The sequence below is a fragment of the Mucilaginibacter sp. P4_C11 genome (assembly GCF_056402115.1).
The window spans coordinates 1-55,421 of the sequence record NZ_JBFUIA010000042.1 but is presented as its reverse complement, the minus strand read 5'-3'; the positions used below and the strand labels follow the sequence as shown (position 1 = coordinate 55,421).

47 protein-coding genes are annotated in these 55,421 nt (G+C 43.4%); 32 read left to right on the top strand and 15 right to left on the bottom strand.

Annotated features, from left to right (window positions below):
- Positions 1-326 precede the first annotated feature (326 nt).
- The 4 genes from AC1DU2_RS27280 (at position 327) to AC1DU2_RS27265 (ending at position 9,532) form a co-directional block, all read left to right on the top strand.
- Positions 327-2,804 carry a glutaminase family protein gene (locus AC1DU2_RS27280; protein ID WP_477388396.1) on the top strand — a complete coding sequence of 826 codons (2,478 nt, stop codon included), beginning with the start codon at positions 327-329 and terminating at the stop codon, positions 2,802-2,804.
- A gap of 199 nt (positions 2,805-3,003) precedes the next feature.
- Complete coding sequence (locus tag AC1DU2_RS27275; RefSeq protein WP_477388394.1) at positions 3,004-3,846, top strand: SDR family NAD(P)-dependent oxidoreductase; 843 nt, start codon at positions 3,004-3,006, stop codon at positions 3,844-3,846.
- Between the two features lie 59 nt (positions 3,847-3,905).
- Positions 3,906-4,826, top strand: a complete 921-nt coding sequence (locus AC1DU2_RS27270) for a helix-turn-helix domain-containing protein (RefSeq protein WP_477388392.1) — start codon at positions 3,906-3,908, stop codon at positions 4,824-4,826.
- 578 nt (positions 4,827-5,404) lie between these two features.
- Complete coding sequence (locus tag AC1DU2_RS27265) at positions 5,405-9,532, top strand: hybrid sensor histidine kinase/response regulator transcription factor (RefSeq protein WP_477388390.1); 4,128 nt, start codon at positions 5,405-5,407, stop codon at positions 9,530-9,532.
- 312 nt (positions 9,533-9,844) lie between these two features.
- On the opposite strand, the gene AC1DU2_RS27260 is transcribed toward AC1DU2_RS27265, so the two are convergent.
- Positions 9,845-10,270, bottom strand: coding sequence for a hypothetical protein (locus AC1DU2_RS27260; RefSeq protein ID WP_477388388.1), 426 nt, complete (start codon positions 10,268-10,270; stop codon positions 9,845-9,847).
- Between the two features lie 529 nt (positions 10,271-10,799).
- On the opposite strand from AC1DU2_RS27260, the gene AC1DU2_RS27255 reads away from it, so the two are divergent.
- The 4 genes from AC1DU2_RS27255 (at position 10,800) to AC1DU2_RS27240 (ending at position 17,204) form a co-directional block, all read left to right on the top strand.
- Complete coding sequence (locus tag AC1DU2_RS27255; protein ID WP_477388398.1) at positions 10,800-11,417, top strand: RNA polymerase sigma factor; 618 nt, start codon at positions 10,800-10,802, stop codon at positions 11,415-11,417.
- 489 nt (positions 11,418-11,906) lie between these two features.
- On the top strand, positions 11,907-13,580 hold the full coding sequence (locus tag AC1DU2_RS27250) for an RICIN domain-containing protein (protein ID WP_477388386.1): 1,674 nt from the start codon (positions 11,907-11,909) through the stop codon (positions 13,578-13,580).
- A 192-nt stretch (positions 13,581-13,772) separates the two neighbouring features.
- A complete protein-coding gene (locus AC1DU2_RS27245) occupies positions 13,773-14,792 on the top strand; it encodes a LacI family DNA-binding transcriptional regulator (protein WP_477388384.1) in 1,020 nt (339 codons plus the stop codon).
- A gap of 201 nt (positions 14,793-14,993) precedes the next feature.
- Positions 14,994-17,204 carry a tetratricopeptide repeat-containing sensor histidine kinase gene (locus AC1DU2_RS27240; protein WP_477388382.1) on the top strand — a complete coding sequence of 737 codons (2,211 nt, stop codon included), beginning with the start codon at positions 14,994-14,996 and terminating at the stop codon, positions 17,202-17,204.
- A gap of 16 nt (positions 17,205-17,220) precedes the next feature.
- On the opposite strand, the gene AC1DU2_RS27235 is transcribed toward AC1DU2_RS27240, so the two are convergent.
- Entirely contained in the window at positions 17,221-18,033 is an 813-nt protein-coding gene (locus AC1DU2_RS27235) for a 3-keto-disaccharide hydrolase (RefSeq protein WP_477388380.1), read from the bottom strand.
- A 211-nt stretch (positions 18,034-18,244) separates the two neighbouring features.
- Between AC1DU2_RS27235 and AC1DU2_RS27230 the strand changes: the two genes are divergently transcribed.
- Both AC1DU2_RS27230 and AC1DU2_RS27225 read left to right on the top strand, forming a co-directional pair.
- A complete protein-coding gene (locus tag AC1DU2_RS27230) occupies positions 18,245-19,108 on the top strand; it encodes a helix-turn-helix transcriptional regulator (RefSeq protein WP_477388378.1) in 864 nt (287 codons plus the stop codon).
- Between the two features lie 159 nt (positions 19,109-19,267).
- Positions 19,268-19,858, top strand: coding sequence for a cysteine hydrolase family protein (locus AC1DU2_RS27225; protein ID WP_477388376.1), 591 nt, complete (start codon positions 19,268-19,270; stop codon positions 19,856-19,858).
- Positions 19,859-20,171: 313 nt separating this feature from the next.
- On the opposite strand, the gene AC1DU2_RS27220 is transcribed toward AC1DU2_RS27225, so the two are convergent.
- From AC1DU2_RS27220 to AC1DU2_RS27205, 4 genes are all read right to left on the bottom strand, one after another.
- Complete coding sequence (locus tag AC1DU2_RS27220) at positions 20,172-22,109, bottom strand: glycoside hydrolase family 30 protein (RefSeq protein ID WP_477388374.1); 1,938 nt, start codon at positions 22,107-22,109, stop codon at positions 20,172-20,174.
- A 250-nt stretch (positions 22,110-22,359) separates the two neighbouring features.
- Positions 22,360-23,004 carry a response regulator gene (locus tag AC1DU2_RS27215; protein ID WP_477388372.1) on the bottom strand — a complete coding sequence of 215 codons (645 nt, stop codon included), beginning with the start codon at positions 23,002-23,004 and terminating at the stop codon, positions 22,360-22,362.
- 1 nt (position 23,005) lies between these two features.
- Positions 23,006-23,794: a sensor histidine kinase gene (locus AC1DU2_RS27210; protein ID WP_477388370.1), complete on the bottom strand. Its 789-nt coding sequence runs from the start codon at positions 23,792-23,794 to the stop codon at positions 23,006-23,008.
- A 644-nt stretch (positions 23,795-24,438) separates the two neighbouring features.
- A complete protein-coding gene (locus AC1DU2_RS27205; protein WP_477388369.1) occupies positions 24,439-25,491 on the bottom strand; it encodes a hypothetical protein in 1,053 nt (350 codons plus the stop codon).
- A gap of 322 nt (positions 25,492-25,813) precedes the next feature.
- Between AC1DU2_RS27205 and AC1DU2_RS27200 the strand changes: the two genes are divergently transcribed.
- Positions 25,814-26,137 carry a hypothetical protein gene (locus AC1DU2_RS27200; protein WP_477388367.1) on the top strand — a complete coding sequence of 108 codons (324 nt, stop codon included), beginning with the start codon at positions 25,814-25,816 and terminating at the stop codon, positions 26,135-26,137.
- A 4-nt stretch (positions 26,138-26,141) separates the two neighbouring features.
- The gene (locus tag AC1DU2_RS27195) at positions 26,142-27,035 is read left to right on the top strand and encodes a hypothetical protein (protein ID WP_477388365.1); all 894 of its coding nucleotides are present in this window, start codon (positions 26,142-26,144) and stop codon (positions 27,033-27,035) included.
- 77 nt (positions 27,036-27,112) lie between these two features.
- Here the strand turns inward: AC1DU2_RS27195 and AC1DU2_RS27190 are convergent, their stop codons facing one another.
- Entirely contained in the window at positions 27,113-27,571 is a 459-nt protein-coding gene (locus AC1DU2_RS27190) for a hypothetical protein (RefSeq protein ID WP_477388363.1), read from the bottom strand.
- Positions 27,572-27,832: 261 nt separating this feature from the next.
- Entirely contained in the window at positions 27,833-30,196 is a 2,364-nt protein-coding gene (locus AC1DU2_RS27185) for an ABC transporter permease (protein ID WP_477388361.1), read from the bottom strand.
- 553 nt (positions 30,197-30,749) lie between these two features.
- Between AC1DU2_RS27185 and AC1DU2_RS27180 the strand changes: the two genes are divergently transcribed.
- The 4 genes from AC1DU2_RS27180 (at position 30,750) to AC1DU2_RS27165 (ending at position 33,054) form a co-directional block, all read left to right on the top strand.
- Positions 30,750-32,117, top strand: a complete 1,368-nt coding sequence (locus AC1DU2_RS27180; protein ID WP_477388360.1) for a DUF892 family protein — start codon at positions 30,750-30,752, stop codon at positions 32,115-32,117.
- 12 nt (positions 32,118-32,129) lie between these two features.
- Entirely contained in the window at positions 32,130-32,309 is a 180-nt protein-coding gene (locus AC1DU2_RS27175) for a DUF3606 domain-containing protein (RefSeq protein WP_477388358.1), read from the top strand.
- Positions 32,310-32,485: 176 nt separating this feature from the next.
- The gene (locus AC1DU2_RS27170) at positions 32,486-32,836 is read left to right on the top strand and encodes a hypothetical protein (protein ID WP_477368208.1); all 351 of its coding nucleotides are present in this window, start codon (positions 32,486-32,488) and stop codon (positions 32,834-32,836) included.
- Between the two features lie 50 nt (positions 32,837-32,886).
- Positions 32,887-33,054, top strand: coding sequence for a hypothetical protein (locus AC1DU2_RS27165; RefSeq protein WP_477388356.1), 168 nt, complete (start codon positions 32,887-32,889; stop codon positions 33,052-33,054).
- Positions 33,055-33,238: 184 nt separating this feature from the next.
- Here AC1DU2_RS27165 and AC1DU2_RS27160 read toward each other — a convergent pair whose 3' ends face one another.
- Positions 33,239-33,718 (bottom strand): hypothetical protein, encoded by a 480-nt coding sequence (locus tag AC1DU2_RS27160; protein WP_477388354.1) that lies wholly within the window; start codon positions 33,716-33,718, stop codon positions 33,239-33,241.
- Between the two features lie 270 nt (positions 33,719-33,988).
- Between AC1DU2_RS27160 and AC1DU2_RS27155 the strand changes: the two genes are divergently transcribed.
- The 4 genes from AC1DU2_RS27155 to AC1DU2_RS27140 all read left to right on the top strand — a co-directional run bounded on the left by AC1DU2_RS27155 (position 33,989) and on the right by AC1DU2_RS27140 (position 38,598).
- Positions 33,989-34,360, top strand: a complete 372-nt coding sequence (locus AC1DU2_RS27155) for a hypothetical protein (protein ID WP_477368202.1) — start codon at positions 33,989-33,991, stop codon at positions 34,358-34,360.
- 243 nt (positions 34,361-34,603) lie between these two features.
- Positions 34,604-36,943, top strand: coding sequence for a TonB-dependent receptor (locus AC1DU2_RS27150; protein WP_477388352.1), 2,340 nt, complete (start codon positions 34,604-34,606; stop codon positions 36,941-36,943).
- A 3-nt stretch (positions 36,944-36,946) separates the two neighbouring features.
- Positions 36,947-38,389, top strand: a complete 1,443-nt coding sequence (locus tag AC1DU2_RS27145; RefSeq protein ID WP_477388350.1) for a PepSY domain-containing protein — start codon at positions 36,947-36,949, stop codon at positions 38,387-38,389.
- 2 nt (positions 38,390-38,391) lie between these two features.
- Positions 38,392-38,598 carry a heavy metal-binding domain-containing protein gene (locus AC1DU2_RS27140; protein WP_477368192.1) on the top strand — a complete coding sequence of 69 codons (207 nt, stop codon included), beginning with the start codon at positions 38,392-38,394 and terminating at the stop codon, positions 38,596-38,598.
- 226 nt (positions 38,599-38,824) lie between these two features.
- On the opposite strand, the gene AC1DU2_RS27135 is transcribed toward AC1DU2_RS27140, so the two are convergent.
- The gene (locus tag AC1DU2_RS27135; RefSeq protein ID WP_147057507.1) at positions 38,825-39,253 is read right to left on the bottom strand and encodes a nuclear transport factor 2 family protein; all 429 of its coding nucleotides are present in this window, start codon (positions 39,251-39,253) and stop codon (positions 38,825-38,827) included.
- Between the two features lie 167 nt (positions 39,254-39,420).
- On the opposite strand from AC1DU2_RS27135, the gene AC1DU2_RS27130 reads away from it, so the two are divergent.
- The 4 genes from AC1DU2_RS27130 to AC1DU2_RS27115 all read left to right on the top strand — a co-directional run bounded on the left by AC1DU2_RS27130 (position 39,421) and on the right by AC1DU2_RS27115 (position 41,980).
- Entirely contained in the window at positions 39,421-39,933 is a 513-nt protein-coding gene (locus AC1DU2_RS27130; RefSeq protein WP_477368188.1) for a YdeI/OmpD-associated family protein, read from the top strand.
- Between the two features lie 133 nt (positions 39,934-40,066).
- Positions 40,067-40,432 carry an RNA recognition motif domain-containing protein gene (locus AC1DU2_RS27125; RefSeq protein ID WP_477368185.1) on the top strand — a complete coding sequence of 122 codons (366 nt, stop codon included), beginning with the start codon at positions 40,067-40,069 and terminating at the stop codon, positions 40,430-40,432.
- Positions 40,433-40,546: 114 nt separating this feature from the next.
- Positions 40,547-40,987 carry a hypothetical protein gene (locus AC1DU2_RS27120; RefSeq protein WP_477368182.1) on the top strand — a complete coding sequence of 147 codons (441 nt, stop codon included), beginning with the start codon at positions 40,547-40,549 and terminating at the stop codon, positions 40,985-40,987.
- An 18-nt stretch (positions 40,988-41,005) separates the two neighbouring features.
- Positions 41,006-41,980: a hypothetical protein gene (locus AC1DU2_RS27115; protein ID WP_477388348.1), complete on the top strand. Its 975-nt coding sequence runs from the start codon at positions 41,006-41,008 to the stop codon at positions 41,978-41,980.
- A 20-nt stretch (positions 41,981-42,000) separates the two neighbouring features.
- Here the strand turns inward: AC1DU2_RS27115 and AC1DU2_RS27110 are convergent, their stop codons facing one another.
- Entirely contained in the window at positions 42,001-42,408 is a 408-nt protein-coding gene (locus AC1DU2_RS27110) for a DUF2251 domain-containing protein (protein ID WP_477388346.1), read from the bottom strand.
- Positions 42,409-42,515: 107 nt separating this feature from the next.
- Between AC1DU2_RS27110 and AC1DU2_RS27105 the strand changes: the two genes are divergently transcribed.
- Positions 42,516-43,022 carry an OmpH/Skp family outer membrane protein gene (locus AC1DU2_RS27105; RefSeq protein ID WP_477388344.1) on the top strand — a complete coding sequence of 169 codons (507 nt, stop codon included), beginning with the start codon at positions 42,516-42,518 and terminating at the stop codon, positions 43,020-43,022.
- Between the two features lie 31 nt (positions 43,023-43,053).
- Here the strand turns inward: AC1DU2_RS27105 and AC1DU2_RS27100 are convergent, their stop codons facing one another.
- Positions 43,054-44,943, bottom strand: coding sequence for a patatin-like phospholipase family protein (locus AC1DU2_RS27100; protein WP_477388342.1), 1,890 nt, complete (start codon positions 44,941-44,943; stop codon positions 43,054-43,056).
- Positions 44,944-45,254: 311 nt separating this feature from the next.
- Here AC1DU2_RS27100 and AC1DU2_RS27095 point away from each other — a divergent pair, with 311 nt between their 5' ends.
- From AC1DU2_RS27095 to ftcD, 7 genes are all read left to right on the top strand, one after another.
- Positions 45,255-45,803, top strand: coding sequence for a DUF4199 domain-containing protein (locus tag AC1DU2_RS27095; protein ID WP_477388340.1), 549 nt, complete (start codon positions 45,255-45,257; stop codon positions 45,801-45,803).
- Positions 45,804-45,933: 130 nt separating this feature from the next.
- Positions 45,934-46,314, top strand: coding sequence for a VOC family protein (locus AC1DU2_RS27090; RefSeq protein WP_477388338.1), 381 nt, complete (start codon positions 45,934-45,936; stop codon positions 46,312-46,314).
- 629 nt (positions 46,315-46,943) lie between these two features.
- Positions 46,944-47,453, top strand: a complete 510-nt coding sequence (locus AC1DU2_RS27085) for a MarR family winged helix-turn-helix transcriptional regulator (protein WP_477388336.1) — start codon at positions 46,944-46,946, stop codon at positions 47,451-47,453.
- Positions 47,446-49,005 (top strand): histidine ammonia-lyase, encoded by a 1,560-nt coding sequence (hutH, locus tag AC1DU2_RS27080; protein ID WP_477388334.1) that lies wholly within the window; start codon positions 47,446-47,448, stop codon positions 49,003-49,005. Before AC1DU2_RS27085 ends, hutH begins: the two co-directional genes overlap by 8 nt.
- The gene (hutU, locus tag AC1DU2_RS27075; protein WP_477388332.1) at positions 48,983-50,656 is read left to right on the top strand and encodes a urocanate hydratase; all 1,674 of its coding nucleotides are present in this window, start codon (positions 48,983-48,985) and stop codon (positions 50,654-50,656) included. The genes hutH and hutU overlap by 23 nt, the downstream gene beginning before the upstream one ends.
- Before the next feature lie 114 nt (positions 50,657-50,770).
- Entirely contained in the window at positions 50,771-51,994 is a 1,224-nt protein-coding gene (gene hutI / locus AC1DU2_RS27070; protein WP_477388330.1) for an imidazolonepropionase, read from the top strand.
- Between the two features lie 52 nt (positions 51,995-52,046).
- Positions 52,047-53,735, top strand: a complete 1,689-nt coding sequence (ftcD, locus tag AC1DU2_RS27065) for a glutamate formimidoyltransferase (RefSeq protein WP_477388328.1) — start codon at positions 52,047-52,049, stop codon at positions 53,733-53,735.
- A gap of 2 nt (positions 53,736-53,737) precedes the next feature.
- Here the strand turns inward: ftcD and AC1DU2_RS27060 are convergent, their stop codons facing one another.
- From AC1DU2_RS27060 to AC1DU2_RS27050, 3 genes are all read right to left on the bottom strand, one after another.
- Entirely contained in the window at positions 53,738-54,115 is a 378-nt protein-coding gene (locus AC1DU2_RS27060) for a helix-turn-helix domain-containing protein (RefSeq protein ID WP_477360242.1), read from the bottom strand.
- A 17-nt stretch (positions 54,116-54,132) separates the two neighbouring features.
- Positions 54,133-54,426 carry a type II toxin-antitoxin system HigB family toxin gene (locus AC1DU2_RS27055; RefSeq protein WP_477360240.1) on the bottom strand — a complete coding sequence of 98 codons (294 nt, stop codon included), beginning with the start codon at positions 54,424-54,426 and terminating at the stop codon, positions 54,133-54,135.
- 140 nt (positions 54,427-54,566) lie between these two features.
- Positions 54,567-55,421 (bottom strand): PIG-L family deacetylase (locus tag AC1DU2_RS27050; RefSeq protein WP_477388326.1); only part of this gene is annotated, 855 nt, incomplete at its 5' end.

Sequence of the window (55,421 nt, the reverse complement as noted above, 5' to 3'; positions counted from 1 at the left end):
CATTAAAAAGTGTCACTCCGTTTGCAGGTTTTAATTTTTTAGGTATCGGCAGTTATGGTATATACAATTTTACCGGGTAGTAAAATTGTATATATCATAACTGCCCATCCGTTGCTTAGCATTAAAAATCACTTTGGGCCTTGTATCAGGCTCTGGCGCTACTGGTAATTATTTTACCCGAATGAGTTCTGAAGCCATCTCCCGTTGCCCAATCATGACCGTTAAGTGCCAACCATTTATAATCGGCCCAAAACAAGCATGTTACTGGCACGGCGGTTAATTATTCATTTTTACACGATAATAAATTTACAAACACATACCAGCGAATGACGAAAGAAATCAATAAATTAAAAATACTTGGCGTAATAGGATGCGTTTTTGCAGGCATGCTGCTCAAAGCACAGGATCGGAAGGCGCCATCTTATCCATTGATTACACATAACACCTATTTTAGCATTTGGTCAAATACAGACAAGTTAAACGAGTCATCTACAACACATTGGACGGGCGCAGAGCAGTCACTTTTGGGGTTGATAAATGTTGATGGAAACATTTTTCGTTTTATGGGAGTGGAAAGCCCCAATTATATAACCGTGCTGCCTGCATCGGATGAAAAGACATACCAGGTACAGTATACAGAAACTAAGCCCGGGGGAGATTGGAAATCACCTGATTATGCAGCCTCAGATTGGAAAACAGGTTCGGCACCTATTGGGGACGATATTAAAAACATAAAAACCATTTGGCGTTCAAACGAAATATGGGTACGAAGACCGTTCAGGGTTTCTAATTTGGCGGCAATTAACAAACTTTTTTTAAAGATAAACCATGATGATAATATCCAGGTTTTTGTTAACGGGAAAAAGGTATATACAAAAGAAGGTTGGACAAGCAATTTTCAATACATCGCGTTGAATGATAAAAATGTCCTTAAAGAAGGCGATAACACTATCGCTATACATTTAATGAATACTGCAGGTGGTAGGTATCTTGATTTTGGATTGATTGACAGGCAAAAAGATAATGCTGTAAAAATGCAGGTAGCCAGGCAAAAAAATGTTGATGTAAATGCTACCCAAACCATTTATGATTTTACCTGTGGCAAAATAGATCTGAAATTAACCTTTACCTCGCCGTTATTGATGAATGATCTGCAATTGTTTGCCAGGCCTGTATCTTATATTACCTACCAGGTAAAAGCCAATGACGGTAAAATGCACCAGGTTAAGGTTTCCTTAAGCGCATCATCCAATATTGCAGTTTATAATCCCTCGCAGGAGGTAACAACCCAAAAATACGCCACCAATAAATTATCTATTTTAAAAACCGGTACTATTGAACAACCGGTTTTGAAAAAAGCAGGTGACGATATGCGGATTGATTGGGGATATTTTTATGTTGCCGCCCCCAAAACAAGCAATGCTATTCAATTTGTTACGCCAGGGAAAGATGCTGCCGGCGCTTTTATAAAAGGTAATTATCAATCAACGGCTAAGCAAGGCAAAATGCTGGCATTAAATACTATTATCCCTTTTGGTGCAGTTGGTAATGCCCCGGTCGAAAAATTTATCGAGTTGGGTTACGATGACATTTACTCGGTTCAATACTTTAAAAATAATCTAAGGCCATGGTGGAATGCTTCGGGAAAGGCAACCATTGAAGGGGAATTGACTGATGCCGCCTTGCAGTACAAAAAGGTAATGGATAAATGCGTTAGCCTTAACAAATCAATTTACGCCGATGCTGTAAAATCTGGCGGGGTGGAATATGCACACCTGTGTATGTTAAGCTACCGTCAAAGTATTGCGGCACATGCACTGGTTAAAAGCCCGCAGGGCGACATCTTATGGTTATCTAAAGAGAATAACAGCGGCGGTTTTATCAATACTGTTGATGTAACGTACCCATCTGCACCGTTATATTTAATTTACAATCCATCATTATTAGAAGGGATGCTAAATGGCATTTTTTATTTTAGTGAAAGCGGAAAATACCCTCATCCATGGGCTGCGCATGATTTAGGAACTTATCCGTTAGCAAACGGCCAAACCTATGGCGAACCGATGCCAATTGAAGAATCTGGCAATATGCTGATTTTAACAGCTGCAATTGCAAAAGTACAGGGTAATGCAAACTATGCAAAGCTGCATTGGAAAACACTTAGCACCTGGGTCGATTATTTAGCAAAAGAAGGATTGGATCCTAAAATGCAGCTATGTACCGACGATTTTGCAGGCCATTTGGCCAGAAACGCTAATTTATCGGTAAAAGCCATTGTGAGTATTGCCTGTTATGCACAGCTGGCAGAAACACTGGGGTATACTGAAGTTGCTGATAAGTACAGAACCATAGCTGCCAGTATGGTTCCTAAATGGATAGAAATGGCTGGCGCCGGCGATCACTATGCATTAACTTTTAATGATAAAAGTACATGGAGCMAAAAATATAATTTAGTTTGGGATAAAKTTTTAAACCTAAACTTGTTCCCGCAAAAAGTATATGATACAGAAATTAGTTACTATTTAACTAAGCAAAACAAATACGGTATTCCGTTGGATAGCCGAAAATCGTATACTAAAAACGACTGGATTTTGTGGACTGCAACCTTTGCACCAAATCAGAACGAATTCCAGGCGTTGATTCATCCGGTTTATAAACATGCAATTGAAACAGAATCAAGAGTGCCTTTAAACGATTTTTATGATTCAAATACAGGCATACGCGATAATTTTAAAGCCCGCAGTGTAGTTGGTGGCTTCTATATGAAAATGCTTGCTGATAAACTAAAAATGACTGCAAAGTAATTTCAAACAATAACAGTAAACGGGAATATAACTTTTAATTCGATTCATAGGAAGAACGCGTCTAACCGCAATAAAACATTAACACGCTCATAGTATTCAGCTAATCCGCAATTAGGCTACAAATGCCCTCAATTAGACTACATACGGCAGGCTGGTCCTCCTGATCTTTGCTTCATCAATAATTGAAAAGATAAAGAACATGGAAAGTAAAAGGAATAGTAAAGTGTGGTTTATTACGGGCGCTTCGCGCGGTTTTGGACGTGTTTGGGCAGAGGCCGCTCTTGAGCGTGGCGACAAAGTTGCAGCAACAGCACGTAAAGTAGATAGTTTAGCCAGGCTTAAAGAAAAATATGGCGAAAATGTGTTAACCCTGGAATTAGATGTAACCAGCCCTGGCCAGGCAAAAACAGCCATAAACCAGGCACATGCCCATTTCGGAAGGTTGGATATTGTGCTGAACAATGCCGGCTATTCATTAGTAGGTACTATTGAGGAGGCGAGTGCCGAAGATGTTAAGGCGATGTATGAAACCAACATTTTTGGGGCAATTGCTGTTATCCAGGCAGCTTTACCGTTGCTTCGGGAGCAAGGTGGAGGCCATATCCTTGGCACATCCAGCAATCTTGGCCATGTTACCCTGCCGGTAATTGGTTACTACTGCTCGTCAAAGTGGGCATTTGAGGCTATTCATGAAAGCCTGGCGACAGAGGTAAAAGACTTTGGCATCAAAGTGACTATTATTGAGCCGGGCGCATACGCTACCGAATTTGGCAGCCAGGACTCTTTGAAATTTGCAGCCGGCATGGAAGTATACTCGGATTTTAAAACGCAATTTTTCGGAAGATTAAAAGATATGGAACGAGGCGACCCGAACGCCACTCCACACGCGCTTTTCCAGGTCGTAGACGCGGAAAACCCGCCGTTACGGTTTAACCTGGGGAGCCAAAATTTGCCATGGGTACGCGCTGCTTACGCAGAACGGTTGGCCTTATGGGAAAAATGGGACGCTGTTTCCAGTTCGGCTCAAAAGGTAGCTGAGTAATAACCAGATCATAGCCGGTAATTAAAATGATTGCCGGTTATGGTTATATTTGTTTTGAAATGAAAAAAGACGAGAAAAGTCTGCATAAATTTGAAACGCTGTCCGATGCCCATCGGGCCTTCGGCCTGCCTCATCCAAAACACCCATTGATAAGTATAATCAACGGGGCGCATTCCGTGGCACAACTACACCAGCCGTCTCAGCATCACGTGTTGGGCTTTTATAAAATTTCTTACAAGCCAAAACTCGGCGGCAAATTGAAATATGGCCAGGGCTATTATGATTTTGATGAAGGCGGTTTGCTGTTTGCTTCCCCAGGCCAGGTGATAGGTAGCGGCGATAACGAGGGAACGGTATGTTCTGAGTATACCTTGCTAATTCATCAGGATTTCTTTTTAGGTTATCCTGTAGCTAAAAAGATCGGTCAGTACGGGTTCTTTTCTTACTCAGCCAACGAAACGCTGCACCTTTCTGAAAACGAGAAAGTTACTATCATTTCTATTTTCAGGATCATGGAAGAAGAATTGAACAGCCGGATAGATGATTTTAGCCAGGATGTCATCATATCCCAAATTGAGTTATTGTTAAATTACGCCAACCGCTTTTACAAGCGCCAATTCATTACCCGCAAAATAGTAAGCCATGATCTGCTGCAAAGGCTGGAAGACTTGCTGGCGGACTACTTTGGCAATGAATATTCTTTAAGCAAGGGTATTCCAACCGTGCAGTATCTTGCCGAAAGCCTGCATCTGTCGCCCAGCTATTTAAGCGATATGCTGCGCGCGCTTACCGGCCAAAACGCGCAGCAGCACATTCATGATAAATTGATCGAAAAGGCAAAAGAAAAACTTTCTACCACTACGCTATCGGTGAGTGAAGTAGCTTATGCGTTGGGGTTCGAACATCCACAGTCATTCAGTAAGCTATTTAAAACAAAAACCAACCTCTCTCCACTCGAGTTCAGGCGTTCTTTTAACTAAGCAACCTCCTATAGGATGCAGGGATAGGTAAAAATATTTACCTAATTTACATCAAGGTGAGTATAAATTTCTTCAACTGTTGTCTTCCCTTCATTAATACACAGTTTTAAAATGATATGCAGGCAGTTTATGCATCTGAACACCCGGGCTATAGCAAATACAAGGTTGGAAGGAAGCCGAACCCTTTCCCGAACCCGGTGATTCCGCCGGGCGATATTTTTACCAATATGGGTTTCAGGAAATCCACTTACCCCGGATTTTTGGCCGCAATTGCAGTAACCACAAATTATCAAGTTAGCAACCTCTTTTTCGCTGGTAAATAATACCGGCGATCATACAAACGCCGGCGTCCGGTTTCGGGAGTAGCTTATTGCTTGAAGATACAGTGTTAAGGCGGATGAAGTTTGGATTAAGCCTGGTTTGCTTTAAGGCAGCTGTCTTAAAATAAGTGTTTAAAAAACAATAATTAATTTGATGATAAAATTTAATAATCACTAAATTAGTGAGCCAATTAATAAATAGCCTTTAACGGCTAAATTCTGTTGCTAAAAGATCGCACCGTAGCTTGCAGCCATTTTATGAAGAGATTGCTTTTTATAACCGCGTTTATACTATTAAAGTATAATGCCAATTCCTCCTCGCTCCCCATGTCGTACCTGGGGATTGAGCAGGGCTTATCTAACAATACCGTAACCACCATTTTTAAAGATAAATTCGGCTTCATGTGGTTTGGCACGCTCGATGGCCTTAACCGGTTTGACGGCTATTCCTTCAAAAAAGTCAGGAATAAAATAAACGACCCCGCAAGTTTACCCGAAAACACCATTACAGCGCTGGAGCAGGATGAATTGGATAGGATATGGGTTGGTACCCGTCATGGAGTTGGTATTTTAGATAGTAAGACGCTCTATTTTTCGCAGATAAACTACAAAATAGGCCTTGCGGATGCTTTGACACCCCTGCCGGTTGATAAAGTTATCAACGTGTTAAAAAAAGATCTTTCGGGAAATATGATGATCGGATCAGCAGATGCCGGGTTACTCATTTATTATAAAAATAAAACCTTTGCGGTTGAGGCCCCGCTGTTAAATGCCCCAAAAAAGCAACAATGGAAATACACGGTAACCGCGCTTACAATACAGAACGACCACAGTATTTGGCTGGTTGTTGATAATGTTGGCTTATGCAGGTTTTTACCCGGCAAAAACGTTGTGCTCCCGGTTACCAACTCGTTTCCGCCGGCTACCCATATGAAGCAGGGGCCCGACGGCAACCTGTGGATAAGTACCAATGCAGGCATATTTTCTTTCAATACCATAACCAGCCAGTTAAGGCATCAGTCTTTTGGCAATAAGGCGCTTGATAACATCAAGATATTTGACTTTTATTTTGATAAGGCTAAAAATCTATGGCTGGCAACCGATGGTATAGGGGTTGGCATTGTAAATATTTTTGGTTCGGGGCAATGTACCTTGCTTCAGCAGCAAGATGCGGGTACGCTTTCCAGTAATTCGGTTTATGCCATTTATGAGGATAACCAAAGCCGCAAATGGATAGGTACGTTAAGGGGAGGGATTAGTGTTATCGATCCTAATAAAAACCAGTTCAAAACCATCGCGCATCAGCCCTATAATAAAAACAGCCTGGTATCCAATTTTACATTTTCGTTTTGTGAGGATGCCGGTCACAACATCTGGATAGGCACAGATGGTGCGGGCCTTAGTATATGGAACCGGGCTAAAAACACTTTTACCACATTTGTACATACCGACAATAATCCGCAATCGTTAAGCAATAACCGTGTTTCATCAATCATTAAAGATAACCAGAACCAAATATGGGTGGCCACTTTTGGGGGAGGGGTAGCTATATATGATGCTGATAGTCATTTGTTTAAAAATATACCATTTGAAAATACCGGAAATTATAGAAAATCCGCCTGGAAAATTTATGTTGATGCCGACAATACGATTTGGATTACGGCTTTAAGAGGCGAAAAAACAGGGAATGAGCGCGCTCGGCTTTTTCATTTTGATAAAGTGTCCGGGAAATTTGTTTCGGCGGGGTTTGATGTTAAAGACGATGTACTGTCAATTGCTGACGATGGTAAGGGGAATTTGTGGCTGGGCGGTTTTAAAAACCTGGTGCGGGTTAATAAACATACGGGTCAATCGGCGGTAATACAGTCAAATATTGCAGTGAGGAGTTTGCTGGTTGCCGCGGGTACCTTATTTGTTGGTACCCACGGCAAGGGCCTAATGACTTACCAACTGGCTACGGGTAAAATGGCCTGGTATAACGAAAATAATGGGCTGCCCAACAATACCATATTAAATATCGAAAGCGATAATAAGGGGAATTTGTGGATGAGCACCTTCAACGGTTTATCAAAATTAAAGATTGCAACAAAAAAATTCGAAAACTACTATGCCTCGGATGGCCTGCAATCCAACCAGTTTTACTTTAACGCATCCGGGAAACTAGCATCCGGCGAACTGCTTTTTGGCGGGATAAAAGGCTTTAACATTTTTTACCCGGATAGCATCAGGCGTTTTAACAGCTTTCCTGACCTGCTGATTACGCAGGTTAATATCGAAAATGAAAGTGCCAATGCCAATAATGCTTATATAAAAAACGCCACAAACATTTATGACATCGATAAAATCCGGCTGCCGTATGATAAGGCCGTACTATCAATGGAGTATGTTGCCCTGGAGTATTCGCTCCCCGAAAAAATTCAATATGCCTACTACCTGCAAGGCTGGGATAAAGGCTGGAACTACGTTAACAACGCGCGGGTTTTAAATTATTCAAGGTTAAGCGAAGGCAACTACACGCTGCATATTAAGGCCACCAACGGTTATGGCGTATGGAATACAAAAGAAAAAACCGTATACATTACCGTGCTGCCACCCTGGTTCAGAAGTTGGTGGGCCTATTTGCTTTATATGGGCATCGTCTCCGCGTCGGTTTACGGTTATATTTATTACCATAAAAAGGAAAACCGGCTACATTATGAAGTTAAGCTGGCCAACCTGAAGGTACAACAGGAAAAAGAGCTTAACGAAAAGAAGATTGCTTTTTTTACCAATATCTCGCACGAGTTCAGGACACCACTTACACTAATAGCCAATCCGGTTAAAGAATTACTACAAAATAATGGTAAAAATATCGACCTGATAGACCTTAGTTCAGTATATCGAAATGCCAGGAGGCTCCTTAGCCTGGTAGATAGATTGCTGCTTTTCCGGTCGACAGATAATGAGTTAACCGAGTTGAAAAAAGAATGGGTAAGCCTGTCGGACATTGCCCGCGAGGTTTTTTCATGCTTTAACAACCAGGCTAAAACAAAGCACCTTGATTATCAATTGCACATGGAACAGGAAACCCTGGCCTGCATTGATAGGGAGAAAATTGAAATTGTGTTGTTCAATTTACTGTCCAATGCGCTTAAATTCACGCCTGAGGGTGGAAAAGTAGCCATGCATATCCGGGAGATGGACGACAGGATTGAAATAGAAGTTCACGACACCGGACGCGGAATTTCGGCAGAGACAGGCGGACGTCTTTTTGAAAAATTTTACCGCGAGGAAGCAACCGACAGGGCTAACCAAAGTGGATTTGGCATTGGTTTATTCCTTGCCAAAAAGTACGTTGATGTTCATGGCGGAGATTTATCATACACCAGCGCACCGGGCGAAGGAACGGTTTTCAAAATAGGATTGCCGGGATCGGACGAAGTAACGAAACCACTGGCAGTAACTAAACCGGTTTTCCGTTCCTCGGCTTTTGAGATCCTGAACGAAGCTATTATTGATCCTGAACCAGGATTGTTAAGGGAGCCCGAAAAGCCAGATCACGTAAGCGAATTAATGGAAAATATTGTAAAAGATAAGCCATCGGTGCTGGTTATTGATGATGATGGCGATATTCGTCAATATCTCAGGAGGTTACTTAAAGATTCCTATAACGTTTATGAGGCGGAAGATACGATACAGGGGTTTGAAATTGTGATGCAGGTTGATCCTGATATTGTTGTTTGCGACGTAGTGATTAAGGAGTTTAGCGGGATTGAGTTTTGTTCTAAATTAAAAGATTCGCCCTCGTTCAGCCATATACCAGTGATTCTTTTAACGGGCAGTTCTTCCGCCGAAATAAAGTTAAAAGGGGTTGAATGCGGTGCTGATGACTACATAACCAAGCCCTTTGAAAACGACCTGCTGGTTGCGCGCATTAAAAGTATTTTAAAAGGCCGCAACACGCTTAAACAGTTTTTCCTGAACGAGGTAACGCTAAAAAGTAACAACCTGAAAATTCCGGAGGAGTACAGCCAGTTTTTGGCGAAGTGTATAGCTTTGATAGAGAAACACCTGGATGACGAAAATTTTTCAGCAACTGTGTTCACAAAGGGGATGGGGATGAGCCGGTCTAATTTATTCAGGAAGGTTAAGGCTATTTCGGGGTTAAATATTTCTGAATTTATCAGGCATATCAAACTCAAAAAAGCTGCTGAACTATTGATTCAAAGCGATTTGCAGATTAAGGAGGTGGCCTATAAAATTGGTTTCCAGGATGTGAGATATTTCCGGGAACAGTTTTTTAAGCTTTTTGAATTGAACCCGTCGGATTTTATCCGCAAGTACAGGAAAACTTTTGTGAAAAGTTATAACATTGGTGCCGGCATGTCGCCCGAGAAAGCCAGGTAATAGCCGCGATACTGAATGGCCAAAATGTCTGGCTACAAATCTAACCCGGTTTAGGAGCTGCTTCCTGGTCGGATTTTTATTTTTGGCAGCCGGGCCAGATGTGGTATTGGTATTATTCAAAGACAGGGTAGTCATATTGGCCATTTTGGGGCATCAATATGCAAATTTACTGTGGTTGCCTGCTGACGGCAAAAAACATACAACTAAACCGTAGTAACAAGAGGTTGCCTCATACAGCCTCTTGTACGTAAAAAACAGATAGAAAAGCGTCAAAGCTATTTATAGCTTTTGAAATATTCAATGTACCGGAGATTAACTATGGCCGGTAATAATGCACTGACCAGAGCCGGTACTTGGTAAATGAAAGTAATAATTTACCCCTCCTATATTCATTGTATAAGTTTGGTTAGGCAGCAATGCATATGCGCTGCCAATCCATAAAATATATGAACTTGTATGAGGGTCTACGGTTTGGGTGGTGCCGTTAAATGTAAACGGTACGGGACCAAGAAGCGGATTATCAACCAGCGACCAGTTGAGTGACACCCACGGGTTACCCGAGTTATAACCTATGGTCCAGCTATACCCTGTCGGGAAAGTTGCGTAGGGCTTTTTAAATGCAACTTTCGCCTTGCGCGGTTTAGGCCCCTTTGGCACAACTGTGATAGCATGCAAGGATGTTGCAAATGATAAACAAAACACTGCTGCTACAGCAGTAAGCGTGAGAAATTTTTTCATATGGTTGTTGTTTTAAATATTAGCTAAAATAAATAACCATGTTATTGATGCACCCGTTTCAGAAAAATGGCGCAAACGATTGTCTTATAGAAAGTTATTAACAATGTCATTGTACGGCCAACTCGGCAAGGTAAAGGCTGTTTTTATAAGTAACTACACAGCAGGATTGTTCTGGTGCCGCTTATACCGGGCTGCAGTCTTGTTAGTTTATCAGGCAAACAGCGCCTGGTAAAATTCTCCTCATGCAATGTCTGCAAAATTTGATGCCCGTTCATGCTCCATAAGCGCGCCTGTAATTGCTTTGGCCCATTAAATTAAAGGTGAATTTGCCCCAATGTTTAAAACTCGTTCCTAAACCGGTTTTTTAGCACCTTTTTGACCAGTTTACGTCCGCTGAATGGTTGTTTTATAGCCTTTCTATCGCCCAAAATCCACTCATATTAGCTGCTGTAAAACCAATTATCCGGCAATCGAAAAAGTTCGCGCCAATTTTTCTAGCCCGATTTTAAACGGTTGTTTTTTGGGAGCAGTGGAAACCAATATCAATTATAACTATACATTTTTTATGAACATGAATGACCAGTTAGCCATACGTTGGGAAAAAACCCGTCAGGGCGATGTCAGTGAATTCGGGGCTATTCATCAGGAGCTGTACCGGGTACTTTACCATTATGTGCTGAAAATTACCCGCGATGAAATTGTATCACAAGACCTTCTTCAGGAGTTGTTTATAAAAATGTGGGAACGCCGGGAAAGGCTTGGGCCGATATACAACGTAAAGGTTTACTTTTTTAAGGCAGCCCGCTCACTTGCGCTCAACTATTTTAAAAGCCAGAAGAATCATTTACCAATAGCCGAAGACCAGCGCGAAATTGACCTGGCATTTTCGCAGGAGGAGATTTGGGTGAATGGTGAAAATGATATAGAGTTCAACAGGTTATTAACGCTTGCGTTAAACGCCTTACCCAAAAGACAAAAGGAAATGGTGCATTTAAAATATTTTGACGGCTGGACGTATGAGCAAATAGCTGAGGTAACCGGGATAAATTACCAATCGGTAGTAAACCACGTACATCGGGCTATGCAACAGTTGCGTATCAATTTGGTAGATGATAAACGGGTGCAATCCTGTCGTGTGGCGGTATGAATGGCATAATAGATTGGCAATGCCGTTAAGTTAAGAGGTCTTTCTCGCAAAGACGCAGAGGCGCAAAGTGATTATTTTTCTTGGGCGTCTTGACGCGAAATTAAAATTTTAATATTTCTCCCAACTTAATGGCATTGCCCTCTCCCCAAGGAAGTAATCGCTTATCCCTTTGCTTTTTTTATCTCTTCCAAACACTATGCGCGTAATTTTTACCCACTACCCGCAACACCAACCATTAGCGTTTTTATTTTCCCTGGTTAACTATTGATTAATCCATAGCCTCTTTTTGGTTAATCAAACCCCTCTTATAGAGGTTTTTATAACAGAGATTTGTAATCTGTAAACCAATTATCAGCCATTATAAAACCTATGGCGCCTGTTGGTAGGTGGCCTTTAATTGTGCTCTGACAACACAACACAATTACTGCCATACTATTGCGGCTGGTGTTAACGTGCAATTAATTAAACCAATATACTTAACCATTTATTATGAAAACAAAATTGATGTTTCTGTTTTGTCTTTTTTGCCTGCTTCCTTTCTGGAGCTGCAGGAAATCAGGTGACCCCGCCGCGACTGCTACCGACAGCGTTAAAACCGGTAAATTATCCAAACTTAAGGTCGCTGCCGTTAGCCCCTTTATCCATCCGGGCCTGTTGCATACCGAGGCCGATTTTATCCGCATGCAAACCATGGTAACGGCAAGCACCGAGCCATGGCTTTCGGGCTGGAACAAGCTTACCGCAAATTCGCACTCCCTGTCTACCTATGTCATGAAGGGCCCGGTTGATACTGTGTACAGGGGATCTGGCTCGCCCGAAAATTACTCCAAACTGTATAATGATATTGCGGCGGCGTATCAAAATGCCTTGCGCTGGAAAATTAACGGCGATGTGGCCTGTGGCAATAATGCGGTGGCTATTATGAACGCATGGTCGTCTACGCTCGTAGCGGTATCCGGCAGTGCCGATAGGTGGCTTGCTGCGGGTATTTACGGCTATGAGTTTGCCAATGCTGCCGAAATTATGCGCTCATATAGCGGCTGGGCAGCGGCCGACTTTACCAGGTTTAAAACCATGATGCTTACGGTGTTTTACCCCATGAACCACGATTTCCTGGTGAACCACAACGGGGCCTGCATCACCAATTACTGGGCAAACTGGGATTTATGCAGCATGGCCTCAATCCTGTCTATCGGCATCCTTTGCGACGATGCCACCAAATACAATGAGGCCGTTACTTATTTCAAAACCGGCGCCGGTAATGGCGCAATAGATCATGCTGTACCATTTTTATATACAGGCGGGCTTGGCCAGGGCCAGGAAAGCGGCCGCGACCAGGGACACCAGTGCCTTGATATCTCCTTACTTGGTGCCTTTTGCCAAATGGCCTACAACCAGGGCGATGACCTGTTTGGCTATGAAACCAACAAAGCGCTGGCAGTAAGCGAATATACGGCCAGTTATAACCTGGGCAATACCGTACCATTTACAACTTACAACTGGGGTAGCGGCACTACCTGTGCGGCAAATTCGCAAACAGTAATTTCGGCATCAAGCAGGGGCGATATCCGGCCATCCTGGGAGCTAATCTATAACCATTTTGCCAATGTAGCCGGTGTTACAGCCACTTATAGTGCCCAGTATGCCAGCAATATAAGGCCCGAAGGTGGTGGCGGAGACTATGGCAGTACAAGCGGAGGGTACGATCAATTAGGATTTGGTACCCTTACGTTTACAACGTCCACTCAGCCTATTGCTAATGGTACTTATCATCTCGTGAACCGGGCAAGCGGCAAATACCTGGATAACCTTGGCGCTACTGCCAATGCTGCTAATGTTGGGCAATGGGCCAGCAGTACATCCGGTAATCAAAAATGGGTGCTATCCTATAGCGGCGGCTATTACAAGCTTATCTGTGTTTCCAGCAGTAAATGTTTGGATAGCAATGCCAATACGGCCGATGGCTCCAATGTTACCCAGTGGGCAAGCGGAACCTCGACAAATCAGCAATGGATAATAGTACCCGTGGGGTCGTACTATAAAGTAATAAACCGCACCAACGGCAAATGCCTTGATACCGGTGGCGGTACTGCCAATGGCTCCATTATGCAATTCTGGGGTAGTAATACCAGCTTACACCAGCAGTGGTCTATTGTGCCTTGATGGTAATGGTTAAAAGTTAAGTCGAAAGTCTTAAGTCAAAAGTCGGATTGTTTTTTCCTGACTTAGGGCTTAAGACTTTCGACTTTAATTTAACATGATGATTATATGAGTATAAAACCCCCGGTTAGTTGTCATAGCAACAGGTTGCCCAACTTTTAACTTATTAACTATTGCAGCCTGCTGTTAAACCTGATGAAGAAATTAGTTATAAAAGATATTGCCGAACAATTACAGGTATCAAAATCGACTATTTCATTTGTTTTAAATGGCAAAGCACGGCAACATGGTATTAGTATCAAACTCGAAAATAAAATATTAAAGTATGTTGAAAAGGTAGGCTATCAGCCAAGCCGCATAGCCGTTGGGCTTAGTACCGGCAAAAGCAAAACTATAGGTATGCTTGTTGAGGATATTTCGGACCCATTTTTTTCTTCAATTGCCCGGGTTGTCGAACGGTCAGCCCTCTCTTCGGGTTATAGAGTTATTTATGGCAGTACCGAGAATGATACCGTACAGGCTATTGATCTGTTGCAGGCCTTTCGAAACCATAATGTCGACGGATATATCATCGCCCCGCCGCCCGGAACTGAAAATTATATCCGGGAACTGGTAGCCGATGGTTTCCCGGTTGTTGTATTTGACCGCGATGTGCCCGCCCTTAACTGCGATAAGGTGCTGATTGATAATTTTAACGGGGCCTTACAGGCGGTAGAGCACCTGGTAGCCCGGCAGTTTAAAAATATTTCCATGGTAACGCTGTTATCAAAGCAAAACCAGATGGAAGAGCGCGCCAACGGCTATCTAAAGGCGGTAAGCGATTCAGGGCTACTGCAAAGGATCAAACAAATACCCTACGACCTGGAGAAATCAAAATGTGTAGAACAAATCAGGAGATTTTTAACCGGTCAAAAGGCTATCGACGCCGTGTTTTTTTCTACCAATTACCTTGCATTGAGCGGTATAGAAGCTATCAGGCAACTTGGCCTGCAGGTTGCCAGGGACATCGGTATCGTTGTTTTTGATGATAATACCAATTTCGAATTATTTAGCCCATCTATTTCGGCCGTTGCCCAGCCTGTAAAGCAAATAGGGGAGCAGGTAACCGAAATAATGCTGGGCCGACTGCAATCAAATAGCCACGCTGCTTTTCAGCGGATAGTGCTAAAAACCAACTTCATCGCAAGGGAGTCCACATTAAGTCAGCTGCTTTAAGCTAAGGAATTTTAAAAGTGATTTATTCTGGCTAACAATACTAACGCCAACTATTAAATAAATTAAAATTATATATTTATAACTTAAATGTTGTTTAAGCCGTAAAAATCCTGCGGGCAATTGCATAAAAGTGCAATGGCGTTTGTGATACAGTTTAAACAACCTTTACTTTATAACCCTGATTCTATTTTTTTTGATTGAATGAATACCAAAATATGGCTTAGTATTTTATCGCTTTTTTTATGCAATTTGTGCTGGGCCTATCGTTATGAAGCAAAATCTGATAGCCTGCGAAACGAATTACTCAAATCCATTGCGGCCAAAAAGCAGGTAAATGATACGGCAGTTATAAATGATTTAAATAAACTGGCTGTGGCCTATACCTCATACTATCCGGATAGTACCATTTACTACGGGCAAAAGGCAACACAGATTTCGCGCAGCATAAACTACAGCACCGGCATTGCCGATGGGCTACTGGCTGTTACAACGGTTTACATCAGCCAATCTAAATATGATATCGTATTAAAGAACATTAAAGAAAGTATGGCCCTTTACACCCGGGCTAAAAGTGTCATGGGTATTAGCGATTGTTATAAGCTTTACGGCGACTTGTATTACCAACTGAGCGATTATCAAAAGGCATTAAGTTACTACAATAAGGCGCTGCCAATTAAGCTTGCTATTAATGATTTGCCCGGCCTATCGCGTTTATATTTAAGCATGGGCAACAATTATGATAACCTCGGTCACTCATCCACTGCTCTTGATTACTATTTTAAGGCCCTGAATATTGATACAAAGCTTCATAACAAAAAGAAAATATCGGCAGATTATAATAACATAGGCGTCATCCTGCAAAGCATGGAAATTTATCCCCAGGCTTTAACCTATTTTACCGAGGCACTGCAAACCTGGACACAAATGCAATCGGACGGTGGCATTAGCGTAGCCAAACAAAACATTGGCGAAGTATTAATGGCCCAGGGAAAGTATGACAACGCTATTCAGTACCTTAACGATGCCCTGGCTATCGACCAAAAGCAGGACGATAAAGACGGTATAAGCACTTGTAATAGCGATTTGGCAGTTTGTTATATTCGTAAAAAGGAAAATTCCAAAGCTTTGGGCTACCTGCAGCTGGCCCTAAAAGTAGCTACGGATAATCAAATGGACTACAACAAGGTAATTGCTTTGATTAATACAGCCCTGTTTTACAATGTAAACCACGATTACGCTAAAGCTTATGGTTTTGCCCTGCAGGCCAAAACCCTTGCCGATCATATTGGCAGCGTTTTGCTGCGCACAAATGCCGCTGTTCAATTAATTGAAACCCTTGGCGGACTTAAATTGTACAAAGAGGCATATGCCGCCCAAAGAGATTTTGACAACATGAAGCGTACTTTCCGGAAAGATGAAAGTGTTCAAAAGTTTACCCTGTACATAACCCAATATAACTATGCTGAAAAACAGCGGCAGCAATTATTGCAGCAAAAGGCAAATGCCTTGCTCTATCAGCAAAAACTACATGATAAAGACCTGTTAAACATTATATTTTTTATAATTATTACGGCTGTGTTGTTAATTGCTTTCCTGTATTACCGGCAAAAGCAACAGCAGTTAAAAATAAACACCCAGCTTAAACTCAAAAACAATGAAGTTTTGGAGCAAAAGGTGAATATAGACGAACAGGCCGAAAAGCTGAACGATTTGAATAAACTGAAAGATAAGCTGATATCCATATTGGCGCATGACTTGCGGTCGCCGCTGAGTACCTTACGCGGCTTGTTTGACCTGTTGTCCGACGAATCTATCAGCCACCAGGAGATGCTGGAGATGATCCCATCTGTAATACGAAAGCTCGATTACACATCTGATTTTCTTGATACACTTCTATTCTGGATCAATAGCCAGCTCGAGAATTTCAACGCATCCGGCAAAAGTTTTTCAATAGATGATATTATCCAGTCGGAAATTAAAAACCATACTGAGCAGGCCTCTTTTAAGGGCATTACCGTGGTATGCAGCGGCAATAAAGAACTACTGGCCCTGGCCGATCCTAATTCGATAAGAATAGTTGTCAGGAACTTAATTACCAACGCCATCAAGTTTTCTGGCGCTGGTGATGTTATCGAAGTATCCGCCACTGAGCAGGACGAAAACGTGTTGGTAACGATAACTGATACCGGCATGGGTATGCCGCTTGCCAGGGCTAATAAGCTATTCAAAAGCCAGGTTGACAGCAAGAGCGGCACACTCAATGAATCGGGCACAGGTATGGGGCTGTTGCTTTGTAAAGACCTTGTCGAAAAATGTAAAGGCCGTATCTGGGTAACCAGCAAAGAAGGCATCGGTACCAAATTTAGTTTTGTTATCCCGCTGCAACCAACCGCTACTATGGCAGCGGGTTAAGTTGTGCGGGCCTATTTTACCGTTCCGTATCCGGCAGCTGTTTAATCTCGATATTCCTGAAATCAACAGGTTGGCCCTCGCTTTGTAAAGCAACAAAGCCGCTGCTCAATAACTTTCCGTCCTGTTTGTATTTAGGATCATAACCATTGGCCACGCCGCCTCCAATAGAGGGTTTAGAGTATTGCAGTACGGTATCGCCGTTGATGATATGGGTAACTAACTTGTTGCCCAGAACAATCAGTTCGCCTTTTACCCATTGATCGCCATCATAGGTTTTCGATGTCGGACTGATGCAATGGTCGGGCCAAACCCTTCCTTTATAAACCACATCGGTACCGGGCGAGCACATATTGCCTGTAGGGCGCGGTTTTCCGTCGCCAAGGCCACCCAGTAACTGCATTTCTATGGATATTGGCCAATCCTGGTCTTTAAGCATGGTCCTGGGGTCTTGCGAATGAAACATAACGCCGCTGTTAAGCAGGGTGTAGTCGGGCGCGCCTTTTTGCTGTTTGCCAACAAAACGATACTCAAACCGCAGTTTAAAGTGCGAAAATGGCGTTTTGTAATACAGGTGGCCGAATTGATTGTCGAACTCGCCATACTGATCATACCTGATCTTGATTATGCCATCTTCTACCCTAAATGTATTACCATAATTTTCGCCCACCAGGTGATGGTTAATCTTTACAAACCAATCCTTTATATCGGTTCCGTTAAATAGCTTCTTCCAGCCTTTGCCGTCGTTACTGGCATCAGCCAGTTTTTTAGCGCCGGTACAGCCAAATAACAGTAAACAGGAAAATATAAAAAAATAACGTGAGTTTTTCATGGCAGGGTAGGTGTTATGGTTTATGACCAGGTTTTTTTAATGGTACCAAAATAGCATTAAATTCAATAGGATAAGTAAAACCGGAGTATAAATAACGCAACCAGCACCGGCAAGGCACCCATCAGCTTTTATCATCCATTTGTTACAATTAATCAAAAAAGTAAAAAAGATAAATGCCAACATGTAGCTTAGTGAAAATTAATGTGTAGCGATGATACAAATCCCTAAAGACCTGCTTGATCATCATTCGCATATCAGGTTGCGATTGTCTGATATGTACGGAATCATCATTGACAAAAAGCGCCCTTTCAGGTGCGATGATACCCTGCAAACCGCGCATTGCCTTGAAGTAATTTTAACGGGTACCATTGATGTTAGGTATGGTAGCTACGTACAACACCTAACGGCCGGCGATATCCAGTTCAGGCGGCGCGGCAATTACCAGCTGTTCCCGTCTGATGATTATACCAGCCTGCTCATTTTTATGGAGAATGAGTTTGTTGATTACTTTTTAGAAAGCCACGTGCCCGAATTTAAACAGGAAAAACTGTGTGCCGATTTGCCTCCATTTACTTTTAAAACTTCCGAATTTATAAAAGCCAATGTAGCCCAGGTTATGCAGCACATTTTACAGCCGCAAAACTACTCCAGGTGCATTGTTAAGTTTGCAGCCCACCAGGTGCTATTGCAGATCTTATCGGGCGATCAATCAAAAACCTTTGCCTCGTTTTTGAAAGACCTGGTAAGTAATAAAAAGGTTGATCTGGCTTACTTTATGGAAACCAATTTCAACAGGCAGCTTTCCATAGCCGAAATGGCCAAACTCACCGGCAGGAGTGTAAGCGCGTTTAAAAAAGAGTTTACAGATCGTTTTAATACCACGCCAGTAAAATGGCAGTTTAACCGCCGGCTGGAGTATGCCGAGTACCAGTTAAAGCACTCGAACGATCCGGTATCGCTGGTGGCTTATAGCAGCGGGTTCGAAAATATTTCGCATTTTTCGAAAGTTTATAAGCAGAAGTTTGGTGCTTCGCCCAAAAGCGCGCGTAACGAACTGGTGTCGTGTCTTCCATAAAATTGACGGACAGTTTTTAGCCCAAAGTCTTAAGTTCTAAATCAAAAAAATAACTTTAGACTTACGACTTAGTACTTTAGACTTAACCGGCCTTATAAAAACAAACAAATAAAGCCTCACAACAAAATTACGGCCCTTACAAAGCTGCAATTTTGGGGTATGAAAACACTACAGAACACCAACCCTGCATTAATACTCGTTGATATACAGCAGGGTTTTGATAATATCCCTTATTGGGGCGGCCAACGCAATAACCCCGATGCCGAAGTTAATGCCCGCAAACTGCTTGATTACTGGCGGGCAAATAACCTGCCGCTGTTCCACATCCAACATTGCTCGGCTAACCCTAACTCGCTGCTGGCCGAGGGCAACCCCGGCAACGCGCACAAAGAAATTGTGAAACCTTTGCCCGGCGAAACAGTGATCAAAAAATCGGTGAACAGCTCCTTTATCGGCACCAATCTGCAACAACAGCTGGATGTTGCGGGCATAGATACCGTGGTTATAGTTGGCCTTACTACCGAACATTGCGTATCCACCACGGCCCGTATGGCCGGCAACTTTGGCTACCACACCTTTGTAGTGGCCGATGCTACCGCCGCCTTTGCCAAAACCGGCATCAAAGGCGAACACTACGATGCCGAAACCATTCATTTAACCGCGCTGGCACAAATTAACAACGAGTTTGCCACCGTTTTAAATACCGATGACGTACTTCAGGCTTTAAAAAAAAACGATGATTTTCTTTAGCAATTTAATCCATAAGCTGTTTGCAAGCTATTTGCCCGTCTCACAGGTGCTGTCGGTGATGAAATAAGGCAGCGCCGTCTTGATTCTTGATACTCAATACTTGATACTAAACAGTGCGTTCCCCCCGCTGGTAGAAGCGGCGGTCAGGCTTTCCGTTGCAAGTCCTCGCCTTGCCTTTGCCGCCCCGGTCAGCCCGCGCTGTGGGCTTTTCACTGCAATCCTTAACGCGAACTGCGGGTATACAAAAAACTCCCGGATGAAATTAAACATCCGGGAGTTGCATATTTATTACATAGCATGCAGCTCCGGAGCATTATTCCCCGGAAATTGGCTCCACACGAATATTGTCAAACAAATTTCGGTTGTATGTACTTGCTATGAATGCCCCACCCTTTAAATGCGACTCGTCTGTAATGGTCGTCAGTTTTTTACCGTCAATAAAGCCGGTAATTTGTGTGCCCTTCATTTCCAGGCGCAGGTGGTGCCAGGCTGCAGGTGCAAATCTCTCAATCTGGCCCGAAGCAAGCGTATTATAACCCCAATTGAGCTGCCACCGCCCATCTCCTGTAAGTATCCAGCGTATGCCCAACTTTTCGCGGTCGGCGTAGCGACCGCCTAACTCAACATCGCCGCCATCAATTAATACATCGCCTTCTATGGCATAATCGTTCCAGTTAAGGTCGCCAAATAGCGAGTGGGGCTTCAATAGCCAGTTATCATACCATAAAATGCCCTGTTTAGGTACAATTTGTGCCAGGCAGATCCCACCCTTGGGTGATTTGCAAGTTTCGAAAGTACCTTTCTGATCAGAAAAGTAGCGTGGTGTTTTTCCGGCAGCATAGGATTCAAAATTTTCGGTATAGGGAAACGGGAAGGGCTTACTTTCGGGCGGCGTACCATGGGAGCCTTTTGTTTGCCCGGTGGTACTGGTTAAGGTATAAATTGCATCACCTTCCAGTTCAACTTCTACCGAATTATTGTTTAACCGCAACGGCCTTTGCTGTATAAACTGCTCTTTCGCGGTCGATTTCCATATATAAACCGGGCCTTTTTTAAGCCCTTCACCAATATCCAGCTTCACCTGCTGTTTTTGGCCGGTGACTATGATAACCGACCAATCGCCGGTTTGGGGATTCCGCAATGCCACATGGCTGCCGCGCCAGGTAGTTGCATCAAATTGTCCGCAGGCTTTATCCATATAAACCCAGCCGGGTTCGGCAAATTGGGTGGTGTGAGCCACTGCCCATACCGAAGGCCAGATGGTGTAATGGCCGCTCCAGGGCTGGTCGGCTTGTAATGCGCCGGTATTGGCCCAAATAATTTGGTCATAAATACCATCAACAGGACACCATATCTCAAATTTGGTAATACGGTCGCGGCTATATAATTTGTTCATTAGCCGGGCCAGGTAAATGGTGCCTTTGCCTCCCCATTCCTGTCCCGACTGGCTCCATTCCTCGCTGGCCCATAAAGGCTTGCCCGATCGTTTGGCTTTTTCCGTCGCGTCGCGGCCTCCTTTCTGATCAATATCCCAGGGCTCACGACCGTCCACATAGTGATAACCCACTGCATTAACCAGGTTGTTATACACCGCATTTTTTTCAAGTTTATCAAATACCTGCCAGAATTCGCTATCATCATCCGGAGCCTGCAGCTTTACTTTGGCAAAACCATGGGCATTTAGCGTTGGGCGTAAATTTTTGGCTATCCAATTTAAATCAGTTCCCATTTCGTTTTGACCGGCCGATATCCAGTTGATATTCAAATGATAGTTTTTGCGGGCAACGTCTAAAAAGGAAACAATCCAGTCGGCAGATGCCTGCGAAAAACGATTGTCAACCCAATTAGGATAAGCCCAGGGCAAACAGTCAAGTATGATTTTCGGGTTACGTTTGCGCGATTCGGCCATCAGCCAAAATTCATAACCGCGGGGTTTGGGATTCAGCAATTCTGCGCGTGTGACAACATGCGAAGGCTCGCTGCCGCATGTGGAATTCTCGCCACTTCCTATCTCAACTTTAAGATGCTGAAAACCCGCGCCAAATTTTGGTTTAAAAAGAAAATCAAGAACTTCAGCCCGTTGCTTTTCAGGATAGTCGACCAAGTTACGAGTAGAAGCGCCGGCACTTACAGCCCCAATCCCTTCAAACACCCTTCCCGCATCATTTGCCGCCAACGAGATTGTTGTTTGCGCTTTACTATCCAACACAACAAGGAACATTGTTGTAAAACAGAAGATAAGTTTTTTCATGGTAAAAGCTTTATTACTGGTTTAACTGAACTTGCGAAACTTGAAATTTGACCCAAAATAGCATACCCGGCAGGGGTATGCAAATTGCTTAGTACCATTATCGTCGTTTACAGAAATGGAAATGCCGTTATGGTGCTTTGGTATAAAGCTACAATCATTTTGTTAATATTGGTCATGGTTTGCCGCTAACGGGGTTATTGTTCGTGCTTTACCATTGTACATAACAACAAGTATTGTCTAATACTACCAGCTAAAGCTTGATGATTTGGTTCTGAATGGCATACAATACCAGGCCTGTGCGCGATTTTATGTTCAGTTTGGCAAACAGGGCCTCACGGTAATTATCAATGGTGCGTGGACTGATGTTCATTTTGTCGGCCATTTCTTTATAGGTAAGCTCCGAGCAACAGAGTTTTAAAAATTCCACTTCGTTTTTTGAAAATGAAGCCTCGGCTGTTTGGCTGGTCATGGACCGCATCAGTTTGCCCGACACCATCTCATTAATGAAAACACCTTTGGCAAACACTGTTTTTATAGCATTGAACACTTCGCGCGGGTCGGCTTCTTTTAATACATAACCACAAGCGCCGTTTTTGATCATTTTAATTACAGCCTTATCATCTTCATACATGCTTAAGGCTAATACCTTAACCTGGGGGTAGTGGTTTTTTAACCAGGCGGTAGCAGCGTAGCCATCCATAACCGGCATGTTAATGTCCATTAAAATCACATCGGGTATCGTTCTGTTGGTTAAAAACTGCTGCATGTGTTCGCCGTTGCCGGCTTCAAAAACAATATTCAGCTCACCAAATTCTTTCATCAGCGCGGCTACGCCGTTACGGAATAAGGTATGATCGTCTACAATGGCAATATTTATAATTGTGTTTTGTTGCATGTTACGGGTACGGAATAAAAACGTGAATATGGGTGCCTTCACCGGGGGCGGAGTTGATAGTAGTTTGCCCGCCAATAAGTACAGCACGCTTATGAATGTTTTGCAGTCCCATGCCCATTTGGCCGGCCTGTATTTCGGCCAGGTTAAAACCAATGCCATTATCGGTAATATTCAGTTGCAGTTGCCCGCTGTGATAGCTTAACGTAATGCCAATGGCTGTAGCCTGCGCGTGTTTTATGGCGTTATTGAGCACCTCCTGAACTATCCTGAAAACAATCAGGTCCTTTTCGGGGTTGGCAGTTAATCCGCTTAATCCCTCGTCGTGGTAATTAACATGGTATTGCCCGGTCTTTTCCAGCCATTTTACTTCTTGTTTTATAGCTTCCGTTAAACCGATGCCTATTAACTGTTCGCCCTGTAACAGCTTACCCAGCAGGCGCATCTCCTGTATCGACCGTGAGGTAAGTTCAATGGCGTCGGTCACCTTTTTCATCATCGTATCCGGTTCGCCGTAGGCAATTGACTTTAGGGTGAACGAGGTAAGGCTTAAAAGCTGCCCCACATTATCATGCAAATCGGCCCCGATGGTTTGCATGGTTTGCTCACGGATTTCGTGCTGGGTTTTGATTAGTTCGTTATTGAAATTCTCCTCCATCTGTTCTTTCTCCTCCAAATCCTTTTTTTTTCGTTTGTTATAAGCTAAAATATAAAGCACTATAAATACAGGTGAGATCATGAATATCACCGTCCCTGTAATAACCAGTACTTTTATGTTGTCGTTACTCGCCATTTTCTGCAGATATAACTATAGCTCCAGAAACCATATAATAAAATATTAAGTACTCTAAAAATGTAATAAGTAAGGTGATGGTCATAAAACATTATTGAATACAATTCATCGTCAAATAAATTGCAGGCTGTAACTCCAAGAAAATAGAATAAAACACCTACCGTCCACCAAAATTCCGGAGAAAATCGCAGATCGACATATTGATCCGCCTGAAATTGCACGTAATTGTAAATAAGGCTATATAGCACAAATAACACCGACATTACAGAAAATGTATGATTACTATATTTAAAAAAGCCTTCGTTATACATATCAAATGCATAACAAAGGCCTAAAATAATTATTCCACTAATTAATATCTTCTTAAAGAAAGCGTACCGTTTAAAAAGATAGGCAAACATAAAATTCATAATCACCAATTGAAACAGGATAAAAATATTATATACCCAATGGTTGCTTTTTGAAACCGAATTCATAAACACAATCTTGCCTGCTGTTTCGGAAATAAATGTTGCTATCATTAATACCACCAATAAACGCCATTCCAGTGCCTTGTCCTTTCTCAAGCATATTAAGGCAATTACCGCGCAAATAAATTCGCAAATGGTGTTTAAAGAGTAGTAGTCACTTAACATTGTATAATATTAGTTGCAGTGGCTGGGGCAAAGTTCGCCGTTGTCGTAAGTGTCTCTGTTCTTGCTAGTCAGGTGGTCAATCACATTCTTCTTATGCGAGCTAAGTGTTTTAGAAAAGTTTGGGCTGCTTGTTGTGCAATCAAAAACATCATCGTGAATCTTTTTGTTCACTTGAAGCGAGCCATTGGCTGTGTAGGTATGATATCTGGTTGGCGTGATAACAACCGCATCACGGTTAAGCCTTACTTGGTTACCATATTCGTCAACCTCACTTGGAATTGGCTCTCCATCAGTATCGTGATCTCCATAATTAGCTAAATAAATACGTATACCGTCAAAATCATTACCCGATATTTTACTTAAACTTTCAAGAAATTCAAAATCAAACCACACACTTTTGGTATTGATATTTTTGTTACCAGAAGCTCCTGCAGCTCTTTCTCCGTAACTCCTGGATATTCTATGATCATCACTTACTACGGTACAATCTTGATCGTCGCAATGGGGAGGGAAACACCTTACGTAAAGTAATGCGCCTCCATCGCAATCACCTATGCGTCTTTCCTCATTAATCCCAGATAAAGCTGTAAATAAATTTGGATCGATATAATAATCTTTGTGGATTTCAAATCCCTTACTATCCAATCCTGCATAAGTTGTGGCAACGATGGCAAAAGAAAGGTCGGATTTGTCAGCATTTGAAGCTATGAAATAAACACGAAATCCATCAGCTTCACCTTTGACATTACTTGCCGCTCCTTTTCTTTTTAATTTAAGCAATCGTACCATTTCGGTTATTGCATCATGGCTAAACCAGGTACTTATCTTGCCCCGTGGTGCCACTTTATCAAGAATATTATCTGCAAAAAACTGTGCATAACCTACTACGGTTGTTTTGGGCATCCTATTTAACGACAATGAATCATTTGGTGGAGCTACCGGCATTACCTTTTCAACAATTTGGTCAGTAGCCTTAGTAGAATCATTTAAATTTTTAGTTGAAGAGCCTCCACATGACCACATCAGCGTGATCACTGCTAATAAAAGGGGGATTTTTTTCATGACATTAAGATTTGGGTTGGTGTTTAAATATAGTTAAAAGTTGTGAATTGATAACTCCAAAGTTCCAATATTGCAAACTAAAGTACTTCAGATACTTATACGGTTTTCAGTACCGTAAAAACACCCTGCCAAAAAGGGATATAGCACGCTAAAAGCCGGTCATACATCTCCCGAAGTTTGGATCATTCAATCCCCGCTTAAAATGAACAAGAAATCACTACTATTTATACTGGCTGCCATTTTAATGATGATAGTTGCGCTCATTATAGTTCATCATTTGCCGAGCACTAACAATCTGTAACCCAATTAAACAATGTATATCATGCAAAAAACATTTAGCATAACATTTAAAGGTACCGACGGAGGATCGTTTGCCTTTGTAGATCTGACGCTCGATAATAAAATTGTCGGCCTAAAATCAACCAACGGCGGCGTAACCTGGACAAACAGCAGTTTTACTGTGGATTATACGCCACCCTTGCATGTCCGTTTGGCATGCGGAGCCCTAAAAGGAACCACGTGGGACATCGTGATTAAGGAAGTTGGCGCAGCAGCAGCGTGTTACCAGGACAACGGTGTAACAGGTGACGTACCCGGAGATGACGAGCCAAATATATCTATTCGTGAAACCGATACCAATTGCTAAAAAAATGAAAAAGATAATTATTACATCAGCGCTTTTTTTAGGCGTTTTAAATTCATTTGGCCAAACTAATGTTTTACAGGATAAAAGTGGGGCCGGCACACTCAATGTAGGGGCCAATCAGCTATCTTTTAACGCGGGAGATGCCAGTGTTACGGCAAATATTGGAGCGCTTACATCACTTGGAACTAAGACAACATTCTGGGATGCCAATATCAAATTTAAATCGACTGACGGCGCGGCCAGCATTTTGGACGGAAATAAACTTAAACCTACTATAGATATAGGTGGCGATTATGGATGGGGTAGTAATCTCCATAAATATTACATTGCTGCTAAATTAAGCACCTCGTTTTTCAATATACTGAAAATCGATAATACCAACACATTTACCAACCGTTCATTTATTGGCCCATCGGTAAGCTTTGGCTATAATCTTATCGGGCAAACAACTGCGGCAAAGCCTGCAGGCTTTTTGTTGGGCCTATCGGCAAGCGTGGGTATGATTAACAATTTAAGTGATTTGAAGCCAGTGGATGTTTATCAATCTGTTACAGTAACCGCCCATGATACCAGCTTAACATTACTTAAAAGTAAAAAGTCAGGGTTTTCAGGCGGTTACCATACTTCAGCCGCTGTAAAGTTAAATATGGATGCTTTTGTTTTTCCCGGTTTTTTAAATAACCAGGTAGGGGTGGGGGGATACACAAGGTTTCAGTTTTTTGGTTACCAGCCGCGTCAAAACGTAGGATTGGGCGTTATCACCGGCCAAAAGGGAGCCCCTGCAAATATAGCTTTTGGCCTTTTATACCAGTTTAACGATGTGTTTAACCAATTGGGAGCCGAAAATAATTTTCTGAAACGGGGCGGCATAAACCTGGTAGCCGGTTATAAATTTTAGTTAGCCCAATAGATGTATTAATCTTTTGTCCCTGCGGGCACAACTAAATCCCGGATGCAATTTCGCCGGGTCAAATATTACTTTACTAAATGAACACGTGTAATATATTTATCATAGAAACTGGGACTGACTACAGGGCCTTCTGTCGAGTAATACAATTCATTAGCATTTGATGTAATGATCGTATACTTAAAATCATTTAATGGATACCATTTGCTGTTGTAAAAATAGGATGCGTTGGTAAAGTTAATTATGGCGTCTGCCATAGCATAGCTAAATTTAGTACTAACCTCTCCTGATACTTTAAAACTGCCAGTTCCATCCTCGTTAAAAACTGTATATTCCGGCTTGGTCTTATCGTACTTAGTAGTGTAAGTATCCATGAGTTTGGTTCCCGAGTAAAATTCAAAAACGCGGTAATCAATTCTCCACTCTCCGGTAATTTTGTTGACGTTTTTTTCTGATGGATCTTTTTTACAAGAATAAAAAGTTAGGCCAGGAAGTATAATAAATAGTAATGCGTAAATTTTTTTCATGAAAAGGTTTTGCTAAAAGTAAGAAAAATATTGCTAATACTATATGGAGCAAGTTCTGCTATACATTAACTCGCAACCTAAATAGAAGAAGGGTTTTCCTTGTTTGAAACAACGTTATTAGGTTAAGCAAAACAGAAGTGAAAAATAATGTCGAACACTGGATTTCCAATCTCCGACAGCGATTTTTTTTTCACTCCGTCGCCGCAAGATATCCCGTAGATATATCGAGATACCCTGTGAGACGGATGTAAAATCATGCCTTTACTCACTCCTTAAACTCTTCACCGGGTTAGCCAGCGCTGCTTTGATGGATTGAAAACTGATGGTAACAAAAGCGATAACGATAGCTATAAATGCGGCTAACACAAAAACAGTCCAGTGGATCGGGATGCGGTAGGCAAAGCCATCCAGCCAGTTGCTCATGGCATACCAGGCCAGCGGGAAGGCTACTACGATGGCTATGAGTACCAGCTTGATGAAATCTTTAGCCAGCAGGCCTATAACGCCGGCAACTGAGGCTCCTAATACTTTGCGTACACCAATTTCGCGGGTGCGCACCTGGGCGGTGTAGGCGGCAAGGCCCAGCAGGCCCAGGCAGGATATCAGTATGGCCATGCCTGCAAAGTAGTTAAACAGGGTGCCTTCGCGCTGTTCGCCCTGGTAAAGGTTGTTGAAAATCTCGTCCAGGAAGTTATAGCTAAAAGGGAACTCGCCGTTGTATTGTTTAAACTGGTCGCCGGCCGCGGCTATAGCTGCAGCGGCATTTTTGGTGTTGGCTTTAATATATAAGGTTTGATAAACGGCTGGTCTGTAAAAAAAGAGGGCCGGCGCAATTTTTTCGCGCATGCTGGCAAAATGGAAATCTTTTACTACGCCAATGATAGTGCCGTTAGTTTTTTGAAAACGGAAGCGTTTGCCGATGGGGTTTTTAAGGCCTATTTCTTTTACGGCTGCTTCGTTGAGGATAAAATGGGTGGAGTCGGCCACAGCACCGCTAAATGTGTTTCCCTGCTGCATTTTTAGCTTGAAAAATGAGATGAAATCCTTATCTATCCCCATAGGGTGCAGGATAAAGGTTTGGCCTGGCGCTTTGCCATCCCAGGAGTTGTCGCCCGAGATATTGCCGCCGCTGTTGATAATGTTGCCGGTTGCGCGGGTTACACCTTCTACACCGGGCTGCTTCAAAAGCTCGGCCCGCACGGCATCGTAATGTTTTGAGGCATCGCGCATCCAAACCCCAAAAACATGGCTTTTATCGTACCCCAAATTTTTTGATTGGATGTATTTTAATTGCCGGGTGATAACCAAAGTGCTCACAATAAGCACTACCGAAAAGGTAAACTGCACTACCACCAGTATTTTGCGGAACATGGCATCGCCAATGCTGCCGTTTATTTTGCCCTTAAGCGCTTTTAATGGTTCAAAAGATGACAGCAGCATGGCTGGATAAATGCTGGATAGGGCCAGGGTAGCCACTACTGTTATGCTGACGATGAGCCAGATATGCGGATCGAGCAGGTTAAGTACCAGTTGTTTGCCAGCCAATTGGTTAAATACCGGCATCAGCAGGTATATGGCGAACAAGGCAAACAGGGTGGCGATGGCGAACAGCAGGGTGGTCTCGACCAGGAACTGCATGAATAGCTGCACTTTGGCCGCTCCTATAATTTTGCGCATGCTAATCTCTTTGGCGCGCAAAAGCGAGCGGGCGGTAGAAAGGTTCACATAGTTGATGCAGGCTATAAGCAGTATTACCAAAGCTATGATAACAAAAATGCGAACCGTTTGGATGCCGTGATCGGTGCCGTCGGCATTGTACAGGTGCATTTTATTGATGGGCAGCAGCAGGTAGTCGGCATCTGTATCTTCGGCGCGATGCTTAATGTGGATCCTGAACAAATCGGCCGAGAGTTTTTTTAACGATGTGCCCGGTTTTAGTTTAAAATAGGTTTGATAAGAGTAATTATTGAAATCGGTGTTAGCATCTACCTTGCCGTGTTCCAGTATATATTTAACGTGGTAACTCATGGGCATAAGCATATCAAAGTTGATGCTGGAGTTAAGCGGAAAATCGTTGATAACCCCGCTCACGGTAAAGTTTTCCTTACCTTCTGCCACAATCACTTTGCCAATGGGATCTTCGTTGCCGAAATATTTTTGAGCGGTGTTTTTGGTGATGACAACCGAGTTATCATTAAGAAATGGCCTGGCGGTATTGCCTTCAATAAGCGGGAAATCAAACACGCTGAATAGCGAAGGATCGGCAAAGCCTACGCTTTGTTCGCCAAAAACTTTTTCCTTGTATTTATATAACGAGAAAAACCAGTTGGGGGTAATTCGTACCTGCTCGTGCACATCGGTGAGTTCCTGTTTAGCCAATGGCCCGATAGGAGCTACCGTGGTTTGCCAGATTTGTTTACTGGCACCCGTGCCGCCAAAAAGCTCTACGCGGTAAATGTTATCAGCGTTTTTATGAAAGCTATCAAAACTTAACTCGTCCTGTACCCAAAGCAATATCAATATGCCAATGGCCAGCCCGGCAGTAAGGCCGGTTATATTGATTAACGAATAGAACTTGTTGCGAAACAAATTTCGCCAGGCGGTTTTAAAATAATTCTTTAGCATAGCCACAATGTAATTGAATCGATAGGGTAACAAAATCATGCCAGTTTTATAACTAATTGAAAGGTAGTAATTTGCTGATTTTGTTGTGCTATTGAACGTTCGCAGGCGGACGGTTGCGTGCGCTTATAGAACACGCGGTTTATTCTGAATAGATCCGCGGGGCTTAGACACTGGTACAAGCGACAGGATTAAACCCCATCGACTCAATACTCAATAGAATATCATACTTAATCGGCTAACCACCTTGGCTCAAGTACCCGGTTAAAGCCGTTTAGGATTAGCCTCTTATCCGCCTTTGCCTCTCACGCTAATTAGCCCGCATGCTAACGCCTGGTTAATTTCTGATTCGGAATAATTTATCGTTGTTGGCAAATAGTAATAATTCCAACTATTATTTGCAATCGCTCAAAACATAATCCTTTTACGGTAGTTATCTAATCACGCTAATATTTCTTATAAGTAGAATAATTTATTTATAAATAAATAAAAGTGGAAATTGAAGATGAATAAAGTCGAATCAGGGGATTATAATTTTTAAACAAAAAGACAGGATATGGCTGACATGAATACTCCACCCGGATTGCCCGAAGATTATACCTGCCTTGACAATGAGAGCCAGGAGCAAATAAACCACCGTAAGGAGCGCGTAGCTGCTATAGTGGATAAGCTTAAGCACCATGATGAGGCGGAGCCAGCAAATACAAACCTGCGTGGGCCAGGTTACACCGCATTTACCAATCAACACATATACAAACAAACACCTATGGAAATTTCTGAAAAAGCACTGGATGTGATCAATGATCTGATCCGGATTAACAACGACCGTGTGGAAGGCTTTGAAAAAGCCAGCCGCGATTTAGACCAACAAGACAGCGGACTTATCTCTGTTTTTACTAAACTGGCAGGCGAAAGTAAGCAGTACTCGGCCGAACTAACGGGCATTGCCGAACAATATCACGATGATGTTGCCGAGGGCACAAGCACATCGGGCGCCTTACACCGTACCTGGCTCGATATTAAATCGGCATTTACGGGCAGCGATAGGGAAGCCATCCTGAACGAGTGCGAACGTGGGGAAGATGCTATCAAATCGGCCTACGAATCGGCACTTGACCCGGATAATGAGCTTAATCCCGAACTGGTGCAGGTATTACAGGCCCAGCAACGTGGTATTATCGAAGGTCATAATCTGATTAAATCTTTACGCGATCAAGCTGCCGCCGATGGCGACGATTACCGCGGTGGCGATGAGGCAGGCACCGTGCAAGGTATTTATCCCGGCGCTGGTACGGCTGCATCCGCTTATACAAGCGACGCCACAATTTTTGAACAGGAAAAAGCTTACGCACCCGAATATGAAAATGTACAGGCCGAAGGTGTGTATACCGAAGAAATGGATGCAGAAACCGGCAATTCAAAATTGATGGAATTTTTTGTGAACGAATTGAAAGATTTACTATGGGCCGAAAACAAATTAGTAGATACCCTGCCCGAAATGGCTGAAGCTGCTACCTCGACGGAATTGAGGACCGCTTTTGAAGACCACCTGGCCGAAACAGAAACGCATGTTAGCCGACTGGAACAAATTTTTGGCATTTTGGGTTTGGAGCCGGAATCAAGAAAATGCGATGCGATGGCAGGTATAGTTGATGAAGGCGATGAGATCATCGATGCTACAGAAGAGGGCACAGCGCAACGCGATGTAGGCTTGATATTTGCCGGGCAAAAAGCCGAGCATTATGAAATTGCCTCGTACGGCGGCATGGTAGCATTAGCCAAAACACTGGGCTATTATGACATTGCCGAAACCCTGGTATTAACGCTCGACGAAGAAAAAACCGCCGATGCCCTGCTAACCGAAATAGCCGAAAGCTATGCCAACGAGCAGGCAGCAAATGAACCGGCAGAAGGTGAACTATAAAATTTTGTAATTATGGACGATAAAACCATCACCGGGAACCCGGATAGCAAGCTGATAAACATTAGCGAAAATTACGAAGTGGAATACTGGAGCCAAAAGTTTAACGTAAGCGCCGAAGTTTTAAAAAACGCAGTGGCCGTAGCAGGTAATACCGCTAAGGATGTAGAAGCTTATTTAAACAGGCGCAAGTAGTAAAAAATACTCATGGAAGGGCTGCCCTGGTGGCGGCCTTTTTACTATAAACCAGAGATTCCAGGTACTGCTACAACCAATTCTGTTTTAATATACATAAAAATATCCTTACAGCGCGTTGCCTTTCAATTACAGCTTAACTATTGGATTGGAGAGCTTTTTGGTAAGTAAAATTCATGACACCCATTAACCTTACATTACAAAATCGTAAAAAATTAATAGTTATCCCGGATACTATAGCGCACCTGGATGGTCACGCTATACTCACCTTCACTTACAGCATATTTGTTGATGACGGCATCAGCACACCACAGCAAAAACGTTCGCGGGAAAGTACCCTTCACTTAAAAAGGATCGACGATCCCAATTATTACGGTTTTATCACCTTTGAAAAACCGGGACATGTTTTTAGCTACACTGCTGATGGCGAGCTGGAGCTTAATATCGATGAAGTGGAAGAGGTAATAGAAGGCCTTAGCCATGTACGGGATAATTCGGCCCTGTGGCAAAACCCCGATAGCTATTAACCTGCGTGTTATACAACAACTTTAAATAACAGTTACAAATAAACAAAACCATGAAAAAAATCTATTTACCAGCCATTATTTGCCTTATGGCACTATTAAACAGTTGTTCAGTTATCGGCGGCATTTTTAAAGCCGGTGCAGTTGTAGGTGTTATAGCCGTAATTGTAGTTATCGCTATCATCATCTGGATTTTCTCGATGTTCAGGGGTAAAAGTTAACGGCCAAGCGCGACAGGCGAACGTATAATAGCAAAATTTAAAATCGGGCACCGGATGTAAAATACCTGAAATGGAGGAAAACTTCGGCTTTAGATGTTATACATTCGGTGTTGGATAGCAGTGGCGGATTCTATTTAATAGCAAAACTCACTACCGAGGCCCATCTTTTGGCTTAGTAATACTTTCATGGTCGGCTTTGCATCCTGATAAAAATCCAATCCTTAAGATATATCAACACCAGAACGGTTGAAATACTATTCAGGGATAAGGTATCTATGATTTGATTCCGGCTGTAAACCAGGTTGTTAAAACAAACCATAACCAAAGTAGCTAACAACAAGCAAAAGGCATCCAAAGCCAAAAGATAAAGGATCTCATATTCTTTTAGCATACATTTCCGGATGATCTTGTAATCGGCCCGGTAACATACTACCGAAAAAAACACTAAAGCGCTAAAGACGTACTGTGACACCGATACCGGGGTGACATATCGTTGTATTGATAGCCATTGCACAAAATACTGCTGTACCGGAAAATACGAACGGTCGACGATGAAGTAAAAAACCAGGAAAACGGTGATATGAAATCCATATCGAAGCAAGGTCATCAATAAAAAATTATTTTTGAAATTTTCTGTTATTGGGTTTAGGTGTGTGATTGGCATTTTAATAGGATGTGCTGTTTTTGTTTAAAAGGTTACTGTTGATAAATTCACTCAGCAAAACATAGCTATCATACTTGCATAAAGCTACAATGATTCTGGTAAAATCAGTTCTATCAGGTCAAAATAACGTAAAGTGCTTTTTCGCAAAACACTTAATGCTCTGTAATTTAGTTAGTTAATAATGTTTGCGTCCGAACACCCTTGTATTCCCGCAAAAAACCGAACACCCTGGTTGTTTCTTAACCGTACAGCGGCTACCTTTGCGGCATTATGCTGCAACGTATAACAGCCTATTTATTGATCTTTTCGCTGGCAGCGGTCAATTTCTCGCGATTTTTTGTATACGCGGGATTTGAACTGAACAGGAATTACATTGCCACCACCCTTTGCGAAAACCGGGATAAGCCCGCCGTGCATTGCGATGGCAAATGTTACTTCGCCAAAAAGATCAAACAGGCTGATGATAAGCAGGCCAGCGACGAAAGGCAGTCGCAAAAGAGCCTCTTCCAGGAAGTATTTGTTGTCAGTAGTACTGACATGAAATTCCACTCCAGCCTGTTGCAAGTAATTGATACCCCGTATGATGACTGCCTGCCACCAACCCCGGCCGCAGTGATCTTTCAGCCCCCGCAGTTAGGATAAATTCCACTCATTTTTTCCCGGATGTTTTTTGATTGATATGGCGTTGCTGTACGCTTTTGCGCAGGCGTTGTTATATTCTCCTGTATTGTCATTGCAAGGAGGAACGACGAAGCAATCTTGTAGCCTTGCCCATTCGATTTGCTTGCGACGAGGTTGCCGCGCTACGTTTGCAATACCTAATTAAAATCACTCATCCGGATACAATTTATTTATCCATCGGAGGTAACTCCCCATACTTAATACATGAAGAGATTTTTCATTCTATCTATATTGTTTTTAATACTCAACACCCTGGCTTACAGCCAGATTAATATACAGGTTATGGTAACCGATGCCAATACCCACGAGACCATGCCCGGTGCTATCATCGCCAATACCAGCGGCGAAAAGCTGGGGGTAGCCGATGCCAAAGGACGGTACGTTATTGTAAATTCCGGCATCAGCCAAATTAAAGTAACAATGGTTGGCTATAGTACACAAGTAGTTAACGTTACCGGCGGCAAGGCAGATGTCGCTTTGGTGCCATCTACCTTAGACCTTCAGCCCGTAGTAGTTACAGCCAGCAGGGAGGGGCAGGCGAGGCAGGATGCACCAATTGCCATCAGCAAAATAAACTCTACCCAGATAAAAGATACCAAAGCAACAGCCCTGTACCAGCTACTCAACAAAGTAGCCGGCGTTTATATGGTTGATTTGGGGAACGAGCAGCATACTATGGCTATCCGCCAGCCCATTACTTACAACGCCCTTTACCTGTACATGGAGGATGGTTTACCAATACGCCCAACGGGGATTTTTAACCATAACTCGCTGTACGAGATTAACATGTCGGGCGTTAAGGATATCGAAGTGATCAAAGGGCCGGCATCATCATTGTATGGCAGTAACTCCATTGGTGGCGCTGTAAACTTTATCACTCAAGGGCCACCCTCGGGTTATGCGGGCAACGTTTCTATCCGTGGCGATAACTATCACTACCGCCGGGTTGATGCAGATGGCGGTTTTACGCAAGGCAAATTCGGCCTTTATATAGGGGGTTACATTGGTCGCCAAAAAGACAGCTGGCAGGATTATTCTGATTTTGATAAGTATTCGGCCAACTTTAAAACTACGTATGATTTTAATGCGGGTACACGATTAACCACTTCTGCAGCATATAATTACCTCAATACCCAAACGCCAGGCAGCCTTGACAGTGCCCACTTTTATAACAGGAGCTACGGTGCTAATCAGCGTTTTACCTATCGCAAGGTCCAGTCGTTCAGGGCCAGCACCAGGCTGGATCATCAGTGGAATGGAAATAACGCCACTTTTGTGACCCTGTTCTTCCGCCATAATTCAACGGCTCAGTTGCCAAGCTATTTCATATCCGACGTTAGGGACAATACAGGCAACTACCTGAGCAGTAACGGGCAGGTGAATGATCAGCGTTTTCAGAGCTATGGCTTGTTGGCACAGCATAGGGTCAATTTTGATTTTCTGTATTCCAGGCTTATAGGAGGGATTTATGTGGATGATAGCCCAAGTTCGTACTATGCCCAATACCTTGATATTGATAAGGATGTGCAGAATAACTACTACACCAGCTTTACCAATACCGGCAAGTATATTGATGATTACCGTATCAGGTTATTCAACACGGCCGCTTATATCCAATATGAAATTAAACCCGTCGAAGCCTTGCGCATAGTGGCTGGTTTGCGGTATGATAGAGTGCATTACGATTTTACCAATAGTCTGCCTGCCGGTAGTACCAAATACAAACAGCAGGAAACCAATAACTTTAACATTGTGGCGCCTAAGCTGGGTTTGACATATGATTTAGGCAGCAACAAAGGTTTGTATGCCAATTACAGCGTAGGTTTCCAGCCGCCAGAAACTGGCGATTTGTACAGTTCAAGACAGTTAACGCCGCTAAAGCAGGCTACGTTTGATAACTACGAAATAGGGGGCTGGTTTTCAGCCTTTAATAAACTGCTGTATTTTGAAATGAGTTTATTTGACCTGGAGGGCCGTAATGAGATTATCAGCCAGCTTTTGCCCGATAATACTACGCAGAACCAAAACGCAGGCGCTACCCGTCACCGTGGGGTGGAGTACTCGCTAACTATAGCCCCTGTTAATGAATTAACTTTTAGGTTTAGCGGCACCAATGCACGCCACACCTATGTTAATTACAGCGAAGTAAGCACCAGTTACAGCACTGGCACTAGCACGGTAATTAAGTACGATGGCAACCGCATGAACAACGCCCCGGCCTGGATTGCCAATTCCGAACTTACTTACAAGCCAGCCTATCTGCGAGGCTTCAGGGTAGCAGGCGAGTGGCAGCATATTAACCAGTACTATACCAACCCTGCAAATACCAAAACGTATAGTGGGTATAATATTTACAACCTGCGTGTAGGTTATGATGTTAAAAGCGATGTGCTAAAAGGGGCGGGCATCTGGTTTAATGTATTAAATTTAACCAATAAACTTTATGCTACAACGGTAACCAGTAACCAGTACGGCGATACCTACAATGCCGCCGCACCGCGTACTTATACCCTGGGCATCAGTTATTCATTTTCAAAATATTAATTAATGGCATCATCAGCAATAAAAAGCAACTTTTATAAATGGCACCGGGTGCTGGGTTTAGCAGCCCTTATCCCGGTCATCTTCTGGACATTGAGCGGGTTATCGCACCCGTTTATGTCCAACTGGTTCAGGCCGTCCATTGCAAAGGAAGTATTTAAACCTTTGTCGCAAAGTAAAATGAAACCTGTGCTCACCATTCAGCGGGTGTTGGACCGTAACCATATTACTGCCTTGCGGAACTTCAACCTCATCAACTTTAAAAAAGGCACCTTTTACCAGGTACTTGGGGTAGATAGTACATATAATTACTATTCGGCAACCGACGGTGTATTGTTACCGCATGGTGATACCGACTATGCCGAATACCTGGCCCGCTATTTTGTACAGGACAGCACATCGGCCATACAAATGAGCCTTCAGCGTAGTTTTGATAGCGAGTATCAGCCTATTAATCATTTACTGCCTGTATTCAAAGTGTCTTTCGACAGGCCCGATGGGATGGATGTTTATGTAGAGACCGGCCAAAGCCGCATGGGCACATTTAACAATAATACCCGGAAGGCTTTTTTGTCGTTGTTTGAGGAGTTTCATACCTGGCAGTTTTTGGCCCGCTGGGGTGGCGATACTTTCCGTAACGTGGTATTACTCATTATAATGGCTATCATGATGTTTGCCCTTATCAGCGGGTTAACGGTTTATGGTTTAATGTGGAAGAAGTTTAAAACCATCGCCCAAAACCGCAAAACTAAGGGGGCGGAGGATAAACGTTTCGTACACCGTTTTCATCGGCAAATAGGGCTTATCGTATCCTTTGTAATGTTCAACTTCGTGATTAGCGGCGCGTTTCACCTGGCAGTGAAGCTGCACAACAGCGTTCCGGTTAAAGCAGATTATGGGCAGATCATCAAACGCGAACAGTTGGGCGTATCTAATTTAACATTGCCCTTTGCCGATAGCCTGATCTGCAAGGTTGGGCTCACCAGCTTTAACGGTAATATATTTTACCAAGTGACCGACAATCAAAAGCAGCTAACCTATTTCAATGCCAGCGACGGCAAGGAACAGCTTAATGGCGATGAAGACTATGCCAGGTTCCTGAGCAATTATTATCATACCGATGAGCTCAAAACCTTTAGCGGCCGGGTTACAGTACATCAGGTGAAGCAATTTGATAACGAATACGGCTTTATCAACAAACGCCTGCCGGTTGAGCGGGTAAGCTATCCTAATGGAGATAACTGGTATATCGAAACCACCACAGCTAAACTGGCCACCAAAGTAACCGGTATTGATAGGGCCGAAGGCCTCTCCTTCATCTTCCTGCATAAATATTTCGGCATGACCTGGGCCGGTAAAAATATTCGCGACATTGTAAGTATGCTTGCCGCATTGGGCATACTGGTTGTATCTTTGTTTGGCTTTGCCTCATTTATAAATAACAAGTAATCATGAAAAAAATCATTATCATATTGGCAGTAGCCACATTTGGTTTGGGCAGCGTTACCTCATGCAGCAGCCCGGCCGAAAAGACAGTAGTAAAAAAGCAAAGCAAATACATGTGCACCATGCATCCCGATTTAGCTTTTGATAAACCCGGCACATGCACCAAATGTGGTATGGAATTGGTGGAGCGGGATACAACAGCGGGGAAGTAATCCCCCAAAGCAAAGGTAAATGTCCTCTCGAGGTCGGGTGTGTTACAGCGTGCTATGCATTCGAGATTATTTGATACCTGCTCCTCTTTAGTGGGAACTGCTCTGCCCAACCTCTTTAATTTTTACAATTAGCCTTAATCGTAAAAATTACGCCAAATAAAAAAGACCCCGCCTGGCGGGGTCTATACTTACTTACATTATAAACACTAAACTAAAACTCTCTTTTTTATTTAAAAACGCTGTACACGTTAGTAATTTTCCAGCCTTTGCCAGTATTGGCAACCGTTACGTAGTTGGTGCGCACAAAGCCATCAAACTGCATATCAACTTTTACCACAGCCAGGTCGGCATTGCTTTCCATGATGGTAGTGCTGGTGGTGCAATTTTGCTCGATATTTTTGTTTGATTTTATCGACTCAATCATTTCGTTTTTGGTAAAGCTTAACACGTTTTTACCACGTAACATATTAAATTTAGCCGATTGATCAACCACATCACCAAGGCCCTGGATTTTGCCGCGGGTCATGGCGTCTACATACGTATTTATTGCGAAATTGCGGGTAAGGTTATCGCCTTCTGAAATTACGTTGGCTTTGGCTGCGCCACAAACTATTACTAAAGCAAATGCTGCGATTATTGATTTTAAGGTTTTCATATTGTTGTTGTTTTGAGGTTATTTGTTTTTTAATTTATATCTATAAGACAGCGGCAGTATTCCATTCGTTACAGCTAAATCAATAGATTTGTACGATTTAACAAACATTTAACAATTGGTATTTTTTATTAAATATTTAGCAACAGAAATATAATATATACCGCGCTATGGTTGATTTTACTACCATTATTTTGCAATTTGCTGAACAGGGTGAAAAAACAGGATGGACTTATATTGAGATTCCGGCCGATTTAGCGCAGGAAATGAAGCCCGGGAACAAGAAATCTTTCCGGGTAAGGGGCAAACTCGATAATTTAGACGTACGTGGAATGGCCCTGATGCCTATGGGCGAGGGCAATTTTATCATGGCGTTAAAAAAAGATGTTTGCAAAGCCCTGCACAAAAGCCGCGGAGCTATGCTGCGTGCGCAACTTGAACCCGACGACGATTTTAAATTTGCCATCCCTGCCGACCTGCTGGAGTGTTTTGAATACGAACCCGAAGGTGAAGCGTTTTTTAACAGCCTTGCCGAAAGCCACCGCGGCTATTTTATAAAATGGATAGACAGCGCCAAAACCGATGCGACCCGTGCCAACAGGATAGCCAGTACCATAAACGCCATGGCAAGGCGAATGGATTATGGGATGATGTTGAGGGAACTAAAAAAAATGAGGGAATAAGTTTAAAACTTGCAAAAAACAAACCTGAATTTGAAAAATCAGCATAAAAAAAGCAATATTTAATGGTATTGCTTGCATAAAATGCATGAATAATAATAGCAATACTTAAATTTGCAATTCATCAATAAAAAGAATGGTAAAATTATTTGTTGTGGGAATACCCCGCGATATGGACGAGATTGAATTACTCGAGATATTTACCCTGTACGGCCAGGTTGAACAAGTAAAGATCATTACCGACATTGATACAGGCCAAAGCAAAGGGTATGGTTTTATTAATATGACAGATCAGCCCGGTGCCGATAGGGCCATCGATGCGTTAAACGGCTCAACAATTGACGACCGTGAGATTAGCGTACGCGTTGCCGACGACAAGCGGCCAGCGCCGGAACCTCCAAAGCAACCTTTTAAAAAATCCTTTACACCCAAAAATCAATATCAAAAGGTAAACCCGCGAACATTAAACGAAAAACAAAAACGGCCGAGAAGGCCGCTTTGATACTTTAGACTGCGTTTTTTTACTGCGGCCCGTTAGGAATAACGTTTTTTTGCATCAGGCTAAATTTTAATATATTAGCGTGGTATAAATGAACCTAACTAACTCCTAAACCGCATGGAAACCCTTGAACAGGAAGAAAAATCACTCTTCGTAGATGTAACTTCGCAAAAGATATATACGCTCCGGTCTATACAGGTAGCTACTTTTTTGGGCGGGCCGATAATTGCAGGCTACCTCATATCCGAAAATTACAGGGCTTTTAACGAAGACAAAAAATCAAAAACAGCCATCGTGCTTGGCCTTCTTGCAACAATCGTATTATTCGGCGTGATATTTATGCTGCCCGATACTAAGAAAGTGCCAACATATATTATTCCGCTGGCTTACAGCTGGGCTGCCTATATATTGGTGCAACAACTCATGGGTACACAAATGAAGGCCCATATGGCCGCCGGTGGTGGCGTATATACTATCTGGCGGGCGCTGCTGGCCTCGCTTATCGGTTTGGTTGTTACGGTGGCCGGCGTTTTTGTGGCGCTTTTATTAGTGGGGTAGACAAAAAAATTATACATCATGACAAGAACTACCCTTACGGCCAACTGGATACAAACTATAACTTGGTTTAATAATACCATTGTTGATTGGGCAAGCGCCGGTCAACAATACAGGTTGAACGGAAAAGTGAATCAGCTTTGCACGCAAACTTTTGGCGCATTAGATTTTAATGGTGCCCTTTGCTCAGCTGACGGTAAATATGCTTTTATTTACCAAAAAATGGGTACGAAAGGTTTACTATTAAAAGGGGATACCCTATTGAGGGAAATAAACAGGTCATATTATTATGCTAACGTCTATGAGTGGCCTGTGGCCTTTGTAACCGTTGATGGAACAACGTATCTTATTCATTGTCCTAAAGAATATTGCAGACTTGATTTTGAAAATGTTGAAACAGGGGAGATTGTTACCGATGTAGCGGGACGCGAACCGGACGGTTTTTTTCAGTCAAGATTGGAATTAAGCGCCGACGGAACTTACCTATTGAGTAAAGGCTGGCATTGGCATCCAAGGGAAGCAATTTACGCTTACAATATTAAAGCCTGCATTAAAAATCCTTTGCTACTTGATGATTCAGCTTTGTACCCTAGTTTACGTGCTGAGGTTTGTACCGCAAGTTTTATCACCGCTACTAAAGTTTTGATTGGCACGTCTGACGAGGTATTTGACGACGAAGCCGAAGATAATTTCCCGACAAAACACATTGCCATATGGGATATTGAGACCGACGAAATATCAAACCCTGTAAAAGTTGATGGTGAGTTTGGTAATCTGTTTGCTATTGATGCCGACCGTGCCTGGGATACTTACCTTTATCCCAAGATTATCAGTCTAAATACCGGAGAAGTTATAGATAAAGATGAATCGGTTTACAGTGGCAAACAAAATTCAAGTATTGTAAATAAAGAGGATTTGGTGCAGGTTGTGTTTAACAGGGATACGAAACAACTTGCAATAGCTGGTAAAGAAGTGATTGAGGTTTTTACACCATAAATCACCTGCAATTAAAGGTGTTATTTCCCCATCAACAACTTATCTATCAACTCATCCGTCAAAACAGTTCGTTCATTATCGGTTTTCCATTTCCCACTGCTCGGCGGGAAGGCATTGCGCGAATACCCAACTTTGTTTTTAAAATCAAATATAGCGTGGCAGTAGTTATTGATTAATAACGAGGCCAATTGCCAGTCGTCGGTCCATGCCATTTTAATATTGCAGGGGATATCTTTATCTGTTACATCGGCTACGTTATAAATGTGCACGGCATCCAGAATTGCCTGGCCGGGCATTTTTCCTATCGCATAAAAATATCCTGTTGTAAGGTCATCCTCAAAAACAACCCCATGTGATGAATCGGGAACAACGCTATCCAGAAATGTATCCTCGCCAACAATAAATTCTTCTTCTACCTCTAAAATCATCGGGCAAAGTTACATTAAGGGAGCGGATTTTATTTCAGATCGAATTAACAGATTTTAACATTGTTTGAAGTGACTGCCAACGGAAATGGAATATATATTTGTGTGATATGAAAAGGCCGTTGATTTTCTTATTCACATCATTAAGCTTGATATTGGGAAGTAACGCCACCTCTGCCCAGGTAAAAATAGGCTATATTGATCTTGAGGCTTTAATGGCTCAAATGCCCGAAACAAAAGAAGTAAAAAAGCAAGTAGATGTTTATCAAAAGCAATTTATAGATAAATTAACAGCTATGAATGATGAATATACGGCTGAACCACATGACTGGCCCAGAAAACTCACAGACTCCGCTCGCATAGCTATAGGGATAAAGTTGCAAGAAATTCAAACGCAAATGCAAGATTTTCAGGATAAAGCTATTAAACTGGTTGCAGCAAAAAAGAAAGAATTAACAAAACCCGTATCAGAAAAGGCAATAACTACCATCAACGAAATAGCCAAAGAAAACGGAATCAGCTATGTGATAGATTCATCAAAAGGCACCAGGTTAATTATTGCTTTGGATGGAATCGACCTGACGCCGGCAGCGAAAGCGAAATTAGGGATTAGGTGAAAGCCCGGCGTCTGATCAGAAAATTTCTTCCTTAACCAACGTCGGCAGATTGAATATTATCCACTTTCCAATCATCCGGAAACGGAATCTCCTTCATCGTAACCTCTTTAAAGCCCGGCACCTTAAAATCCAATCCCGATTGGTTGTAATAGAAAAAAGGATTGGTTTTAAATGCCTCGTAATCGGCCAGCATTTGCTGTTCTAATTTTATTAACCGGTCACGGTATTTATTATCAAAAGGGGCTTTATCTGGTTTTATAGCCAATAGCCTCATAATATGTTGCAGCAGGTTATAACAGGTGGTAAACTGCCCGCAGGCTATGATACAGGCTTCGCTGTGTTCTTGCTCGGTGGATTGTTTATCAAACCATAAGGTGGTACCCATATTGAAGGCAACCTGTGCTACAATTTGGATATCGCGACTTGGGTCAAGCACTGGCGGCGTTGGTGATTTATAACCATCATCGGCTTTACGGTTAATATTGTTGGAGAAGGAAAGGTCATAAATGTGGTTACCCTTGCCCCGGTTTTTCCACTGCGGCGAAAAATAAAATTTATTGTAAAGCAGTTGTCTTATCCGCTTTAAAAATATGCTCATATTAAGCATCAGTACCGATTGTACCCTTGCGCTTATCATTTGTTTAATAACGCTTAGAGGTGTTTTTGCAAAATAGCCAACCAGCACCGTAATTATTCTTTCGGTAAAATTCTTTTTAAAGTTTAATATCAATGCCGAATTGGCAACGCCTAACAACTGCTGTCTTAAATAAAGCGTTGCCCCCAAAAAAATTAAAGGGACGGTAGTAAGTAATGAGCAGCCTACAGTTAATAAAGCGCAATTGTGCCTTATTCCATACCAGATACCTGCGGATAGAATGACAATAATCGCAGCCGCTATGAGCATCAATCCCCTTATGGATAGTTCCCAGCCCTTTTTTACTTCGGGCATTACATATGGGGTAATAAAATGGCTGCCAACGTCGTTAACCATCAGGAAGTCAAAATGCCGCAGGTCGGTTTCGTGCCGGGTACGGCGGCCATCGGCATACATCATGCTTTGCAGCCCCTGGTTGTCGGTAATGCCGCCATCCATCAACCCAAAGTTTTTTTTGCTTATAAATTCCTTTTCCTGTTTATCGCCGGTTTGCGGCAGCATGGTAAGGGCCTTTTTTAGCTCTGCCGGGTAAAGGCCGGGGTACGTGAAATCATCAGGAAAAACTATAGGCTCGAAACCTGCCGGAAAGCATGACGATGCCGCCAGTATATCGCCCAGTTTTAGTTTACCCGCCGTTTTTTCGTCCAGGTATATCACCATATTACCGTAGGTAAAATAGGGGTCTTTACCGGCATCGGGCACCAGCTTTATATCCTGCCTGAAAGATTGGCCGGTGAAAAACTCAGTGGCATTAAAGCAAACCTCCTGTAAATGTTTACCGGGCGCCCCATCATGGCGGAGTGATTCAAGATCGGCATGATCAAATAAATATTTATCGTAAGCCAGTGCAAACGCGTTAATAATATTGCGGCTTTTAAGCTCCCTGGTTTTCCAATACTTTTTATCGGCCAATATCTTCATCGCGTGTTTTAATAACTCATCGCCGGTAAGCGTCGTTAAAAGTTTGCTATAGTAATCGCCGAAGTTTTTGCCCTTGCTGTTGTACAATGCATACAACGTGGTTGCTATGGTGCCTCCCGATGCCGACGACATGTAGCTAACCCTTTGTAACAGGCTATGGCCAAACAGCTCGTCAGTTGAATCGTCAAATTTTACTTTGTCGAGGTACGATAATACACCTAACGCGAAGGATGCCGCCCGAAAGCCACCGCCCGAAAGTGCGAGCGCGATGCTGTCAAACGGTTTAATTATGGCAACCTCCAGCTTGTTTTCCGAAAGAGGTTCAGGAGCGGCTATCTTATCCATAATAACATAGGTTTGGTTATTTAAAATTAGGTAAAATATTATATAATAGTATCTTGTGTAAATAAAAAGCTAAACTTTATTTAAGCTGATTTGGCGGTTTATTATTAATATTGATGGTAAGTTGATTTGGAATCGGGTTAGCTAAATGGCAGTATACAGGTTACTGAAAAAGGGGGAAGTTACAGTCGATACCTTAATGCCCGTTTTTTAGTATGATAAGTGCCTTTTTTATAAAATCACCCAAAAGGATGACCCGAAATATAAGTCCTTACTGCAATTTTGGACGTGCTTTAAAACTTAGATAAAAAACAATGAAAAAAAATATTTTGGTTTACGGGCTTATTGGTGGCCTTATAGCAGCCACATGGGCTGTTATTGTTGAAGCGGGGCTGGGCGACAGCTTAAGCTTAAATACGCGGATGGTGCTTGGCTATACATCTATGATAATAGCCTTTTCACTCATTTTTGTAGCGGTAAAAAACTACCGGGATAACTATAACAACGGCATAATTTCTTTTGGAAATGCACTTAAAATCGGGCTTTTAATAACGCTTATAGCATCCACTGTATATGTTATCGTTTGGATGATAGACTATAGCTTTTTTATCCCCGATTTTGGCGAGAAATACCAGGCCCAGGTGTTGGCCGAATTGAAAGCGGGTGGAGCAAGCGCCGGGGAGATAAAAAAACAAGGAGCCGAAATGGCTGTCACGATGGAAAAATATAAAACAAGTCCCGGCTTTAGAGCTATGTTCACCTATTTGGAAATTGTGCCGGTTGGCATCGTGGTATCTTTAATAGCTGCGCTGATACTTAAAAATAAATCTAAACAAACTACTGTCGGGGCAACGATTAATTGACGGTTAGCCCTAAGTTAAAAGTCTTAAGTTCTCAGCCAAAAAAGAAAAAATTCACCTTTAGCCTTACGACTTTGTACTGCTGACTTAACACTAACAGTGATCTTATAATTTAAACCAGAAACTAATAAATATGAAAAAAGTAACAGGCATAGGCGGCGTATTTTTTAAATGCGAAAACCCGCAAAGTATGAATGAATGGTATGCCAAAAACCTTGGATTGCCTAAAAGCGAATACGGAACAACGTTTGAGTGGCGGGAGGCCGATGATCCGTCGAAAACAGGATCCACATCCTGGTGTACTTTTCCGCAGGATACCAAATATTTTAATCCCTCGGCAAAGCCTTTTATGATCAATTATCGGGTAGAAGACCTGGTTGCGCTGGTTGACGAGCTAAAAAAAGATAACGTAACCATTGTTGACGAGATTGCTGAGTATGACTATGGCAAATTCGTCCATATTCTCGACCCAGAAGGGAACATTATTGAGCTTTGGCAACCGGCAGATGAATAGCGTCAGAATAACATGGCTGGGTAAAGCATAGTTTAGGTATAGTGTATGGCAATGAGTTTGGACACTAACAAGCAGGCGAGTTATGCTTAATTTTTTCCGTATCCCGCAAGCAAGCTGAACAGTACGTCTACTGTCTTTCCAGTGGGATCTGAGACAAGTTAGTATGAGGTGTTGGATTTTCAAGGTGGGGGGCTATCAGTCTGAGCCTGTCGAAGACTCGCGCGGAGAGGCCTTTGCCCGCTCTGGTTCGACAGGCTCACCATGACAGCCCTTTGTGCGACGCAATGTTTCCTTCAGAGTTTCCCGAAATTTTACCACCACCCATGACRTGTTTTCTTTCGAGGTGTKTTAGCCTGTCAGTCTGAGCCTGTCGAAGACTCGCGCGGAGAGGCCTTTGCCTGCTATAGTTCGACAGGCTCACCATGACAACCCTTTTTTACGATGTTATTCCCCCTTCAGAGTTCCGCCAAATTTTACAACTACCCATGACGTGTGTGGGTTTACTCAACCATTCGGGCGCAGCCTCGCCCGGCGAGGCTGCGCCATCATACAATATACTTTATTCCCCCCGCAAAAAAAATCTTTCCTAAAACATTTGCAATTATATAAGCACTTATATAAATTGCACTATGAATTTATATCAAAGCCTGGGTTATTTGGTATTGGGTAGCAGGTTGAGGCGATTAAGCGAGGCTTTTTTGGCCGAAATTAACCGTGCCTACCAAAATGAGGGGATAGATTTTGACGCCAGCTGGTTTCCGGTGTTTTATTTACTCTCTAAAAACGATGCTTTATCTATTAAAGAGTTGAGCGAGCAGATCGAGGTTTCGCACCCGGCTGCAAGCCAGCTGATTACCAATTTGAAAAACCGGGGCCTGGTTACCAGCGCTACCTGTGCCGACGATGGCCGCAGGCAACTGGTTACTTTAACCGATAGTGGCCGTGCACTGCTAAAGCAGATATTGCCCGTGTGGGATGCCATCAGCCAGGCTATGACCCAACTGGTAGATACTGATGCTGTATCGCAACAACTGCTGCCTGCCATTACGGCTGTTGAAAATACTTTCCGCTCAAGCAACCTATCTGCCGTTATCAGCAAAAAATTATCAGCTAATTTAAAACCTGCCGACCATGAATAGCATTTTCAACTACGGCACAAATCATTTAACCATTGGCATTTGCCTTGCTATTGCCGCAGGCAAAACGCGGGGGATTATCGATGCAGATGCTGATAAGGCTATTCGCAGCTCCTGGGGCGAGGTTGCAAAAATTGTTCATGCACAAAAGCCGGTTTATGGCATCAATACAGGTTTTGGCCCGCTATGCGATACCCATATATCAGAGGCCGATACCAGTTTGCTGCAAAGTAATATCCTTAAAAGCCATAGCGTTGGGGTAGGCAAGCCTATCCCGCAGGAGATAGCCAAACTGATGCTGATAACAAAAGTGCATGCTTTGGCACAAGGCTTCTCTGGTGTTGCGCCGGATACGTTAACACGTATTATCTGGCAAATTGATAACGATATTATACCCATTGTGCCCGAAAAGGGATCTGTAGGTGCTTCGGGCGATCTGGCCCCTTTATCGCACCTGTTTTTACCTTTAATAGGTTTAGGTGAGGTTTATGAAAATGGCGAACGCAAACCAGCAGCACAGATATTACAAAAACATAGCCTGGCTCCATTAGTGTTAGGCCCTAAAGAAGGGCTTGCTTTAATAAACGGCACACAATTTATATTAGCTTTCGCAATAAAAGCAGTTGAGCGTTTGGATGATGCGTTGAACCGTGCCGACCTGATTGGTGCCATGTCATTAGAAGGGCTGATGGGGTCGGTAAGGCCTTTTGACGCCCGCATCCATGCTTTGCGCCCGTTTAAAGGCACCAAAATGGTTGCCGACCGCCTGTTTACTTTATTAAACGGATCGGAGATCAATTCCTCGCATATTAATTGCGATAGGGTGCAGGACCCTTATTCGTTGCGCTGTATGCCGCAGGTACACGGTGCATCGCGTAATGCCTGGCTGCATTTAAAAGAACTTACCGAAATTGAACTGAACTCGGTTACCGATAATCCCGTTATTTTTAATGCCGATGATACCATTAGCGGCGGTAACTTTCACGGCCAGCCCTTGGCTTTACCCTTGGATTATGCCACCGTGGCCGCTGCCGAACTGGGCAATATAGCCGACAGGCGCTGTTACCTTATGAGCGAAGGCCGGTATGGTCTGCCTAAACTACTTACTCATGATGCAGGGCTAAATTCAGGTCTGATGATACCGCAATACACCACCGCGGCTTTGGTTACCGAAAACAAAACCCTGTGCTTCCCGGCAAGTGCCGATAGTGTGCCTACGTCATTAGGGCAGGAAGATCATGTATCCATGGGTTCTATCAGCGGACGAAAGCTACACATGGTGTTAGATAATATAGAATACATCCAGGCCATTGAGTTGCTGTATGCGGCGCAGGCGATGGATTTTCGCAGGCCATTAAAATCAACCCCGGTTGTTGAGGCGCTGCATGATCACGTGCGCCAATACGTTCCGTTTATCAATGACGACCGCGTTTTTGCGGATGATATTAACCGTTTACATCAAATTATTACCGATGGCTCGTTTTTGGCGACTGCCAATAACGCTGCTATTCATCACCAAATAAACCTCAGCCATGACGAGTTCGGAATTTATTAATACCTACGCCAGCCACCCGGTGTACAAAGCGCCCCGTGGTATGCAGCTGCACGCCAAAAGCTGGCAAACCGAAGCTCCTTTGCGGATGCTCCTCAATAACCTTGATGACGAAGTTGCCGAAAATCCTGCTGATTTGGTGGTATACGGCGGTATTGGGCAGGCTGCCCGCAACCCGGAATCGCTGCGGAAAATTATTGAGTTGTTGCTGGAGCTAGACGAGTATCACTCTTTACTGGTGCAATCGGGCAAGCCGGTTGGCATTATCCGCAGCCATCCAGAAGCGCCACGGGTTTTAATAGCCAACAGCAACCTGGTGCCCGCATGGGCCAACTGGGAGCATTTTAATGATCTGCGCGCCAAAGGCCTTATGATGTACGGCCAGATGACCGCCGGTAGCTGGATATATATAGGTACACAAGGTATTTTGCAGGGCACCTACGAAACCTTTGTAGAGTGCGGTAACCAGCATTTTAATAGCGATTTGGCCGGCAAGCTGGTTGTAAGCGCCGGTTTAGGCGGTATGGGCGGCGCTCAGCCATTGGCGGCAACCATGGCAGGCGGTGTATTTTTAGGTGCGGATGTGGATGCAACGCGTATCCAAAAAAGGTTGGATTCGCAATATATCGACCGGATAACTTACTCTTACGAAGAAGCCATAGCCTGGGTAAAAGAAGCTATCTACAAAAAAGAAACCCTGTCTGTAGGCCTGGTAAGCGACGCCGGCGATCTGCTGCAAAGATTATTGAATGACGACCTTATTCCCGATATTTTAACCGATCAGACATCAGCACATGATCCACTGAATGGATATATCCCGAATGGTCTGCCGTTAACGGAAGCTTTGGATTTACGCAAGAGCGATCCTGTAGAATACAAGCGCCTATCGTTAAAAAGTATGGCCAGGCACGTAGGCCTGATGCTGGAATTACAAAAACGCGGTGCAATAACTTTTGATTACGGCAACAACCTGCGCGAATTTGCCCGGCAGGGTGGTGAACCGAACGCCTTTAATTTCCCCGGATTTACACCTGCCTATATTCGCCCGCTGTTTTGCGAGGGTAAAGGGCCGTTCAGGTGGGTAGCCCTTTCCGGCGATCCGGAGGATATTTATACTACCGATAAGGCCTTGATGGAACTGTTCCCTGAGGATAAGCCGCTGGCCAAGTGGTTGACCAATGCGAGAGAAAAAATCTCATTCCAGGGATTGCCTGCCCGCATTTGCTGGCTGGGCATGGGCGACAGGGAGAAAGCGGGGCTGCTTTTTAACGAATTGGTAGCAACAGGTAAGGTAAAAGGCCCGATAGTAATCGGCCGCGACCATTTGGATTGTGGCTCGGTAGCATCGCCCAACCGCGAAACCGAATCGATGAAAGATGGCTCGGATGCTGTATCCGACTGGCCGCTGCTTAACCTGATGGCCAATGCATCGGGTGGTGCTACCTGGATCTCGTTTCACCACGGCGGCGGGGTAGGCATGGGATATTCGCAGCATGCAGGCATGGTGGTGCTGGCCGACGGCACCGACAGGGCAGCCACCTGCCTTAAACGCGTTTTATATAATGACCCGGCGATGGGGATATTCAGGCATACCGATGCAGGATATGATAAGGCTGAAGAGTGGGCGGAGAAGTTTGGGTTGAAGGTGTGGTAGGCCCCACCCAACCCTCCCCTGAAGGGGAGGGCTTTAAAAAGAATGTTGAATAAAACCTGAGCTTTTGAAAGTCTCCCCCTTCAGGGGGAGATTTAGAGGGGGCTGCTGATATTTATGAAAAAACTAATAGGCCCATTCACGCAAATCCTTCCGCTCACTGGGCTTCCGTTAAAGGGCGCTCTAAAGGACGAACAGTTACACATCATCCCAAACGGAGGCGTGCTGATTGAAGACGGACTAATACTTGCAGTTGATGACTTTGAAAACCTCCGGTCAAATTATCCGTCGGCACCAATAGAAGAAATTAACGGCAGTAACGTACTGTTGCCTGGTTTTATAGATTGCCATACCCATATTTGTTTTGCCGGCAGCCGCGCAAAGGACTACGCCATGCGCAATAGCGGTAAAACGTATTTGGAGATAGCGCAATTCGGCGGGGGCATTTGGGATTCGGTTACTCAAACCCGCACTGCAGATGAAGCGACGCTGACCAACCTGCTTTTGAAGCGCGTACAACGGCATGTAAGCGAAGGCGTCACCACTATCGAAATAAAAAGTGGCTACGGCTTAAGTGTCGAGGGCGAGTTAAAACAGTTAAACGCAATAAAAGTGGCGGCTGATAAAACAAATGCGAGTTTAATATCAACCTGCCTTGCTGCGCACATATTACCTAAGGATTTTAACGGCAACCAACAGGAGTATCTAAATCATGTTTTAAATAACTTATTGCCTGTTGTCAAACAAAAGGGATTAAGCAATAGGGTCGATGTTTTCATCGAACAAAGTGCCTTCAATACCAGCGACGCTTTAAACTACCTGGCCAAAGCCAAGCAACTGGGTTTCGAGGTAACCGTACATGCCGACCAGTTTACCACCGGCGGCAGTGAGGTTGCCGTTAAGGCCCGCGCAGCATCGGCCGATCACCTGGAAGCCAGTGGCGACTATGAGATAAAATTATTGGCCAATTCTGATACCGTAGCTGTAACTTTACCCGGCGCATCGTTAGGTTTGGGCATGCATTACGCACCCGCCCGCAAGCTGCTAAATGCCGGTGCATGCCTGGCCATTGCCAGCGACTGGAATCCCGGCTCGGCACCAATGGGAGACCTGCTGATGCAAGCCGCTGTAATGGCCGCCGCAGAAAAGCTAAGCGCCGCCGAAGTATTTACGGGACTGACAGCCCGCGCAGCACAGGCTCTAAAACTAAACGATCGCGGTATCTTAAGCAAAGGTAAACTTGCCGATATGCAGGCCTACCCATGCGATGATTACCGCGAAATATTATACCAGCAAGGGAAATTGAAACCAACCCAGGTTTGGACGAATGATTTATTTTGATTTCGTTGATCTTAACAAAGCGATAAGACCAATGACTAATGACCAATGACCAATGACGAAATTAATTGAATGCGTACCCAATTTTAGCGAAGGTGTAAACCTTGATATTATTAAACAGATAACCAACGAAGTGGAATCGGTTGATGGGGTAAGGTTACTGAATGTAGACCCGGGCAAGGCCACCAACCGCACCGTAGTAACTTTTGTAGGTGAACCTTCACGGGTGATTGAAGCGGCCTTCCTCGCCATAAAAAAAGCGGGGGAGCTGATTGATATGAGCAAACAGAAAGGCGAACATCCGAGGATGGGCGCTACTGATGTTTGCCCGCTGATACCCATTAGCAATATCAGTATGGAAGAAACCGCTGAGTATGCCAGGCAGTTGGCAAAGCTTGTAGGGGAGGAGTTGCAGATACCGGTTTATTTGTATGAGAATGCGCAGCCCAACAAAAGCAGGAGCAACCTTTCGGTCATTCGTGCCGGAGAATATGAAGGCTTTTTTAAGAAGATAAAATTGCCCGAATGGGCACCAGACTACGGCCCGGCCGAGAATGACATTAAGCGCGGGGCTACCGTAATAGGTGCCCGGGATTTCCTGGTAGCTTACAATGTGAACCTCAACACTACATCAACCCGCAGGGCAAATGCTATTGCGTTTGATGTGCGCGAAGCTGGACGTGTTTTGCGTGAGGGCGATCCGGTTACCGGCAAAATCATAACAGACGAGAATGGCAAACCTAAATCAATCCCTGGCTCATTAAAAGCGGTTAAAGCCATCGGCTGGTATATCGAAGAATATGGTGTCGCCCAAATCTCGATGAACCTGACCAATATCGAAATAACCCCTGTTCATGTGGCTTTTGACGAAGTTTGCAACAAAGCCAATGAGCGCGGCATTCGGGTAACAGGCAGCGAACTGGTGGGCTTAATCCCTTTAAAAGCGATGTTGGATGCCGGTAAATATTTCCTGAAAAAGCAACAGCGCTCCGTTGGTGTTAGCGAAAAGGAATTGATCAAAATAGCCATCAAATCGATGGGGCTGGATGAACTTGGCCCTTTTGTTCCCGAAGAGCGTATTATTGAATATTTATTAAAAGGTAAGGCTGATAGTAAGCTCATATCGATGAGCCTGACTGACTTTGCCGACGAAACGGCCAGCGAAAGCCCTGCGCCCGGCGGTGGCTCTATCTCAGCATATGTAGGCTCATTAGGCGCTTCGTTGGCTGGCATGGTGGCCAACCTAAGCTCGCACAAAAAAGGATGGGACAGCCGCTGGCTGGAGTTCAGCGACTGGGCTGAGCAGGCGCAGCAATATAAAAATGAGTTGCTGGCATTGGTCGATTTAGATACTACAGCTTTCAATAAGATCATGGAATCTTTCGGCCTGCCCAAATCTACCGACGAAGAAAAGGCTGCAAGGGATCAGGCAATCCAGGATGCTACCAAATACGCTATTGAAATCCCTTTTAAAGTGATGCAGACCGCGCTGAGCAGTATTGAAGTGATTAAGGCGATGGTGGAGATAGGCAACCCCAACTCCGTAACCGATGCCGGTGTAGCTGCCCTTTGCGCCCGCGCTGCTGTTTTGGGCGCGTTTATGAACGTGAAGATCAATGCTTCCGGGTATAAGGATAAGGATTATGTTTTGGATATTATTTACCGGGGCAACGAGATTGAACGCCAGGCAATTGCTTTGGAAGCAGAGATTGTTGAGCTGGTGAATGGGAAGATAGGTTTTTAAGCCTATTCTGCCAATTGGTATTCTTTGATCAATGCCGACGCAGGAATGTGCAATAATTCGCTAAATTTCCTGATCATAGTTAAAGACAGGGCCTGTTTGTAATTTAAAACTTTACTAACGGTGCCCTTATCACCATACTCTTTTGCCAGGTCGGAAGATTTGTAACCAAAATCCTCCATGCGTATTTTTATTAATTCGATAGGGTCTACTTCGGGTAGATCGCTGTGTGCTTTTTCGTATTCAGAAATAAGCAGGACAAGCAATTGTTTTTCCTTATGTTCTTCAGAACTTTTTTCAGAACGCTTAACTTTTTCATAGCGTTCAAGAGCCTGATTATAATCTTCTTCGGTTTCTATTATGAACCACTGTGGTTTTGTCATGTTTCTTGGTTTTTTTGTTAGATAGTTTCGGCATTTATTTCATCATATTCAGCGTGTGTTCCTACAAACCTTATCTCTACGATAGCATCTTTATAATCAACCTCTATAATAAGGCGATACTTATTGCCAACTATTTTAAACCTTGCTCTGTCACCTTTAATGATCTTGGCAGTTGGAAAATCCTTTAAAACATCTATGCTCTTTTTCCATTTTGCAGCCTCGGTAACAGTTTTCCAAACACTGAAGCTTTTCCCGGAATCCGAATGTTTTTTTGCAAACTGATCAACTTTGCGAAGGTTTATAATTATCATATGCTGCTATTGACAAATATAAAAACAAAAGTTGGTTAAATGCCAACATTAAATAAAAAAAGCGATGAGGCAACCCCATCGCTTTTCACTAATCCTCTACAGCCATGAACCATCAACAAATGATCCATCAACCAACAAACTTAAAACCTATACCTCACAAACGCCTCGATGGCCTCATATTCTGCCAGGCCTAATTGGTCGTATTTTTTTGCGGTTTCGCTTGTGCGGTCTTCAGCGCGTACCCAAAATTCCCTCGCATCGTCACCTGGGAAAACAGGGCGATCTTTTTGTGATTGGTGTTTGAAGATCGCGTTACGCTTGCGGATAACTTCCTGTGGAGATAATGGCACCGCCATTTCAATCTCGTGGGTAGGGAACTCGTGCCACGCGCCACGGTACATCCATAGCCAACAGTCTTTTACCCATTCTTCGGTTGCTTTCAAACGGTCAAGAGCTGCAAGGATAATGTTAAAACAAACCAGGTGGGTTCCATTCGGGTCGGCAAAATCTCCGGCTGCAAAGATTTGTTGCGGTTTTATTTTTTGCAACAGGTCGATGGTTAACAGGATATCTTCCTCACCAACGGTGTTCTTTTTGATTTTACCGGTTTCGTAAAACGGTAAGGCCATAAAGTGGATATGATCGTCTTGTAAACCTGCATAACGGGCTCCTGAAATTGCCTCTGTTTTACGGATGAAACCTTTTACATTCCTGATTTCGCGGGTATCAATCTGGTTGGGTTGTTTTTGCGGGAAGAAAGCGCGCATTTCTTCGTATAATTTCGTCAGATGGCCGCCGTCCTCGCCAATGCTGTTGGTAAAATCGATAGCAAATTCCATGTAGCGCAGCACATCATCGTCCCAGACGGCGGTATTGCCCGATGTTTGGTAGGCCACATGCACATCATGTCCCTGGTCAACCAGGCGGATGAAGGTACCACCCATCGATATCACATCATCATCCGGGTGCGGGGAGAAGATAACCGAGCGTTTTTT

Coding starts and splice junctions, on each gene's coding strand:
- AC1DU2_RS27275 (WP_477388394.1), top strand. CDS start 3,004: ATGGAAAGTAAAAGGAATAGTAAAGTGTGGTTTATTACGGGCGCTTCG.
- AC1DU2_RS27270 (WP_477388392.1), top strand. CDS start 3,906: ATGAAAAAAGACGAGAAAAGTCTGCATAAATTTGAAACGCTGTCCGAT.
- AC1DU2_RS27265 (WP_477388390.1), top strand. CDS start 5,405: ATGAAGAGATTGCTTTTTATAACCGCGTTTATACTATTAAAGTATAAT.
- AC1DU2_RS27260 (WP_477388388.1), bottom strand. CDS start 10,270: ATGAAAAAATTTCTCACGCTTACTGCTGTAGCAGCAGTGTTTTGTTTA.
- AC1DU2_RS27250 (WP_477388386.1), top strand. CDS start 11,907: ATGAAAACAAAATTGATGTTTCTGTTTTGTCTTTTTTGCCTGCTTCCT.
- AC1DU2_RS27245 (WP_477388384.1), top strand. CDS start 13,773: ATGAAGAAATTAGTTATAAAAGATATTGCCGAACAATTACAGGTATCA.
- AC1DU2_RS27240 (WP_477388382.1), top strand. CDS start 14,994: ATGAATACCAAAATATGGCTTAGTATTTTATCGCTTTTTTTATGCAAT.
- AC1DU2_RS27235 (WP_477388380.1), bottom strand. CDS start 18,033: ATGAAAAACTCACGTTATTTTTTTATATTTTCCTGTTTACTGTTATTT.
- AC1DU2_RS27230 (WP_477388378.1), top strand. CDS start 18,245: ATGATACAAATCCCTAAAGACCTGCTTGATCATCATTCGCATATCAGG.
- AC1DU2_RS27225 (WP_477388376.1), top strand. CDS start 19,268: ATGAAAACACTACAGAACACCAACCCTGCATTAATACTCGTTGATATA.
- AC1DU2_RS27220 (WP_477388374.1), bottom strand. CDS start 22,109: ATGAAAAAACTTATCTTCTGTTTTACAACAATGTTCCTTGTTGTGTTG.
- AC1DU2_RS27215 (WP_477388372.1), bottom strand. CDS start 23,004: ATGCAACAAAACACAATTATAAATATTGCCATTGTAGACGATCATACC.
- AC1DU2_RS27210 (WP_477388370.1), bottom strand. CDS start 23,794: ATGGCGAGTAACGACAACATAAAAGTACTGGTTATTACAGGGACGGTG.
- AC1DU2_RS27205 (WP_477388369.1), bottom strand. CDS start 25,491: ATGAAAAAAATCCCCCTTTTATTAGCAGTGATCACGCTGATGTGGTCA.
- AC1DU2_RS27200 (WP_477388367.1), top strand. CDS start 25,814: ATGCAAAAAACATTTAGCATAACATTTAAAGGTACCGACGGAGGATCG.
- AC1DU2_RS27195 (WP_477388365.1), top strand. CDS start 26,142: ATGAAAAAGATAATTATTACATCAGCGCTTTTTTTAGGCGTTTTAAAT.
- AC1DU2_RS27190 (WP_477388363.1), bottom strand. CDS start 27,571: ATGAAAAAAATTTACGCATTACTATTTATTATACTTCCTGGCCTAACT.
- AC1DU2_RS27185 (WP_477388361.1), bottom strand. CDS start 30,196: ATGCTAAAGAATTATTTTAAAACCGCCTGGCGAAATTTGTTTCGCAAC.
- AC1DU2_RS27180 (WP_477388360.1), top strand. CDS start 30,750: ATGGCTGACATGAATACTCCACCCGGATTGCCCGAAGATTATACCTGC.
- AC1DU2_RS27175 (WP_477388358.1), top strand. CDS start 32,130: ATGGACGATAAAACCATCACCGGGAACCCGGATAGCAAGCTGATAAAC.
- AC1DU2_RS27170 (WP_477368208.1), top strand. CDS start 32,486: ATGACACCCATTAACCTTACATTACAAAATCGTAAAAAATTAATAGTT.
- AC1DU2_RS27165 (WP_477388356.1), top strand. CDS start 32,887: ATGAAAAAAATCTATTTACCAGCCATTATTTGCCTTATGGCACTATTA.
- AC1DU2_RS27160 (WP_477388354.1), bottom strand. CDS start 33,718: ATGCCAATCACACACCTAAACCCAATAACAGAAAATTTCAAAAATAAT.
- AC1DU2_RS27155 (WP_477368202.1), top strand. CDS start 33,989: ATGCTGCAACGTATAACAGCCTATTTATTGATCTTTTCGCTGGCAGCG.
- AC1DU2_RS27150 (WP_477388352.1), top strand. CDS start 34,604: ATGAAGAGATTTTTCATTCTATCTATATTGTTTTTAATACTCAACACC.
- AC1DU2_RS27145 (WP_477388350.1), top strand. CDS start 36,947: ATGGCATCATCAGCAATAAAAAGCAACTTTTATAAATGGCACCGGGTG.
- AC1DU2_RS27140 (WP_477368192.1), top strand. CDS start 38,392: ATGAAAAAAATCATTATCATATTGGCAGTAGCCACATTTGGTTTGGGC.
- AC1DU2_RS27135 (WP_147057507.1), bottom strand. CDS start 39,253: ATGAAAACCTTAAAATCAATAATCGCAGCATTTGCTTTAGTAATAGTT.
- AC1DU2_RS27130 (WP_477368188.1), top strand. CDS start 39,421: ATGGTTGATTTTACTACCATTATTTTGCAATTTGCTGAACAGGGTGAA.
- AC1DU2_RS27125 (WP_477368185.1), top strand. CDS start 40,067: ATGGTAAAATTATTTGTTGTGGGAATACCCCGCGATATGGACGAGATT.
- AC1DU2_RS27120 (WP_477368182.1), top strand. CDS start 40,547: ATGGAAACCCTTGAACAGGAAGAAAAATCACTCTTCGTAGATGTAACT.
- AC1DU2_RS27115 (WP_477388348.1), top strand. CDS start 41,006: ATGACAAGAACTACCCTTACGGCCAACTGGATACAAACTATAACTTGG.
- AC1DU2_RS27110 (WP_477388346.1), bottom strand. CDS start 42,408: ATGATTTTAGAGGTAGAAGAAGAATTTATTGTTGGCGAGGATACATTT.
- AC1DU2_RS27105 (WP_477388344.1), top strand. CDS start 42,516: ATGAAAAGGCCGTTGATTTTCTTATTCACATCATTAAGCTTGATATTG.
- AC1DU2_RS27100 (WP_477388342.1), bottom strand. CDS start 44,943: ATGGATAAGATAGCCGCTCCTGAACCTCTTTCGGAAAACAAGCTGGAG.
- AC1DU2_RS27095 (WP_477388340.1), top strand. CDS start 45,255: ATGAAAAAAAATATTTTGGTTTACGGGCTTATTGGTGGCCTTATAGCA.
- AC1DU2_RS27090 (WP_477388338.1), top strand. CDS start 45,934: ATGAAAAAAGTAACAGGCATAGGCGGCGTATTTTTTAAATGCGAAAAC.
- AC1DU2_RS27085 (WP_477388336.1), top strand. CDS start 46,944: ATGAATTTATATCAAAGCCTGGGTTATTTGGTATTGGGTAGCAGGTTG.
- hutH (WP_477388334.1), top strand. CDS start 47,446: ATGAATAGCATTTTCAACTACGGCACAAATCATTTAACCATTGGCATT.
- hutU (WP_477388332.1), top strand. CDS start 48,983: ATGACGAGTTCGGAATTTATTAATACCTACGCCAGCCACCCGGTGTAC.
- hutI (WP_477388330.1), top strand. CDS start 50,771: ATGAAAAAACTAATAGGCCCATTCACGCAAATCCTTCCGCTCACTGGG.
- ftcD (WP_477388328.1), top strand. CDS start 52,047: ATGACGAAATTAATTGAATGCGTACCCAATTTTAGCGAAGGTGTAAAC.
- AC1DU2_RS27060 (WP_477360242.1), bottom strand. CDS start 54,115: ATGACAAAACCACAGTGGTTCATAATAGAAACCGAAGAAGATTATAAT.
- AC1DU2_RS27055 (WP_477360240.1), bottom strand. CDS start 54,426: ATGATAATTATAAACCTTCGCAAAGTTGATCAGTTTGCAAAAAAACAT.